A 57,671-nucleotide genomic window follows, 5' to 3' on the forward strand; every position below is an offset into this window, starting at 1 on the left:
CGCCGGATCGCCGCTGAAATCGAGGACGCGTACGGGCATCCCATTGAGCTGGTAGCGGTCTCCGACGCGGAACTGGACGAGCGCAGCGAGGCGCTGGCCTCTGCCGCGCGGGCAGCCATGCTCAACGCCGCGCAGCATGCCGGGGGCACCGTTTCCGTGTATCTTGAGTGCCGGCCGGAACAGCTCGAGGTCTTTGTCCGCGACCGCGGCCCGGGATTCGATCTGTCCGCTGTCCCCGAGGACCGGATAGGTGTCCGGGGGTCCATCATCGGCAGGATGGAACGCGCAGGGGGCAGCGCCGGAATCCGCAGTACCGCCCATGGAACCGAAGTCCGGCTGGTGCTTCCGCAGCCCGGCGGCGCCGAGAACCAGGCACCGGCCGGCACCGGCCCGTCCGCCCGAACTGCGGGTGGACGGACCGCGGCGGGCTCGACTGCCGCGGGACAGGCGGCCCCGGGACCGGCTGCAGCGAAAACCGCCCCGGCCGCCAACGGTTCCTCCGCATCCCGCACCGCCCCGTCCGACGGGGCAGCCCCTTCGACCATCCACGCATCCAGTGACGGAGCAAGCCACACATGACAGAGCATTTCCACCAGCCGATCAGTGTCGTCGTTGTGGACGACCATGCGATATTCCGTTCGGGACTGCGGGCCGATCTCGATGCCCGGCTCCACGTGGTGGCCGAGGCGGACAGTGTGGAATCCGCCATCGAGGCGATTACCCGCGAGCAGCCCGCCGTCGTCCTGCTGGACGTTCACCTGCCCGGCGGCAGCGGCGGAGGCGGTGCCGAGGTGCTGGCCGGCTGCGCGGCACTGTTGGGGAAAACGAGGTTCCTGGCCCTGAGCGTTTCCGACGCTGCGGAGGACGTGGTGACGGTGATTCGGGCCGGCGCCCGGGGATATGTCACGAAAACCATCTCCGGCGCGGAGATTTCCGACGCCGTGGTGCGGGTGGCCGGCGGCGACGCGGTCTTTTCGCCCCGGCTCGCCGGGTTTGTGCTTGATGCCTTCGGAACGGCCAGCGTGGCGTCGGTGGACGATGAACTGGACCGGCTCTCAGCCCGTGAGCTGGAAGTCATGCGGCTGATCGCCCGCGGCTACAGCTACAAGGAAGTGGCCAAGGAACTCTTCATCTCGGTCAAGACGGTGGAAACCCACGTGTCCTCGGTCCTGCGCAAACTGCAGCTTTCCTCCCGGCACGAGCTCACGCGCTGGGCCGCGGACCGCCGCCTGCTCTGAGCACCGGCCCGCCCGGCCGCCGTGGGGCGGCCGGACAGGCCCGGAGCGGGGGTGCAGCCGCTTAGCGGACAGCCTGGCCGAGGAAGTCCTTCAGGCGCTGCATGCCCGTGGCCAGGTCCTCATCGCCCAGGGCGTAGGACAGCCGCAGATAGCCGGACGGACCGAAGGCTTCCCCCGGGACCACTGCCACTTCAACGGTGTCCAGGATCAGGGCTGCCAGCTGAGCGGAGGTCTGCGGACGGACCGGGCCTTCCTTGCCCGGGAACTCACGGCCGAGCAGGCCGCGGACATCCGCATAGGCGTAGAACGCACCTTCCGGCATGGGGCACTCGACGCCGTCGATGGAGTTCAGGGCGTCCACCATGGCCCGGCGGCGGCGGTCGAAGGCCTGCTTCATTTCATCCACGGCCGTCAGCGGCCCCGACACGGCGGCCAGGGCAGCCATCTGCGACACATTGGAGACGTTCGAGGAGAGGTGGGACTGCAGGTTGGTCGCAGCCTTGATGACGTCGGGTGCTGCGATCATCCAGCCCACCCGCCAGCCCGTCATGGCGTAGGTCTTGGCCACGCCGTTGAGCACCACTACCTTGTCTCCCAGTTCCGGGGCGGCCGTGGCGATGGAGGTGAAGGGCACGCCGTCGTAGGTGAGGTGTTCGTAGATTTCGTCAGTGATGACCCACAGGCCGTTTGCCGCGGCCCAGCGCCCGATCTCGGCCACCTGCTCGGGCTGGTAGACGGCCCCCGTGGGGTTGGACGGGGAGACAAACAGCAGGATCTTGGTGGAGTCGGTCCGGGATGCTTCGAGCTGCTCCGCGGTGACCAGGTACCCCTGCTCGGGGCCGGCGAAGACCTCCACCGGCACACCGCCTGCCAGCCGGATGGCCTCCGGGTACGTGGTCCAGTACGGCGTGGGTACCAGCACCTCGTCGCCGGGGTTCAGCAGGGTGGCAAAGGCTTCGTACACGGCCTGCTTGCCGCCGTTGGTGACCAGGACCTGGGCCGGGTCCACGGCGTAGCCGGAGTCCCGCAGGGTTTTTTCGGCAATGGCCTGCTTCAGCTCCGGCAGCCCGCCGGCAGGGGAGTAGCGGTGGAACCGCGGCTGGCGGGCCGCCTCCACGGCGGCGTCGACAATGTAATCCGGGGTGGGGAAGTCGGGTTCCCCCGCGCCGAAACCGATCACGGGGCGGCCTGCTGCCTTGAGCGCCTTGGCCTTGGCATCTACTGCGAGGGTCGCGGACTCTGCAATGGATGCAATGCGCTGTGAAATTCGGCCGGTGGAAGACATGGGATTCCCGTCTGATGTGGAGCGGCAGCTGACGTTGCCCCGCGCCCGCATATTCACGGCCGACGGCGGCGTTTCCCAGTTTATGCGGTTCCCTGCTGCCCGCGCAGTCCTGTGTCGTTTGTCCCGGATTCCCGCCCCGGCAACCCGCATGACACCCCCGTGGCGGGCCCCGGTTCGACGGAAACGGAAACTTTGCGTAGACTAGTTCTTCGTGTTGAAGTCACCACGCTGACTTGTGCCCATTGACCGGAATAATTCTCCGGTTAGGTGCGGATACAATAGTGGCGGTAGGGTGTATTTCCTCCATAGGGTAGTGGCGCAATTGGTAGCGCAGCGGTCTCCAAAACCGCAGGTTGCAGGTTCGAGTCCTGTCTGCCCTGCGCGGAACTGTCATCCGGCAGCTCAGCAGTCTTTTCATGGAAGCAGCAGTCCCAGCGTGTTGCTGCGACTGTGAACCGACACAGATGAGTGAGGCGAAGGTGACCGAGACAGCTGCCAGCAGCTCCAAGGGACACCCCTCCAGCGGGCCCAAGAAGCGCGGCTTCTTTGCGGCGATCGCGCTCTTCCTGCGCCAGGTCATTGCCGAACTGAAAAAGGTGGTTACCCCCACCCGCAAGGAACTGCTCAGGTACACGCTCGTGGTCCTCGCCTTCGTGGTCGTAATGATGCTGATCGTGATAACCCTCGATTTCGTCTTCGGCGCCGGCGCACTGTGGATCTTCGGTGAGGGCGGCGGCGAAAGCTAGCCCGGGGCCGGTGTCCAGACCCCCGGGTACGGGACCGGAGACCATGAGCTAGTGCCACAACCGATAGTGCTCTGAAGAAGAAAGCAGGAATCTACGTGTCCGAGCAAGAACTCGAATCACAGGTCAATGAGAATGCCGCTGATCTGGATACCGAGGATGAAATGACCGCAGCCGACGTCGACGAGGCGCCCGCTGCAGTTGATGCATCGGCAGACGAAGCAGACGCCGCCGTTGAGGCTGCCGACGCTGATTCCGACGTTTCCGGTACCGCCCCCGAGGCCGAAGAGGAGCCCGAGGAAGACCCGGTAGTTGCCTTCAAGGCCAAGCTCCGCCGCCAGGAGGGTGACTGGTACGTCATCCACTCCTACGCCGGCTACGAAAACCGGGTGAAGTCCAACCTGGAGACCCGTATCCAGACGCTGGATATGGAAGAGGACATCTTCGAGATCCAGGTCCCGATGGAAGAAGTCGTCGAGATCAAGAACACCACCCGGAAGATCGTCAACCGGGTGCGCATCCCCGGCTACGTTCTGGTCCGGATGAACCTGACCGACGAATCGTGGGGCGTCGTCCGGCACACCCCCGGCGTCACCGGCTTCGTGGGCAACGCCCACAACCCGACTCCGCTGAGCCTGAACGAGGTGTTCTCGATGCTCGAGCACACCGTCGTCTCGCCCAAGGCCGAGGCCGGTAAGCCTGCAGCGCAGCAGTCCTCGAACATCGCGGTGGATTTCGAAATCGGCGAGCCCGTCACGGTCAACGAAGGCCCCTTCGAGACCCTGCAGGCCACGATCTCCGAGATCAAGCCCGAGTCCCAGCAGCTGGTGGTCCTTGTGACCATCTTCGAGCGCGAGACTCCGGTGACCCTGGGCTTCGGCCAGGTCACCAAGCTCCAGTAGCTTTTAGACTTCGCTGTCCGCAGGTCCGCTTTAACCTGCAGGCAGCGTCCGGCCACCAAGCCATGGCGGCCACCAACCCGGATGGACGCTCCTGTTCTTCGGGAACATAATTTAGAGAAGGACCCTTTCATGGCCCCCAAGAAAAAGGTCACCGGCCTCATCAAGCTGCAGATCAACGCAGGTGCCGCCAACCCGGCTCCTCCGATTGGTCCGGCACTTGGCCAGCACGGTGTCAACATCATGGAATTCTGCAAGGCGTACAACGCTGCAACGGAATCCCAGCGCGGCAACGTTATTCCGGTTGAAATCACCGTTTACGAAGACCGTTCCTTCACCTTCATCACGAAGACTCCTCCGGCCGCACAGCTGATCAAGAAGGCTGCCGGTGTTGCCAAGGGTTCCGCAACCCCGCACACCGCCAAGGTTGCCAACCTGACCCAGGCACAGGTCGAAGAGATCGCCACCATGAAGATGGAAGACCTCAACGCCAACGATGTTCAGGCTGCTGCCAAGATCATCGCCGGCACCGCCCGTTCGATGGGCATCACTGTAGAGGGCTAAAGCCCCCTGCACCTCAATTTCACATAAATGCCGGAACCCCAGAGGGGAAACGGCGCGTGGCAGGGCCGGGCGCGGTCCGACAGACCACAACTGCACAAGGAGAAAAAGCAGATGGCAAAGCGCAGCAAAGCATATGAAGCAGCTGCAGCCAAGATCGATGCGGACAAGCTGTACGCACCGGTCGAGGCTGTAGAGCTGGCGAAGGACACCAACCCTTCCAAGTTCGACGCAACCGTTGAGGTGGCTTTCCGCCTGGGCGTTGACCCCCGCAAGGCTGACCAGATGGTCCGCGGCACGGTCAACCTGCCCAACGGCACCGGCAAGACGGCCCGCGTCCTCGTTTTCGCAACCGGCGAGAAGGCTGAAGCAGCAATCGCTGCCGGCGCCGACTTCGTTGGCTCCGACGACATGATCGAAAAGGTCGCCGCTGGCTGGACCGACTTCGACGCCGCAGTGGCTACCCCGGACATGATGGGCAAGGTCGGCCGCCTGGGCCGCGTGCTCGGCCCGCGTAACCTCATGCCGAACCCGAAGACCGGCACGGTTACCCCGAACGTCGCCAAGGCTGTTTCGGACATCAAGGGTGGCAAGATCGACTTCCGCGTCGACAAGCACTCCAACCTGCACTTCATCATTGGCAAGGTGTCCTTCGACTCCCAGAAGCTGGCTGAGAACTACGCAGCCGCCCTGGAAGAGGTTCTTCGCCTGAAGCCGTCGGCAGCCAAGGGCCGCTACATCCAGAAGGCCACCGTGACCACCACGTTCGGCCCGAGCATCGCCGTTGACCCCAACGTCACCAAGGTTCTCGCAGACGCATAGTCTTCGCGTAACTTCGGAAGGCTTTCCTTCCGGTGAAGGCGGCCGCAGCTTTTTGCTGCGGCCGCCTTTCTGCTGTCCGGCAAGGGTGGTGTTTTGTCGCCGGCACTGTTCTCCGGCAGGATGTGTCCCATGACACAGATCTCCATTGCCCCGTTTGAGCTCCCTGCCAGCTTGGACGGGCCCGGCGGCGCGGACTTTCTGGCGGTTGCGGAGCTGATGAATGTCCAGCAACGCGAGATTTGGGGCAACGATGATTTCTACGGAACGCCGCAGTCCCAGCTCACGGGCCGGAGCAGCACGACCACCCGGCGGCGTACGCTCCTGACCGCCCGGGCCGGCGGAACGGGCGGGATCCTGGGCGTGGCCCAGCTGAATCTGCCCCTTACCGACAACCTTCACACCGGAACCGTCAACGTGGTGGTTGCCCCGGGCGCCCGGCGGCAGGGAATCGGTACACGGCTGTATCTGGCTGCCGAGCAGCTGGCCGCCGCCTCGGGCCGGCGCATGCTGGTGGCGGAGACCGAGCATGCAGTGGATGCGGGCACCGCCGGTAATCGCCCGGCCGGTACGGGCACCGGCGGGTTCATCCCGGACGACGCCGCGGCCGCCTTTGCCGGCAAGGTGGGCTTCCGGCCGGAACTGGTGGACCGGGTCAGCCGCCTGGACCTCGCGGATTACGACGGCGGGACACCGGTGCAGGAGCAGGCCGCGGCGGCAGCGGAAGCCGGATATGAACTGGTGTTCTGGCGGGGTGCATGCCCTTCGGACCTGGTGGGGGATTATGCGCTGCTGCGGCAGAAGATGAGCACCGATGCACCGCAGGGTGGCCTCGACCTGGCCGAAGAGGCCTGGGATGAGGCACGGGTGCGGGAGGAGGAAGCCCGGGCGGTGGATATGGGTTACGAGTCCCTGGTCAGCGCGGTACGGCACATCCCCTCCGGGGAGTTGGCCGGGCATACCGTTCTGGAGGTCTTCGCCAACAACCTCTCCGTGGCCTACCAGGACGACACCCTGGTCCTGGCGAACCATCGGGGCCACCGGCTGGGCATGCTCCTGAAAGCGGTGAATCTGGCGCGCCTGCAGGAAGCCGTTCCCGAGGCGGAACGCGTCTACACCTGGAACGCCGAGGAGAACCGGTTCATGCTCTCCATCAACGGGCAGCTGGGATTCCGTGCCGTCGGCTATGCGGGGGAGTGGCAGAAGACGCTGATCCCCGCCTGATCCCGGCGGAATTTGTTCCCTGCCGGAATCTCCCGTACCCTTGAACTACCAAAGACCGTCGGTCGATGTGCATTCAATCCCACCGTAAGGCTGAACCTTCAGCCCTCCACGTGTGGAATCCGGTTGGAGAAACATCCGAAAGTCCCTTGCCTAAAGGGCGGCCTGCGCAGGTGAACGAACTGAACTCCGGAACTTCGTGTGTCCGTTGAGTGAAGCCCCGTGCATCTGCCCGGGGCGTTTTTTATGTTCGGGACCCGATCCACCGGCACTATTTCCCCGGAAGGAGGGTTATGGCAACGCCAACAAAGGTGTCAGCAGTCGAGGAAATCACCACTGATTTCAAGGAGTCGACCGCTGCTGTCCTAACCGAATACCGCGGGCTCACCGTTGCACAGCTCAAGGAGCTGCGTCGTTCGCTCGGCCAGGACACCAAGTACTCGGTCGTCAAGAACACCCTGACTGGCATTGCAGCCAAGGAAGCCGGCATCGACGCGTTCGATGGCCAGCTTGCCGGACCTACTGCAATTGCCTTCATCAAGGGTGACGCAGTTGCAGCTGCAAAGAGCCTGACGGATTTTGCCAAGACCAACCCGCAGCTCGTCATCAAGACCGGTGTCTTCGAGGGCAACGCCCTGGATGCATCCGGTGTTGCAGCCCTGGCTGCTCTTGAGTCCCGTGAGTTCCAGCTTGCACGCGTCGCCGGTGTCCTCAAGGCACCGATGTCCATGCTGGCCCGCACGGCTGATGCACTGCGCATGAAGCTCGAAGAGGAAAGCGGCGCCCCCGCTGCCCCCGCTGCGGAAGAGGCTCCGGCCGCCGCAGAAGAAGCTCCGGCCGCAGAAGCAGCCACCGAAGAGTAAAACCTCTTCTCATCCAATCTCCGGTGCCTGCGTGCACCAACTATAGGAAGGACGCCACACCATGGCGAAGCTCACCAACGAAGAGCTCATTGAAGCTTTCAAGGAACTGTCCATCATCGAGCTCTCCGACTTCGTGAAGCTCTTCGAAGAGACCTTCGACGTCACCGCTGCTGCTGTTGCAGTTGCAGGCCCCGCCGCCGGCGGCGCTGCTGACGCTGCTGAAGAGAAGACCGAATTCGACGTCATCCTCGAATCTGCCGGTGACAAGAAGATCGCAGTGATCAAGGAAGTCCGTGCCCTGACTTCCCTGGGTCTGAAGGAAGCCAAGGACCTGGTTGACAGCGCTCCGAAGGCCGTCCTCGAAGGCGCCAACAAGGAAGCCGCTGACAAGGCCAAGGAAGCTCTCGAAGCTGCCGGCGCCACCGTCACCGTCAAGTAGTTTTCCTTTTGCGGCTCCGGCCGTAAAAAACGGAAAGACCCCGTCCTTTGGGCGGGGTCTTTTTGTGTTCCCGGGCAGTTTGAGTGGCGCCGTGGAAGGGGGAGGCGGGAACAGGAAGCAGGAACAGGGAGGGGCCGGGACCGCCGTCGTCAGTGGAACGACGCCGGTCCCGGCCCCTGCGGGCGGTCTAGGACTCTTCGCGGAAGAGCAGCAGCGCCTCACCCTGTCCGCCGCCGCCGCAAAGGGCGACCCCGGCACGGCCGGAACCCCGCCGAAGGAGCTCGTGCGCCGCGGTCAGCGCCAGCCGGGCCCCTGAGGCGCCGATCGGGTGGCCCAGGGCAATGGCACCGCCGTGCAGGTTGCACTGCTCCAGGTCCATGCCCAGCTCGTTCAGGGACTGGACGGCAACGGCACCAAAGGCCTCGTTGATCTCGATGAAGTCCAGATCCGCGACATTCCAGCCGGCGCGGCCCAAGGCCGCGAACAGGGCGTTGGAGGGCTGGGAGTGCAGGGTATTGTCCGGTCCGGCCACCTGGCCCGGCATGCCGACGGAAGCGAGGACCTCGAGCCCGTGTTCGGCGGCATAGGCGCGGGTGGTGAGGACCAGGGCCGCGGCGCCGTCGGACAGCGGGGAGGAGTTGCCGGCGGTAATGGTGCCTTCAGGATCAAAGGCCGGCCGCAGCCCGGCGAGTGTGTCGGTGGTGGTGGCGGGCCGCACGCCTTCGTCGCTCGTAAGTACCAGCGGCTCGCCCTTGCGCTGCGGCACGGTCACCGGAACGATCTCGGCGTCGAAGATACCGGCAGCCATGGCTGCTGCCGCCCGCTGGTGGGAGGCGGCAGCCACTTCATCCTGTTCCAGCCGCTTGATGGCCAGCTTGGTGTTGCCGCGCTCGGTGGAAATGCCCATCGAATCTTTGTCGAAGGCGTCAGTGAGGCCGTCATGCGCCACCGAATCCACCGCGGAAATGTTCCCGTAGTTCCAGCCCTGGCGCGATCCCGGCAGCAAATGCGGCCCGCGGGTCATGGACTCCTGGCCGCCGGCCACCACCACCGTTGCCTCGCCGCCGCGGATCAGGCGGGCTGCGTCAATGACAGCGGCCAGGCCGGACAGGCAGACCTTGTTGATGGTCACCGTTGGGACATCCCAGCCGATACCGGCCTTGATGGAGGACTGGCGGGCCGGGTTCTGCCCGCATCCGGCCTGGACAACGTGGCCCATGATGACAGCGCTGACATCGGCGGCGGGAACCCCGGACTTGTCCAGGGCGCCCTTGATGGCGAACGCTCCCAGATCGACGGCGGTGAAGGGTGCCAGCTGCCCGTTGAGCCTGCCCTGGGGGGTGCGTGCACCCCCGACGATTACCACTTCGGTGGGTGCTGCTGCCGCGGAGGCTGCGGAATTGGTCATAGCGGATAGTTCACTTTCGTCGCTGTGTTCGTCATTGAAGACATGGAGGGATGGATCCAACGCTGGGACAAGGCTACGCCACCGGACACCCGCCGGGGAGATCGGAGTCACACGCCTGCGCGGCCCCGGACACCCGCTGCACCCACATTCGGCCGATCTTGCGGTAAGGTATCTGTATCCGATGCTCCGCAAGGGGCCCCGGACGGCGCTCCGGAAGGGGCTTCGACCGTGACATGAAGACGCGACAAGTTGCCTGCTGGCTCCCTCGTAAGCCGGATCCTTGTGGGATTCTGAGAGGTTGAGCGACGCAGGGTTATAAATCGGGTAGACTTGTGCGCCCATAATGCCCTATAGTGGATATTTGCTTCCTCCTGTTAACCTTCAGCCTTCATATAGCGGTGGGCTATGTTCCGTGCCGGGCAGTATCCGTAGTACACGGGTGCGCCTCCTGCCGGACGTCGGGACGCGCACGGACTCGGTCCGTGCAGTGCAGGGGAGGAAGCGCGAAACACGCCTGAAGGTCTGTGGAAGGATCCCTCTTGGTCGCCTCGAGCACCTCTAATAACGAAACCGCTACTAATCCGGAGAACGCAGCTTCCCGGATTTCATTCGCAAAGATTCACGAACCGCTTGACGTTCCCAATCTTCTTGCCCTGCAGACGGACAGCTTTGACTGGCTCGTCGGCAACGAGCGCTGGAAGGCACGCGTCGAAAAGGCGCGCGAAACCGGCGAGCAGGGTATTGCAACCACGTCCGGCCTGGCCGACATCTTCGAGGAAATCTCCCCGATCGAAGACTTCCAGGGCACCATGTCCCTGAGCTTCTCGGAGCCGGAGTTTGCCGACCCGAAGTACACCATGGCTGAGTGCAAGGACCGGGACGCAACGTACTCGGCTCCGCTGTACGTCAAGGCCGAGTTCATGAACAACAACACGGGCGAAATCAAGCAGCAGACCGTGTTCATGGGCGACTTCCCCCTGATGACAGACAAGGGAACGTTCGTCATCAACGGCACCGAGCGTGTCGTTGTCTCCCAGCTGGTCCGCTCCCCGGGCGCCTACTTCGAGCGCACCGCGGACAAGACCAGCGACAAGGACATCTACACCGCGAAGATCATTCCTTCCCGCGGTGCCTGGTTCGAACTGGAAATCGACAAGCGCGACCAGGTCGGCGTCCGCCTCGACCGCAAGCGCAAGCAGTCGGTCACCGTACTTCTGAAGGCCCTGGGCTGGACCGAAGGCCAGATCCTTGAGACCTTCGGCGAGTACGACTCCATCCGTGCCACCCTGGAAAAGGACCCCACGGAAACGCAGGAAGATGCCCTGCTGGACATCTACCGCAAGCTGCGACCGGGCGAGCCGCCCACGGTCGAAGCTGCCAAGACGCTGCTGGAGAACCTGTACTTCAACCCGAAGCGCTACGATCTCGCCAAGGTTGGCCGTTACAAGATCAACCGCAAGCTGGGCATCGACAAGCCGCTGACGGATTCCGATGCTTCGGTGCTGAACAATGACGACATTGTCGCCATGATCAAGTTCCTGGTGGCACTGCACGCCGGCGAGAAGACCGTTCCGGGCAAGCGCGACGGCAACGACGTCGAAATCCGCGTGGAGGTCGACGACATCGACCACTTCGGCAACCGCCGCATCCGCGCCGTCGGTGAACTGATTGAAAACCAGATCCGTACGGGCCTGTCCCGCATGGAGCGTGTGGTCCGCGAACGGATGACCACCCAGGACGTCGAGGCCATCACGCCGCAGACCCTGATCAACATCCGTCCCGTTGTGGCTGCCATCAAGGAGTTCTTCGGAACCTCCCAGCTCTCGCAGTTCATGGACCAGAACAACCCGCTGGCCGGCCTGACGCACAAGCGCCGTCTGTCCGCACTGGGCCCGGGCGGTCTGTCCCGTGACCGTGCAGGCATGGAAGTCCGAGACGTTCACCCGTCCCACTACGGCCGCATGTGCCCCATTGAAACCCCTGAAGGCCCGAACATCGGCCTGATCGGTTCGCTGGCTTCCTACGGACGCATCAACGCCTTCGGCTTCATCGAGACCCCGTACCGCAAGGTCGAAAACGGCGTCGTCACCGACAAGGTCGATTACCTGACCGCCGATGACGAAGTAGAGCGCACCATTGCCCAGGCAAACGCTCCGCTGCGCGCCGACCAGCACTTCGAAGAGGACCTGGTCCTCGTCCGTGCCCGCGGCGGTTCCGGTGAGCCCGTGCTCGTCGAGCCGGACGAGGTCGAGTACATGGACGTTTCCCCGCGCCAGATGGTGTCGGTGGCCACGGCCCTGATTCCGTTCCTCGAGCACGACGACGCCAACCGCGCCCTCATGGGTGCGAACATGCAGCGCCAGGCTGTGCCGCTGCTCCGTTCCGAGCGCCCCGTGGTGGGCACCGGCATGGAGAAGTACACCGCAGTTGACGCCGGCGACTCCGTGACCGCGAAGAAGCCCGGTGTTGTCACCGAGGTTTCCGCTGACCTTGTCACCGTCATGAACGACGACGGCACCGAGACCAGCTACCCGATCATGAAGTTCGAGCGCTCCAACCAGGGCAACGCCTACAACCAGCGCGTGCTGGTCTCCGAGGGCGCCCGGGTTGAGGTCAACAGCATCATCGCCGACGGTCCCGCAACGGACCAGGGTGAACTGGCCCTTGGTAAGAACCTGCTCGTGGCATTCATGTCATGGGAAGGCCACAACTACGAAGATGCCATCATCCTGTCCCAGCGCATGGTCTCCGACGATGTCCTGACCTCGATCCACATCGAGGAGCACGAGGTTGACGCCCGCGACACCAAGCTTGGTGCCGAGGAAATCACCCGCGACATCCCCAACGTCTCCGAGGAGGTGCTGTCGCAGCTCGACGAGCGCGGCATCATCCACATCGGAGCCGAGGTTGAAGCCGGCGATATCCTCGTTGGCCGTGTCACCCCGAAGGGCGAAACGGAACTGACCCCGGAGGAGCGCCTGCTGCGCGCCATCTTCGGCGAGAAGAGCCGCGAAGTCCGCGACACCTCCCTGAAGGTTCCCCACGGCGAGTCCGGAACCGTCATCGGCGTGCGCATCTTCGACCGCGACAACGACGACGAGCTGCCCCCGGGCGTGAACCAGCTGGTCCGCGTCTACGTGGCACACAAGCGCAAGATCACGGACGGCGACAAGCTGGCCGGCCGCCACGGCAACAAGGGCGTCATCTCCAAGATCCTCCCGATCGAAGATATGCCGTTCATGGAAGACGGAACCCCCGTCGACATCATCCTGAACCCGCTGGGTGTTCCGGGCCGAATGAACGTCGGACAGGTCCTGGAAATCCACCTGGGCTGGGCTGCCAAGCAGGGCTGGAAGATCGAGGGCGAGCCGGACTGGGTCAAGGACCTGCCGAACCTGCCCCGTGAGACCGGCCCCACCACGGTCGCCACCCCGGTGTTCGACGGTGCCAGCGAGGACGAAATCACCGGCCTTCTCGATTCCACCAACGTGACCCGTGACGGCAACCGCCTGATCGGTGCTTCGGGCAAGGCCCGGATGTTCGACGGCCGTTCCGGCCAGCCGTTCCCGGACCCGATCTCCGTGGGCTACATGTACATCCTGAAGCTCCACCACCTGGTGGACGACAAGATCCACGCCCGCTCCACCGGCCCGTACTCCATGATCACGCAGCAGCCGCTGGGTGGTAAGGCACAGTTCGGCGGACAGCGCTTCGGTGAAATGGAAGTCTGGGCCCTGGAAGCGTACGGCGCTGCCTACACGCTGCAGGAACTGCTCACGATCAAGTCCGATGACATCCACGGCCGCGTGAAGGTCTACGAAGCCATCGTCAAGGGCGAGAACATCCCGGAGCCCGGCGTTCCGGAATCGTTCAAGGTCCTGATCAAGGAAATGCAGTCGCTCTGCCTGAATGTGGAAGTCCTCTCCACCGAGGGCAACACGATTGAAATGCGTGACTCGGATGAAGAAGTCTTCCGGGCCGCGGAAGAACTGGGTATCGATCTGTCCCGCGCAGAGCCGAGCTCAGTAGAAGAGGTTTAGCAGCAGTTGCACCGTCCCGGCTGGCGCCGGGACGGTCCGGAACGGCGGCAACGAAATTCCGCGGCTCGCAGAGCTCGCAACGGAATATTAAAGCCGCCTAACCCGGACCGCCTGGCGCCAGTGGGATGGTCACCTCGTGCTCTTTCCGTACCCCGAGACATTCAGATTTAGAGAACAAGAGAGAACAGGGACCCATGTCCAACGATTCCACGTTCGGCCTTATGCGAATCGGCCTTGCCACCGCGGATGAAATCCGTGGCTGGTCTTACGGTGAGGTCAAGAAGCCGGAAACCATCAACTACCGAACCCTGAAGCCGGAGAAGGACGGTCTTTTCTGCGAAAAGATCTTCGGTCCTTCCCGCGACTGGGAATGCTACTGCGGCAAGTACAAGCGCGTGCGCTTCAAGGGCATCATCTGTGAGCGCTGCGGCGTCGAGGTGACCCGTGCCAAGGTACGCCGCGAACGGATGGGCCACATTGAGCTCGCCGCTCCCGTGACGCACATCTGGTACTTCAAGGGTGTTCCCTCCCGCCTGGGCTACCTGCTGGACCTGGCACCGAAGGACCTCGAGAAGGTCATTTACTTCGCTGCCTACATGATCACCTCGGTTGACGAAGAGAACCGCCACGCCGAACTGCCGAACCTGCAGGCCGAGCACGACCTGGAGCGCAAGCACCTCGTCGACCAGCGCGACTCCGACATTGCCGCCATCGCCAAGGACCTCGAAGGCGAGCTTGCCCGCCTCGAAGGCGAAGGCGCCAAGGCTGCCGACAAGAAGAAGGCCCGCGACTCCGCCGACCGCCAGATGGCCAAGGTGCGCCGCGACGCCGACCACAACATTGAGCGCCTCGAGCAGGTCTGGGACCGGTTCAAGAACCTCAAGGTCGGCGACCTGGAAGGCGACGAAGGCCTCTACCGCGAACTGCGTGACCGCTACGGTCTGTACTTCGAAGGCTCCATGGGTGCCGAAGCCATCAAGAAGCGTCTTGAAGACTTCGACATGCAGGCAGAGTCCGAGTCCCTGCGCGACATCATCCAGAACGGCAAGGGCCAGCGTAAGACGCGTGCCCTGAAGCGCCTGAAGGTTGTCAACGCGTTCCTGACCACCTCGAACAGCCCGCTGGGCATGGTCCTGGATGCCGTCCCGGTGATCCCGCCGGAACTGCGCCCGATGGTCCAGCTCGACGGCGGCCGTTTCGCGACGTCCGACCTCAACGACCTGTACCGCCGCGTGATCAACCGCAACAACCGCCTGAAGCGCCTGCTGGATCTCGGTGCCCCCGAGATCATCGTGAACAACGAAAAGCGCATGCTGCAGGAAGCTGTTGACTCCCTGTTCGACAACGGCCGCCGCGGCCGTCCGGTCACCGGACCGGGCAACCGTCCGCTGAAGTCGCTGTCCGACATGCTCAAGGGCAAGCAGGGCCGCTTCCGCCAGAACCTGCTGGGTAAGCGTGTTGACTACTCCGGCCGTTCCGTCATTGTTGTTGGCCCGCAGCTGAAGCTGCACCAGTGCGGCCTGCCCAAGCAGATGGCACTGGAGCTCTTCAAGCCGTTCGTGATGAAGCGCCTGGTTGACCTCAACCACGCCCAGAACATCAAGAGCGCCAAGCGTATGGTCGAGCGTTTCCGTCCGCAGGTCTGGGACGTGCTGGAAGAGATCATCACCGAACACCCGGTGCTGCTCAACCGTGCACCCACCCTGCACCGCCTCGGCATCCAGGCCTTCGAGCCGCAGCTGGTTGAAGGCAAGGCCCTTCAGCTGCACCCGCTGGTCTGTGGCGCCTTCAACGCCGACTTCGACGGTGACCAGATGGCAGTACACCTGCCGCTGAGCCCCGAAGCGCAGGCAGAAGCACGCATCCTGATGCTGTCCTCGAACAACATCCTGAAGCCGTCCGACGGCCGCCCGGTCACCCTGCCTTCGCAGGATATGATCATCGGCCTGCACCACCTCACCACCAAGCGCCCCGGTGCTGTCGGTGAAGGCCGCGTGTTCGGATCCCTGGCCGAAGCCATCATGGCCTCGGACATGGGCGAGCTGCACCTGAACGCCCTGGTCAAGATCCGCGTTGACGGCTTCGTGCCCAGCGCAGACCAGCCCGCACCGGAAGGTTGGGAAGAAGGCACCCCCGCCCTCATCGAAACCTCCCTCGGCCAGGTTCTGTTCAACCAGACCCTGCCGGCGGACTACCCCTGGGTTGCCAAGGTTGCGGACAAGGGACAGCTTTCGGCGATCGTCAACGATCTCGCTGAGCGGTACCCGAAGGTTGTCACGGCTGCCACGCTGGATAACCTGAAGGACGCCGGTTTCTACTGGGCCACCCGCTCGGGCGTTACCGTTGCCATCTCCGATATTGCGGCTCCGATCGACAAGCCGGCCATTATGGAAGGCTACGAAGCTCAGGCTGCCAAGGTTGAAAGCCAGTACGGCAAGGGCCTGATCGCTGAAGACGAGCGCCGCCAGGAACTGATCGATATCTGGAACAAGGCCACCAACGAGGTTGCTGCTGCAATGCGGGCCAACATGCCCGAATTCAACAACATCAACCGCATGGTGTCCTCCGGTGCCCGTGGTAACTGGCTGCAGGTCCGGCAGATTGCCGGTATCCGTGGCCTGGTGGCCAACCCTAAGGGCGAGATCATCCCGCGCCCGATCAAGTCCTCCTACCGCGAGGGCCTGTCGGTGCTGGAATACTTCATCGCCACGCACGGTGCCCGTAAGGGTCTCGCCGATACCGCTCTGCGTACCGCTAACTCGGGTTACCTGACCCGCCGTCTGGTGGACGTTTCCCAGGACGTTATTGTCCGCGAGGAAGACTGCGGCACCGAGCGCGGCCTGAACGTCACCATCGCGGTTCCGGATGCCAACGGTGAGCTCCAGCTGCACGAAGAGGTCGAGAACTCGGCCTACGCCCGTACGCTGGCCACCGATGTCACCGATCCGCAGGGCAACGTCCTGGCCAAGGGCGGCGACGATGTGGGCGACGTGCTCATCGCGAAGCTGTTCGAAGCCGGTGTCACCGACATCAAGGTCCGCTCCGTACTCACCTGTGAGTCCGCCGTCGGTACCTGTGCACTTTGCTACGGCCGCTCCCTGGCCACGGGTAAGACCGTGGACATCGGCGAGGCCGTGGGCATCATCGCTGCACAGTCCATTGGTGAGCCGGGTACCCAGCTGACCATGCGTACCTTCCACACCGGTGGTGTTGCTTCCGCTGAGGACATCACCCAGGGTCTGCCCCGTATCCAGGAGCTCTTCGAAGCACGTACGCCCAAGGGTGTTGCTCCGATCTCCGAGACCGCGGGCCGGGTCACCATCGAAGAGACCGACCGCCAGATGCGTCTGGTTGTCACTCCCGACGACGGTTCCGAGGAAATCGCGTACCCGGTCCTGCGCCGTGCACGCCTCCTGGTTGCCGACGGCGACCACGTCGAGGTTGGCCAGCAGCTGGTCTTCGGTGCGGTGGATCCCAAGCAGATCCTCCGTATCCTCGGCCCGCGCAAGGCACAGGAGTTCCTGGTGGACGAAGTCCAGCGCGTGTACCGCAGCCAGGGTGTGGGCATCCACGACAAGCACGTCGAGGTTATTGTCCGCCAGATGCTGCGCCGCGTGACCGTGATCGAGTCCGGCGATTCCGATCTGCTCCCCGGTGAGCTGACCGAACGCCGCCGCTTCGAGAGCGAGAACCGCCGCGTGGTCTCGGAAGGCAAGAAGCCTGCTTCGGGCCGTCCGGAACTGATGGGCATCACCAAGGCCTCCCTGGCCACCGAGTCCTGGCTGTCCGCAGCTTCCTTCCAGGAAACCACCCGCGTTCTGACGCAGGCGGCCATGGAAGGCAAGAGCGATCCGCTGCTCGGCCTCAAGGAGAACGTCATCATCGGTAAGCTGATCCCGGCCGGAACGGGCCTGCCCCGTTACACCGAGGTCACTGTCGAGCCGACCGAGGAAGCAAAGGCCAACCTGTTTACCGGCCCGAGCGCCTTCAGCGACTTCGACTACGCCGGAGTCGACGGCGGCCTCAGCCCCGAGTTCCACGCCATCCCGCTGGATGACTACGACATGGGCAGCGACTTCCGCTAAGGAAGGCGCATCCGACGGAAGGTCCCGCACCCGAGAGGGTGCGGGACCTTCCGCGTTTAACCGGGCCCGGAGGCAGGAAGCGCTGTGCCAGACTGAAGAGTATGGCGAATTCTCCAACGGGCGAGTCCATGACGGACCGGATTGTGCGGATTATCAGCGCCTTTGACGGAACCCGCCCCAGCATGTCGGTGGCCACGCTGGCACGCCGCACGGGGCTGCCGCTGTCCACCACCCACCGGATGGTGAATGACCTGATGGGCCACGGCTTCCTGCAGAAGGAAGCCGGCGGCCGGGTCCGCCTGGGCCTGCGCCTGTGGGAACTGGCCAACCGCAGTTCCGCAGCCCTTGGCCTCAAGCAGATAGCCATGCCTTTTATGGAGGACATCCAGGCCGTGGTCCGTCAGCACACCCAACTGTCCGTCCTCAGCCAGGACGAGGTGCTATTCATAGAACGGCTTTCCAGCCACGGCTCAGTACTCAACCATGCCCAGGTAGCCGGCCGGCTGCCGGTCCATGTTTCCTCCTCCGGCATGGCCATGATGGCCCACTCTCCCCGGCACCTGCAGGAGGCGTATCTGGTCAAGCGGGATCTGGGCCCGGAGGCGGTACGCGGGCTGCGGGCCGCCTGGGCACAGATACGCCTGCAGGGCAGCGCCAGCCTGCCGGGCGCCGTCGTGCCCGACACCACCGGGATAGCCGTGCCCGTCTTCGGGGCCGGGGGAACCGCCGTCGCCGCCATCGGCGTGGTGGTGCCGACGGGGGAGGAGAACATCCCGGCCACCGTGCCCGCACTGATGACCGCGGCGCGGGGAATCTCGCGGGGCCTGGGGGTCCGGTCCGATGCCGCCGGTCCGCATTACGGCCGCTGACCGGCACCGAACTCGGCAGGACCGCTGATCCAGGCACCGCTGATCTAGGCACCGGTCATGTTGGCATCGGGATTCCCATTCAATGGGAATCCTCTGGGGAATCCCTTGTGCCCGCAGTCACACTTGTAGGGCAGGAACCGCAACAGATTTTCCAAGGGAGCACCAGATGGGCGCACAGCGCACGGTTATCAAGACGCAGGTCGGCATTGTAGGAGGCGGCCCGGCAGGGCTGATGCTCTCCCACCTGCTCGCGAAATCCGGAATCGGTAACATCGTGGTGGAAAAGCGGGACCACGAAACCATCCGCACCACCCACCGTGCGGGCATCCTGGAACACGGCAGCGTGCGAATGCTCACCGAGACGGGCGTCAGTAACCGGGTGCTCACCGACGGATACCGGCATGACGGAATCGACCTCCGTTTCGGCGGCGTGAGCCACCGGATCGACTTCCAGGACCTGGTCGGGGAGTCGGTCTGGCTGTACCCGCAGAACGAGGTGTTCACCGACCTGGCCGCAGCCCGGGAGCGCGACGGCGGCGACGTGCGTTACGGGGTCAGCGACACCTCCGTCACCGATCTGACCACCGATACCCCGAAGATCCTCTTTACCGACGCCGAGGGCACGGAGTTCGAAATTCACTGCGAGCTGCTGGTTGGCGCCGACGGTTCCGCCGGCATCTGCAAACGCTCCATCCCCAAGGAAGCGCGGACGGATAATTTCATCGAATACCCCTTCGCGTGGTTCGGCATCCTCACCGAGGCTCCTCCCAGCGCCCCCGAGCTGATCTATGCCAATTCCGACCGGGGATTCGCCCTGATCAGCCAGCGCAGCGAGACGGTGCAGCGCATGTACTTCCAGTCCGATCCGAATGAGGACCCCAATGCCTGGACCGAGGACCGGATCTGGGATGAACTGCAGGCCCGGGTGGACGGACCGGACGGACTGCAGCTGAAGCGGGGCCCCATCTTCGAAAAGACGGTGCTGAAGTTCCGCAGCTATGTCTGCGAGCCCCTGCGCTACGGCAACCTTTTCCTTGCCGGTGACGCCGGGCATACGGTTCCGCCCACCGGAGCCAAGGGGCTGAACCTCGCCCTTGCGGATGTGCAGGTATTGTTCGAAGCCATTGATTCCTTTTATGCCACCAAGTCGCCGGAACTGCTGGAGGGCTACGGCGACAAGGCGCTGAAGCGGGTCTGGCGGGCGCAGAACTTCTCCTACTGGATGACGTCCATGCTGCACACCCGCGAAGACGCCAGCCCCTTCGAACGCAAGCGTGCGCTCGGGGAGCTCAGCGGCGTCGTTGCCTCCCGGCACGGCAGCGCCTACCTGGCCGAGGCCTACACCGGATGGCCCAACTCCTAATACCGTTCGTATGACGAACACCTGTACACAAGATGAACAAGCGGTGTAGTGTGGTCTCGACCACGCGGACGCATGTTGGATAGCTGGAGCGCAAAGATGCGCCCGAAGTCGAAAGGAAGAACCATGGAAATGGAAGAGGATCTCTTCTCAGACAGCCATGTTGTGGAGAAGCTGGATGCGGCACAGGCGTCGCAGGACCAGATCTCGGCGGAGATTGCCTCGGTCCATGCGGCGTATGACCAGTCCGTGCAGGACGGCGCCGCCCCGGAAAGCCAGCCCCGCATCGACTTCCGGCCCTACCGCAGCTCCATTCTGCGCCACCCCACCAAGGATCCGCACCACGTGGATCCCGAGACGATTGAACTGTGGTCACCGGCGTTCGGGCACCAGGACGTGCACGCGCTGGAGAGCGATCTGACCATCCAGCACAACGGCGAGCCGCTGGGGGAGCGGATCATTGTCCGCGGCCGTATCCTCGACGGCGACGGACGTCCCGTGCGCAACCAGCTGGTGGAGATCTGGCAGGCCAACTCCGCCGGCCGCTACATCCACAAGCGCGACCAGCACCCGGCCCCGCTGGACCCGAACTTCACCGGCGTCGGCCGCTGCATCACCACCGACGACGGCTTCTACGAGTTCACCACCATCAAGCCCGGCCCCTATCCCTGGAAAAACCACTTCAACGCCTGGCGCCCGGCCCACATCCACTTCTCCCTGTTCGGCACGGACTTCACCCAGCGCATGATCACCCAGATGTACTTCCCCGGGGATCCGCTGTTCGCGCTGGATCCGATCTACCAGTCGATTACCGACCAGAAGGCACGCGACCGCCTCGTGGCCACCTATGACCACAACCTGACATCGCACGAGTGGGCGACGGGCTACAACTGGGACATTGTGCTCACCGGCAGCAACCGCACCTGGATGGAAGACGAGGACGCAGAGTAATGAGCGAGCAGAAACTTACCGCCACCCCCGGGCAGACCATCGGCCCGTTCTACGGTTACGCGCTTCCCTTCGAGAAGGACAACCAGCTCCTGGCGCCGGGCCTGCCCGGCAGCATCCGCCTGCAGGGCACGGTAACGGACGGAGCCGGGGACACCATCCCCGATGCCTTGCTCGAAATCTGGCAGGCCGACGCCGAGGGCAACATCCCGCAGCGCACCGGTTCCCTGGTCCGGGACGGCTACACCTTCACCGGCTGGGGCCGCACGGCCGTGGACAATGCCGGGAACTACACGTTCACCACGGTGAACCCCGGACCCACGGAAGCAGGCGCAGCCCCCTTCATCTCCGTCGTCATCTTCGCGCGCGGGCTGCTGAACAAGCTGCATACCCGCATGTACCTCCCCGATGACGAGGAAGCACTGGCACGCGACGCGCTGCTCTCCTCCCTTCCCGAGGACCGGCGGCGCACGCTCATTGCCACCCGCGAGGCCGACGGCGGACTGCGGTGGAACATCTGCCTGCAGGGGGAAAACGAAACGGTTTTCCTCACCTACCCGGGCGCGTAGGCATGGGGGCAGCGGAGAGCGCAGACTACGGCCTGCTCGCACCGGCATGGGCCGGCACGCGGGTAGCCGGGCTGACGGGGGACACGGGGCTGCTCCAGGCCCTGCTGGATGTGGAACTGGCATGGGTTCGGGTGCTGGCCGACGCCGGGCTGGCCGATCCCGGAGCGCCGGCTGCCGTGGCCGCAGTCAGCGACGCTTCCCTGTATGACGCCGCATCCCTGGCGGAACGGGCACAGGGTGGAGGCAACCCGGTGATCCCCCTGCTCGCGGATCTCCGGAAGCTGGCCCGGGAACAGTCCCCGGAGGCTGCAGCGGCGATCCACCGCGGCGCCACCAGCCAGGACATCATGGACACCGCCCTCATGCTCCTGGCCCGCCGCGCGCTGGACACCATCCTGGCCGATGCGGACCGGGCCGCGGCGGCACTGGGTAACCTGGCCCGGAACCACGCCGGGACCCTGTGCGTAGCCCGGACACTGACCCAGCACTCCCTGCCCTCCACCTTCGGGCTGAGGGCCGCGCAGTGGCTGCACGGCATCGGTCAGGCCGCCGACGGCCTGCGCACCGCCTCCCTCCGGCTGCCCCTGCAGTGGGGCGGTGCCTCAGGGACCATGGCCGCGCTGACCACCGCGACCGCCGCGGACAGCGGCACGCCCGGACCCTTTGACCTGGCCTCACACCTTGCCGGGTCCCTGGGACTGGCCGACCCCGTAGCACCGTGGCAAACCAACCGTCTGCCCGTAACCGGCCTCGGTGCAGCACTGCAGGATTTCACCGCAGCCGCGGGCAAAATGGCCAACGACGTGCTGCTGCTGAGCCGGCCGGAAATCGGCGAGGTCTCCGAACCCCGCGCCGCCGGCCGCGGCGGTTCCTCCGCCATGCCGCAGAAGCAGAACCCGGTGCTGTCCGTGCTGATCCGCAGCGCCGCGCTGGCCGCCCCCGGCCACGGCGTACAGCTGCAGGCTGCCGCCGCGGCGGCGGATGACGAGCGTCCCAGCGGCTCCTGGCACGTGGAGTGGCAGGCCTTGCGCTCCCTGCTCCGGCTGGCCGGGGGAGCAGCTGCCAAACTCGCCGAACTGGCCGAAGGCCTGCAGATCCATACCGCGGCACTGGAACGGAACCTGGCAGCCGCCGGCCCCCTGGTGGTCAGCGAAAAGATCATGGCCGTCGTCGCCCCCCGGCTGGACGACGGCGTGCCCGGCCGCGGAAAGAAGATCGTGTCCGAGGCCGTAGCCCGCTCGCTCTCCACGGGTGAACCGTTCGCCGCGGTGCTGCGCAGCACCGTTCCGTCCGGAATCCTCTCCGACGCAGAGCTCGAGGACATCCTTGATCCCGCCAACTACGTAGGGGAGGCCGCCGCACTCATAGAGCGCATCACGGCCGCCTACCCCGGAAAGCAATCAGCATGAGTGTTCCCGCCCTTAAGGCCACCCGCCTCTCCAACGCCGGAGAGGCAGCGCCTGTCCTGATCGCCGGCCCGTCGCTGGGGACTGCGGTCACACCTTTGTGGAGCCGTGCTGCGGCAGCCCTGGACACGTTCACCGTGATCGGCTGGGACCTGCCCGGCCACGGTGCCAGCCCCGCGGCAACCGAGCCCTTCAGCGTCGGCGACCTCGCGGCCGGCGTCGCCAACCTGGTCAGCAGCGCACGGGCAGCGGGCGACATTGCCCCCGAAGCGCCGGTCTTCTACGCGGGTGTCTCGCTGGGCGGTGCCGTCGGGCTGCAGCTGGGACTGGATCACGGCGGGCTCTTCGAGGGTTTGGCGGTGCTGTGCTCCGGAGCCAAAATCGGCGACGCCGGCGGCTGGGAAGAACGTGCCGAAACCGTCAGGGTGCAGGGCACCCCCACCCAGATAGTCGGTTCCGGACAGCGCTGGTTCGCGCCCGGATATATGGAACGCGAGCCCTCCGCCGCGTCCGCGCTGCTGCACTCGCTGCAGAACACCGACCGCTTCTCCTATGCCTTCTGCTGTTCGGCCCTGGCCGGATTCGACGTCCGTGACCGGCTGCCGGACATCACTGTCCCCGTCCTTGCCGTGGCCGGGGCCGAAGACGTTGTCACCCCGCCGTCGTTCGCGGAGCTCATCGCGGACCGCGCCGCCAACGGAACGGCCGCCGTCGTGGAGGATGCCGCCCACCTGGTCCCGGTCGAGCAGCCGGGACGGACCGCCGAGCTGCTGAAGGACTTCTTCGGCACCCAGTACCTGGAAGGGAAATAAGACAGTGATTGCAGACGGACACAAGAGCCGGCAGGACGTGTACGACGAGGGCATGGCCGTCCGCCGGGAAGTCCTGGGCTCCGAGCATGTGGACCGCGCCAACGCCGGCAAAGACGAGTTCACCACCGACTTCCAGGACATGATCACCCAGTACGCGTGGGGCACCATCTGGACCCGGCCCGGCCTGCCGCGGACCATGCGCAGCGCCGTGACCCTCACGGCGCTGATTGCCCACGGTCACCTCGAAGAGTTCGCCATGCACGTGCGGGCCGCGCTGCGCAACGGCCTGAGCCGGGACGAGATCAAGGAAATTGTCCTGCAGTCCGCTATTTACTGCGGGGTTCCCGCAGCGAACTCCGCCTTCAAGGTGGCGCAGGGCGTTTTCCGCGAGATCGACTCCGCGGACTAGCAACTGCGCGGCCCAGCGGCAGCGAGCACCACCCAGCCAGACAATCCAGTACGAGTTTTGAGTTTCAAGGAGCACCGGTGAACCAGGCCTATATCTACGACGCAGTCCGCACCCCCTTCGGCAAGTTCGGCGGAGCCCTCGCAGGGGTCCGCCCGGATGACCTCGCCGCCCAGGTCATCAAGGCCTCCGTCTCCCGCGCTCCGGACCTGGACCCGGCACGCATCGACGAGGTGGTTTTCGGCAACGCCAACGGTGCAGGCGAGGAAAACCGCAACGTCGCCCGCATGGCAACCCTGCTCGCCGGCCTGCCCACCTCCATCCCGGGCACCACGGTGAACCGGCTCTGCGGATCCTCACTGGATGCGGCCCTGATCGCCTCCCGTCAGATCAACACCGGCGAAGCGGACCTGATGCTCATCGGCGGTGCCGAGTCCATGAGCCGCGCTCCCTGGGTGCTGCCGAAGAACGAAAAGCCCTACCCGGCCGGGGACCAGACCCTGGCCTCCACCACCCTGGGCTGGCGCCTGGTCAATCCCGCCATGCCCAAGGAATGGACGGTCTCCCTGGGTGAAGCCACCGAACAGCTGCGCGAGAAATACGGCATCACCCGGGACCGCCAGGATGAGTTCGCCGCAGCCTCCCACGCGCTGGCCGCCAAGGCTTGGGACGAGGGGAAATACGCGGACCTCACAGTAGCCGTTGACGGTGTGGAGCTGGATCGCGATGAAAGCATCCGGGCAGGTTCCACCGTGGAAAAGCTGGCCACCCTGCGCACCGTCTTCCGGCCCGCATCCGATGATGCTTCCGGCGGCACCGTCACCGCAGGCAACGCCTCACCGCTGAACGACGGCGCCTCCGCGGCATGGCTGGGCAGCGAAAACGCCGCCGGCATCCTCGGCCTGGCGCCGCTGGCGCGGATCGCCGGACGCGGCGCGGCAGCCAACGAACCGCAGTTCTTCGGCTATGCCCCCGTGGAAGCGGCCAACCTGGCCCTGAAGCGTGCCGGGATCAGCTGGGGCGACGTCGGAGCCGTGGAACTGAACGAAGCCTTCGCCGCCCAGTCACTGGCCTGCCTGGACGCCTGGGACGTGGATCCCGGCATCGTCAACGCCTGGGGCGGTGCCGTGGCCATCGGCCACCCGCTGGGTGCTTCCGGCACGCGCATCCTGGGCACGCTGGCCCGCCGCCTGCAGGATTCCGGTGAGCGCTGGGGCGTGGCGGCCATCTGCATCGGCGTGGGCCAGGGCCTCGCCGTCGTGCTCGAAAACACCAACTGATACCCAGACACCGCACACGTTAGGAAAAACCGTGCTCAACATAGTGCAGGACGTAGATGAGGCCGTAGCGCCCATCCACGACGGGGCCACCGTAATGATCGGCGGATTCGGCCGGGCCGGCCAGCCCGTGGAACTCATCGAGGCGCTGCTGCGCCAGGGCGCCACAGACCTGACCGTGGTCAACAACAACGCAGGCAACGGCGAACAGGGCCTGGCAGCCCTGATCGGTGCCGGCCGCGTAAAGAAAATCATCTGCTCCTTCCCGCGGCAGTCCGATTCGCAGATCTTCGACGCCCGCTACCGCGCCGGGGAGATCGAACTGGAACTCGTACCCCAGGGCAACCTGGCCGAACGCATCCGTGCCGCGGGAGCCGGCATCGGCGGGTTCTTTACCCCCACCGCCTACGGAACCCCGCTGGCAGAAGGCAAGGAAACCCGGATCATCGACGGCCGCGGGTACGTCTTTGAGACACCCCTGCACGCGGACTTCGCGCTCGTGAAGGCGCTGCGCGCGGACACCGCCGGCAACCTCGTCTACCGCAAGACGGCGCGGAACTTCGGTCCCATCATGGCCGCCGCCGCCAGGCATGCCATTGTGCAGGTGCGCGAGATTGTGGACGTTGGGGGACTGGACCCCGAAAACGTTGTCACCCCCGGGATCTACGTCAACAGCCTGGTCCGCGTGGACCGGGAGAAAGCACCGGCCGTAGCATGAGCACCGACAAGAAGCTGGATAAGAACGAACTCGCCGCCCTGGTCGCCTCCGACATTGCCCCCGGCTCGTTCGTGAACCTGGGCATCGGGCAGCCCACCCTGGTGTCGAACTATCTGGTGCCGGAGCAGAACGTCACCCTGCACACCGAGAACGGCATGCTCGGCATGGGACCGGAGGCACACGGCGACGAGGTGGATCCGGACCTGATCAATGCCGGAAAGATTCCCGTGACGGAGCTGCCGGGCGCGGCCTACTTCCACCACGCGGACTCCTTCGCCATCATGCGCGGCGGACACCTCGATGTCTGCGTGCTGGGCGCCTTCCAGGTCTCCGCGACCGGCGACCTGGCCAACTGGCACACCGGGGCCCCCGACGCCATCCCCGCCGTCGGCGGCGCGATGGACCTGGCCACCGGGGCCAAGGATGTCTACGTGATGATGTCCCTGTTCACGCGGGACGGCCTGAGCAAGCTGGTGAAGGAGTGCAGCTATCCGCTCACGGGCGTGGGGTGCGTGACCCGCGTCTACACTAATGAAGCAGTCTTTTTGCTGAAGGACGACGGCGTGCACGTCCGCGAGACCTTCGGCACCACCTTCGAAGAGCTGGCGGCGAAGATGGACATTCCGCTGATCCGCGCCGCGGACGGAAGCTAGCAGCACACCAACCATGGGGGACAGATGAGCGAGACCGTGCCGGCCAGCGACCAGTATGTGCAGTCGCTGGCCCGGGGCCTGCTGGTGATCCGCGCGTTCGACGCAGACCACGTGCAGATGACGCTCAGCGAGGTTTCGCGGCGCACCGGCCTGACCCGGGCCACGGCCCGGCGCTTTCTGCTCACCCTGGTGGAATTGGGCTACATCCGCACGGACGGGCGCATGTTCGAGCTCACCGCGCTGGTGCTGCAGCTGGGATATTCCTACCTGTCGGGCCAGTCCCTGCCCCAGCTGGCCCAGCCCGTGCTCGAGGACCTGTCCCGGCAGATCTCCGAATCCACGTCCGCGTCAGTGCTCGACGGCAACGAGATTGTCTATATAGCCCGGATCCATACCCGCCGGCTGATGACGGTCGGTATTGCCGTGGGTACCCGCTTCCCGGCCTACGCAACGTCCATGGGCCGGGTGCTGCTTGCCGGCCTGCCGGAGGAACAGTTCGAGGACTACCTCGCCGCAGTGCAGCTGCAGCCCCTCACCGACCGGACCGTCACCGACCCGAACAAATTCCGCGAACTGGTTGCCGGCGTCCGCGAACAGGGATGGGCGGTGGTGGACCAGGAACTCGAACAGGGCCTGCGCTCCGTGGCGGTTCCCGTGTATGACCCGCAGGGCAGGGTCACCGCAGCGCTGAATACGTCCATGCAGGCCACCATGGGCCTGGGCGGGCCTACACTGGAAGACGCAGCTGCCAGTGTGCTGCCGCACCTGCAGCAGGCATCGGCCACCATCACGGCGGCCCTCGCTGCCCGCAGTTAGTGATCCTGCACTCACGTCACCGCAGGAGGCGTTAAGTCTGTTAGACTGGAAACCAATTGTTTGTGTGGCAGTGGATGAAGGCCGCTCGCGTGCCCCCCGTGGTGAGATACTCGGGGGAATGCATTCCGAAAGGAATGGGCGGGCCTGTTTCCGGGTTGCGGGGTTCTTGCGCAACGAATGCCACACTTTTGCACGCCTACGGTCGCTTTCGGCGAGAACACGGAACTTCTCGGGGCATTGCGGCAACGACTTTAAGCGCACCGCCCCGAAGCCGGCTTCAGCCGACAGCGGGGCGGGGCAACCAGAGAATTATCTCGAGAAAAAACGGAGAACACGAAAGTGCCTACGATTCAGCAGCTGGTCCGCAAGGGCCGCTCACCCAAGGTCTCCAAGACCAAGGCTCCTGCCCTCCAGGGCAGCCCGATGCGCCGTGGTGTTTGCACCCGCGTTTACACGACCACCCCGAAGAAGCCGAACTCGGCTCTGCGTAAGGTTGCACGTGTCCGTCTCAACGGCGGCATCGAAGTAACCGCCTACATCCCCGGTGTGGGTCACAACCTTCAGGAACACTCCATCGTGCTGGTGCGCGGCGGCCGTGTGAAGGACCTTCCCGGTGTTCGCTACAAGATCGTCCGCGGTGCCCTCGATACCCAGGGTGTCAAGAACCGCAAGCAGGCTCGCAGCCGCTACGGCGCGAAGATGGAGAAGAAGTAATATGCCCCGCAAGGGTCCGGCCCCCAAGCGGCCGCTAGTACTGGATCCCGTCTACGGCTCCCCGCTGGTCACGCAGCTGATCAACAAGGTCCTGATCGACGGCAAGAAGTCCACCGCAGAGCGCATCGTTTACGGTGCACTTGCAGGCGCCCAGGAGAAGACCGGACAGGATCCGGTTGCAGCCCTGAAGAAGGCCATGGACAACATCAAGCCCAGCCTCGAGGTTAAGTCCCGCCGCGTCGGCGGCGCCACCTACCAGGTCCCCGTTGAGGTCAAGCCGGGCCGTGCAACTGCACTGGCACTGCGCTGGCTGGTTGGCTACTCCAAGGCCCGCCGCGAGAAGACCATGACCGAGCGCCTGCGCAACGAAATCCTGGACGCTTCCAACGGTCTCGGTGCAGCTGTGAAGCGCCGCGAGGACACCCACAAGATGGCCGAGTCCAACAAGGCCTTCGCCCACTACCGCTGGTAATAAGCCCGGCCGACGGCGGCCCCTCCTTCAAGGCCCTGCATTCCGCTTCGGCGGGGTGCAGGGCCCAAGGCAGATAAACGCAGTCGAAACGGCAAACACCAAATATAGGGAGAAACCGTGGCACTTGACGTGCTTACCGACCTGAATAAGGTCCGCAACATCGGCATCATGGCCCACATTGATGCCGGCAAGACTACGACTACCGAGCGCATCCTGTTCTACACGGGTGTCAACCACAAGATCGGCGAGACCCACGACGGTGCGTCCACGATGGACTGGATGGCACAGGAGCAGGAGCGGGGTATCACCATTACCTCCGCAGCTACCACGTGCTACTGGGACAACAACCAGATCAACATCATCGACACCCCGGGTCACGTTGACTTCACCGTCGAGGTTGAGCGGTCCCTGCGCGTGCTCGACGGCGCCGTAGCCGTTTTCGACGGCAAGGAAGGCGTGGAGCCGCAGTCCGAGACTGTCTGGCGCCAGGCTGATAAGTACAACGTCCCGCGCATCTGCTTCGTCAACAAGATGGACAAGCTCGGCGCTGACTTCTACTTCACCGTCGACACGATCATCAACCGCCTGGGTGCCAAGCCGCTGGTTCTGCAGCTGCCGATCGGTGCCGAGAGCGAATTCGAGGGCGTTGTTGACCTCCTCGAAATGCGTGCCCTCACCTGGCGCGGCGACGCCAAGGGTGATGTCACCATGGGCGCCAAGTACGAAATCGAACCGATTCCCGCAGACCTGCAGGAAAAGGCCGAAGAGTACCGCGCCCAGCTGGTCGAGACCGTTGCCGAGGCAAGCGACGAGCTGATGAACAAGTACCTCGAAGGTGAAGAACTCACCATCGAGGAACTCAAGGCCGGCATCCGCCACCTGACCATCAACTCGCTGGTTTACCCGGTTCTCTGCGGCTCCGCGTTCAAGAACCGCGGCGTTCAGCCGATGCTTGACGCCGTCGTCGACTACCTCCCCAGCCCGCTTGACGTGCCGAACATCAAGGGCCACGACATCCGCGACGAAGAGGTCATCCTCGAACGCGCCGCAGATGCCGACGCTCCGTTCTCCGCGCTGGCGTTCAAGGTTGTGACGCACCCGTTCTTCGGACGTCTGACCTACATCCGCGTGTACTCCGGTCACGCTGCTTCCGGCGCCCAGGTCATGAATGCGACCAAGCAGAAGAAGGAGCGCATCGGAAAGCTCTTCCAGATGCACGCCAACAAGGAAAACCCGGTCGAGGAAATCACGACGGGCCACATCTACGCCGCCATCGGGCTGAAGGATACGACCACGGGCGACACCCTGTGCGATCTTCAGAACCCGATCGTGCTGGAATCCATGAGCTTCCCGGAGCCCGTGATTTCCGTGGCCATCGAGCCGAAGACCAAGGGTGACCAGGAGAAGCTCTCCACCGCCATCCAGAAGCTCTCCGAAGAGGATCCGACCTTCCAGGTCTCCCTCGACGAAGACACAGGCCAGACCATCATCGCCGGTATGGGCGAGCTGCACCTGGACATCCTGGTTGACCGTATGCGCCGTGAGTTCCGCGTCGAAGCCAACGTGGGCAAGCCCCAGGTTGCTTACCGCGAAACCATCCGCCGTGCCGTTGCCAAGCATGACTACACGCACAAGAAGCAGACCGGTGGTTCGGGTCAGTTCGCAAAGATCCAGATCGCGATCGAGCCGCTGGATACTTCCGACGGCACGTTCTACGAATTCGAGAACAAGGTCACCGGTGGTCGTGTTCCGCGCGAATACATCCCCAGCGTTGACCAGGGTATCCAGAGCGCCCTCACCGACGGTGTGCTCGCCGGTTACCCGGTTGTCGGCATCAAGGCAACGCTGCTTGACGGCGCGTACCACGACGTCGACTCCTCGGAAATGGCGTTCAAGATTGCCGGACGCCAGGCCTTCAAGGAAGCCGCACGGATGGCCAGCCCGGTCCTTCTGGAACCGATGATGGATGTTGAAGTCCGCACCCCTGAGGAATACATGGGTGAAGTTATCGGTGACATCAACTCCCGTCGCGGACAGATGCAGTCCATGGAAGATGCAGCCGGCGTAAAGGTCATCCGGGCACACGTCCCGCTGTCCGGCATGTTCGGCTACATCGGCGACCTGCGGTCCAAGACCCAGGGCCGTGCCGTGTACTCCATGTCGTTCAACAGCTACGCGGAGGTCCCGAAGGCAGTAGCCGACGAGATCATCCAGAAGACGCGCGGCGAATAAAACCCTGGTCGGTGTTCCGGGGACAACCTCGGAACACCGGCTGTGTGCAGCGGGCCAAAGCTTCGGCCGGAAGCCCGCTGTATAGCCAGACTGAGCGGCCTCGCCAGGCTGCTGCGGAAATCGGCAATTTCATCAAATAAACAGCCCCCAGTAGACTTACATCAGTTTCAGTTGCGAAAAGCGCGGCTGGAGATTGAGTCTTCTAACTCTCTAGGAGGAACCCGTGGCGAAGGCAAAGTTCGAGCGGACTAAGCCGCACGTCAACATCGGCACCATTGGTCACGTTGACCATGGCAAGACCACGTTGACCGCTGCCATTTCGAAGGTGCTTGCTGACAAGTACCCTGATCTGAACGAAAAGCGCGATTTCGCTGCTATCGACTCTGCACCTGAAGAGCGCCAGCGCGGTATCACCATCAACATCTCGCACATCGAGTACCAGACCGAGAAGCGTCACTACGCACACGTTGACGCCCCCGGCCACGCTGACTACATCAAGAACATGATCACTGGTGCAGCTCAGATGGACGGCGCAATCCTCGTGGTTGCCGCTACCGACGGTCCGATGGCCCAGACCCGCGAGCACGTTCTGCTCGCCCGCCAGGTTGGTGTTCCCTACCTGCTGGTCGCACTGAACAAGTCCGACATGGTTGACGACGAAGAACTGCTCGACCTCGTGGAAATGGAAGTTCGCGAACTGCTGAGCTCCCAGGACTTCGACGGCGACAACGCTCCCGTCGTCCGTGTTTCCGGCCTGAAGGCTCTGGAAGGCGACCCCAAGTGGGTTGCTTCCGTCGAAGAGCTGATGGAAGCCGTTGACAACAACGTGCCGGACCCCGTTCGCGACAAGGACAAGCCGTTCCTGATGCCGATCGAGGACGTCTTCACGATCACCGGTCGTGGAACCGTTGTCACGGGCCGCGCCGAGCGCGGTACCCTGGCCATCAACTCCGAGGTCGAGATCGTCGGCATCCGTCCGGTCCAGAAGACCACGGTTACCGGTATCGAGATGTTCCACAAGCAGCTTGACGAAGCATGGGCCGGCGAGAACTGTGGCCTGCTGCTCCGCGGCATCAAGCGCGAAGACGTAGAGCGTGGCCAGGTTGTCGTGAAGCCGGGTTCCATCACCCCGCACACCGACTTCGAAGCCAACGTCTACATCCTGTCCAAGGATGAAGGCGGACGCCACAACCCGTTCTACTCGAACTACCGCCCGCAGTTCTACTTCCGTACCACGGACGTAACCGGCGTCATCACCCTCCCCGAGGGCACTGAAATGGTTATGCCCGGCGATAACACTGAGATGACCGTTGAGCTCATCCAGCCCATCGCTATGGAAGAGGGCCTCGGCTTCGCTATCCGCGAAGGCGGCCGCACCGTTGGATCAGGCCGCGTCACCAAGATCATCAAGTAATTTGATGTTCTAGCCTGAACCTCTTCGGTTCTTAGCAGGGCCCCGTTGCTACGGCAGCGGGGTCCTGCTGCGTTTAATGCCGGCACGCTCGTGCAGGCTCCGGGCCACTAACGAGCCCGCGTTCAGTCCCTGGTCAAAGGCCCGCACCGCGTTCAGGCCCGAGGCGTCGAGCGCTCCGCCGATGACGGTGCAGGGGATACCCCGGCGCAGGAGGGCAGAGTGGAGGGGATTGTGCGCCACCTGGCCGGCCGCCAGCACCACGGCATCCGCGGGCAGCAGCAGGGTGCCGGAACGGTTGGCCACCACCAGTCCGTCCGGTGTGACCTCCAGGGGAGTGGTCCCGGGAAGCAACCGCACTCCGGCAGCGGTGAGTTCCTGCAGGACCGCCCAGCGGGTGGACGGGCCGATCCCCTCGCCGATCCGCTGTCCGCGCCGGAGGATGGTGACGTGCGGCGGACCTCCACGGATACCCGTGAGCAGCCGGGCGAGGTCAACGGCTATGCCGCCGGCTCCGATAACCACCACCCGGCGGCCCAGCCCCGCGGGTTCGGCGAACGCCTCACGGTAATCCCGGACGGGGAGCCCGCCGGTGCGGGGCAGCGGAACCGGCCGGGGACGGACCCCCGTGGCGAGGATAACGTGGGCATAACCGGCCAGGGCCGCCGGGCCGGGGGAAACCCCGGTGGAAACCTGTACCTGAAGCCGCCGGAGCTCATTGCGGAAATACCTGATCGTCTGCAGGAAATCCTCCTTTCCCGGCACCCGCCCGGCCAGGCGGAACTGGCCCCCGATCCCATCGCCTTCCTCATACAGGTCCACGGGCAGCCCGGACTGTGCGAGCGTGGCAGCCGCCTGCAGCCCCGCCGGTCCTGCCCCCACGACGGCGACGCGCTGATCCGGCCGGGGGACGGAGGATGCACCGTCCACCGGATAGTCAAGCTCGCGTCCGGCCCTCGGATTGACGAGGCAGGAAACCGGTTCCGCGCCGAGGGAACGGTCTATGCAGGCCTCGTTACAGGCAATGCAGGTGTTCACCAGGGCTGCCTGACCGCGCCGGGTCTTCGCCACGATTTCCGGATCGGCAAGGAACGGGCGCGCCATGGACACCACATCGGCGTGGCCTGCCGTGAGTGCCTGTTCGGCCAGATGCAGCGAGTTGATCCGGTTGCTGCCGATCACCGGTACGGGTACGCCGGCGTCGGCCAGGGCCGCACGGATACTGCCCGCAAAACCCATCCAGTGCCCGTGCGGGACGAGCGCCTGGACGGACGGCACACGAGACTCGTGCCAGCCGATCCCGATGTTGAGGGCGTCGGCGCCGGCTGCTGCCAGCGCCACTGCGAGGTCACGGGATTCCGGCGGCGTGCTGGAACCCGGAACCAGGTCAGCCCCGGACGTGCGGTAGATGATCGGATAAGCGGGTCCGACGGCGCCGCGTACCGCTGCGAGGACGGCCAGCGGAAACTGCTGTCTGCGCCAACGGTCCCCGCCCCACCCGTCCGTACGGAGGTTGGTGAGCGGTGAAGCGAACTGATTGATCAGGTAACCCTCGGAACCCATAATTTCCACGGCGTCGAAGCCCAGAGCCTGCGCCTTGGCAGCAGCCGCTGCAAAATCTGCCAGGGTGGCCTCAATCTGCTGCTGCGTCAGAGCTGCCGGCAGCACCCGGGAGAAGCCGGAGTAGACCTCCGACGGCGCGGCCGGGCGGAGACCGTAGGTGGATTCGAAAGCGTACCGGCCGGCGTGAAAGAGCTGCAGGGCAACCTTCCCGCCGGCGCCGTGCACCGCGTCCAGGGTGGGGGAGAGCAGTCCGGCGGCCGGCGGTTCGTTAATCAGCAGATAGTTCGGTCCCCCCGCACCCATGCGGCTGACCGCGGCACCGCCGGTGACGATCAGGGCGGCACCCCCGACGGTCCGTTCCCGGTAGAAGGCCGCCAGCGCCTGCGGATCGTCCTCCCGGTTCAGGTGCATGGATCCCATCACAATCCGGTGGGGCAGGCGCAGCCGACCCAGTGAAACGGGGGAGAAAACCCTCTCCAGCATCGCCGGGCCCCGAGCCGTCAGCCGAGCGCGTCCGGTGCAGCCGCCGGGTCCGGCACGGCCGCTGCGGCGGCTGCATCGGCACGGGCAGCCGAAGCCCGGCGGAAAAGGTCGCGGGCTATGACCGTTTTCTGGATTTCATTGGTGCCCTCTTCGAAGCGCTGGGCCCGAGCGTCCCGGTACACCCTTTCAATGGGCATGGTTTTCCAGTATCCAATGCCGCCGTGAACCTGCAGCGCCTTATCAGTGACACGGCTGAGCATGTCCACTGCCGTCAGCTTGGCCATCGATGAGAGCGCCGGCGCGGCGGCCGCACCCTCCTGCCAGGCTTCCGCTGCCTGCAGGGTCAATGCCCGGACCGCGGAGATATCTGCCTCGTTCTCCGCGAGGGCAAAGGCGATGGCCTGCCGCGACGCCAGCGGTTTGCCGAACGTGGTGCGCTCCAAGGCGTAAGCCACCGCGAGTTGCTGCGCCCGCTGGGCCAGGCCCACACAGCTCATGGCCACCGAGATCCGGCTGGGGGTCAGGAAACCGCCCAGGGCCACCGCCAGCCCGTCACCTTCCGCTCCCAGCCGGTGGGATACCGGGACCGGGGTGTCCGTGAATGTCAGTGAGGCGTGGTCCGTCCCGCGCACCCCGAGCGTTTCGGAGGTGTCCTCCACAGTGACACCAGGGGCATGCCGGTCCACCAGCAGCGCCACGGTGCCGTCACTGCCGGTGCTGCCCGCCAGCCGCGCGAACAGCAGCCAGTAGTCGCAGCGCACGCCGAACGTAATCAGGTGCTTGCGCCCGGTCAGGTAATAGGTGTCCCCGTCCCGCCGGACACTGGAGGTAATGTCGGCACCGGTGCCGTTGCCCGGTTCCGTCAGCGTGAACGCGACGATCAGATCGCCCGCCACGGAAGGGCGGACAAACTTCTCCCGTTGGTCCTCGTCTGCGTGCGGGTTCATCGCCCGCCAGGTGCCGTTGACCACGTGCACGATCATGCGGATGGAGGCGTGGGACCGGGAGAAAACCTCCATTAGCCCCATCCACTGCACAAAACTCAGCCCCTGTCCGCCCAACTCGACGGGCGCCGCGAGGGAGAGGAAACCGGCCTCGCGCAGTTCCTTCCACAGGGCCTCAGGGACCTGCCCGGAGGCCTCAATGCGTCCGGCCCATTCCTCGCCGGGCCCCTCCACCCAGGACGTGACGGCGGAGAGCAGGCCGCGGTACCCGGCGTCGGAAACGCTGCTGCCCCGGCCGTCCGGGGTGATGGCGGTGACGCTCACAGTGTGCTCCGATCCGGGGGATAAACGGGGGCTGCGGAGGCACCGTCACGGCCGGTGAAACCGCGAGCCATGTCACGCAGCAGGAACTTCTGCACCTTGCCCACCGCATTGCGCGGAATATCCTCCATGAGGTGAAGGTGCTCCGGCCAGTAGTGCTTGGACACCTGGTGTCGGTCCAGGAATGCAGTGAGGTCCGTAAGCCGGGGCGCGGTTCCCGGGGCGGGAACCACAAAGGCGCAGGCCCGCTCACCCAGCCGGTCATCCGGCATGGCGGCCAGCGCCACGTCGGCCACGGCGGGATGGCGGTAGAGCAACTGCTCAATCTCAGCCACCGGGATTTTCTCCCCTCCGCGGTTGATGATGTCCCGGACCCTGCCCGTGATGTGCAGGAACCCGTCATCATCGATGACGCCGGTGTCGCCGGTACGGTACCAGCCGTCTTCGGTAAAGACTTCCTTGGTCAGGTCCGGCCGGTCAAGGTAACCGTCAAAGACGGTCGGGCTGTCCAGCTCGAAGTTGCCCTCAACCCCGGCAGGAAGGAGCCGCCCGTCGTCGTCGACAATCCGTGTCCGCACCCCGGACAGCGCACGCCCGTCGGTGCCCCACACCTTTACCGGTTCGTCCCGAGGCGATGCCAGGGTGCCAAGGCAGGTTTCCGTGGTGCCGAAGGCACCGCAGATCCGGGCGCCAAGGACGCGGGTGGCGCGTTCAGCCAAATGCCGGGGTACAGCGGCCCCCGTGTTCACGAAGATCCGCAGGCTGGATGGTGCCGGGGCACCGGCATCCACAGCGCGGACCAGATCCGCGAGGAACGGTGTGGCGGCCTGGACAAAGGTGGCACGCCAGCCGTTCATCAGCGCCAGGGCGCGTGCCGGATCCCACACCGGTTGCAGGATCTGCGGACAGCCCAGGACAAAGGACAGCCACATGCCGTAGAGGAACCCGGTTTGGTGGGCAAGGGGGGAGGGGATAAAGACTGCGTCGTCACTGGTCAGGCCCAGATGGGCGACTTCCATGGCAGCGGCGCGGCTGAGCGTGGAATGGCGGTGCACCACACCCTTCGGTTCGCCGGACGTCCCGGAGGTGAACAACAGCTGGGCCGCATCCCTGGCGGCCGGCGCATACCGGGCCAGCACCCGGTGGTCCGGCCGGGCACCTTCCACCGTGCGTGCCCAGTCGGCGAACTCCGGGCCGCCGGGCACCCGGGGCAGGGGGCGCCGGGAGTGCGCCTCCCGCAGCACCAGGACCTGTTCGACGGTGGGGGCGGTCTCGGTGCCGGTGCCGCCGGCGCGCCGCAGCAGCCCCGCGAGTTCCTCTGCGGGGCGGCGGCCGCGGAACTCCTCCACAGTCACGAACAGGCGGGCGTGGGCACGGTCCAGGGCCATGGCGACCTCGCGCTCACGGAAAATCGGCATCACGGGCGCTGCGACGGCACCAATACGCAGGGCCGCGACAGTGAGAATGACAAATTCGCTGCGGTTGGGGAGCTGGAACGCCACCCGGTCTCCCGGGCGGATTCCGCGTTCCAGCAGGGCCGCCGCAACCCTGTCAGCCTGCGCGTCCAGCTCCGCCCAGGTCAGATGGCCCGCGGTGCCCGCACCGCCGTCGATCACTGCGCTCTCATTGGGCCGTTCCGCGGACCACCGCCGGACCCATTCGGGCCCCGTGACCGACGCCGCAGCTTCCACCGCGGCCTGGCCTTTGATGGTGCGTGCCCGGCTGCCCCTGGCGGTACGGACCGGGCGGGCGATGCTGGGGCGTCGGATTCCTCCTTCCTCCACCTTCATCCGCAGCCCAAACGTGGTCATGGCCGCAAGATACTCGGGGTAGGAGATCCGGTAGGCATGGGGGTAGGTCAGGGTGCTGCGGCCCTCGGCCGCGGTCGCTGCCAGCGCCAGGGACATCAGGACCCGGTGATCGTTGAATGAGGAAAGATCCGCCCCGTTCAGCCCCGGGACGCCGCGGATTATCAGAGTGGATCCTTCCACCGTGAGGTCGGCCCCCATGGAGTTCAACTGCAGCATGGCTGCAACCCGGTCCGATTCCTTCATCCGCACGTGGTCGACGTTCCGGAACGTGCTGCGGCCGCGGGCCAGGCATGCCATTACCGATAGAACCGGGAGCATGTCCGGCACCCGCCGGCAGTCGACGTCGATCGGGGACAGCTGCACCCCGCCATGCCGGATGCTGACGGACCCGGTTGCGGCGTCGGCCACCATCGGCACGCCCATCTGCGCTGCCAGGTCTAGGAAATCCGCCTCGGGGTGGTCCGATCCCGCTGAGGAGACAGCCGGGAGCCCGGCGAGCGTCACATCGGCCGGGTGGAGCGCGGCGGCGGCGATGCCGAAGGCAGCGGATCCGATATCCGGCGGCATCCGCAGGTCGGCGGGAACGGCCTGCTGGTTCGGTGCTATCCGGAAACGGCGGAAGTCTTCGGCGGCGTCCACTTCCAGGCCGAAACGCCGCATCATGGCAACCGTCAGCTCTATGTAACTGCTTTCGTTCTGCTCGCCATCGACGATCACCGTGGTTTCGGTGCGGGCGAACGGGGCAAGGAGCAGGAGCCCGGATATCCACTGCGAGAGGGTGCCGGGGATATGCACTTCGCCGCCGTACGGCCGGCCGGCAGGGACCCGCAGCGGCGGGCAGTCATTGGCGGCGGAGATGTCCACACCCATTTGGCGCAGCGCTGCCAACAGGGCGCCGATGGGCCGCCGCTGGAAGTACTTCTGGCCGGTTACGACGACGTCGCGGGAGCCCAGCGAAGCGAGACCCGCCATGAAATACAGTGTGGTGCCGGAGCTGCCCGCGGACACGGCGGCGCTGCGGGGCCGGTAGGGTCCGCCGCGGACAACGAAGGTATCGTCCTGCACGTCAATCCCGGTGCCCAGCTGCCGAAGCATGGCCACGGTGTATTGCACGTGGCGTGCATCGGTCAAGCCGGAGATCCGGCTGGTGCCCGGTGCCAGCGATGCCAGGATCAGGGCGCGGTGGGCGTGGTACTTGGAGTTGGGAACCTGCACCGTGCCGGTGATGCTGCCGGTGTCCGTGCCGCTGCGGGTTCCGAGGACCGAAAGATACATGGCCGTGAGGCCTTTCTGTCGTCTGCGTGGCTGCCGCTACCCCATGCGCGGACGACGCTACCAGTTGGGTTGCCGAGCGGGAACAGCTCTCGCCGAGACGCGGAGCTGCCGAGGTCAATCACGTGGTCACGGCGGTTTCGGTCGCAGTTCTCCTCCACAGGAGCCGCCCGCGAGACTTACCGGCAGCCTTATGCACAACCGAGGGTGCGGGTGACGCAGCTTGCAGGCGGCAACACCTTAGGATGGGCAGCAAATACGCCAACCGGAAGGAAGCAGTGACATGGGGGTCTTCCTGCTATTCCTGGCTGCCATAACGGCCAGTTTCTTCGTCGGGCGCGTCGTGGGCGTGAGGGCGGGCCGGGGCACGGACCTGCTTGGCCGCCGCGTGCCGCCGCCAGCGCAGATTTATGACGAGGGTTACCGCGCGGGGCTCTCTGCCGCCGCTGCACGGCACGGGCAGGCAGGAACCGGGCAGGCGGCCGGGCCCGGAGGCGCCGGGGAGACGGGACCGTCAGGAGCCGGATCAGCCGGCCATCTGGGGGCGGTACAGGCAGGGCAGGGGAGTGCCGGGCAGCCCGTCCAGGCGGTTCCACCGGTATGGGCATCCCCCTCAGAGCCCGCGCAGTCACGTCCGCTGCCCCCTCCCGTTGCCCCGGCTGCCCGGGCGGGTGCGGCCCCCGCTTCCGCGCCCTCGGGCCCCCGGCCCCCGCATGTGCCGGCCCCGCGCGGTACCGGGGCACCGCTACGTCCGATGGGAACGGCCGGACGCGGTGGTCTCCCGCCTGCGGCTCCCTCAACTCCCTCAACTCCCGCGATTCCCGCGCCAGCCAGGCCCGCCAGGCCGGCCCCGCCGGTCAAAACAGAGGCGCAGTTGCAGGCTGAAAAACGCCGGAGGGACCTGCGGAACATCAACATCACGCTCTACTCCGCCAGTCTGCTGCTTGTTGCGGCCGCGGCCCTCTTCATTGGGCTGGCCATCCCCGCCGGGGCCCGCTTCCTCGGCGTCGTGGGCGTCACGGCGCTGTTCTATGTATCCGGGCTCGTGGTCCATGCCCGCAGCCGCCGACTCCGTCCGGCCGCCGTGGCCTTCACCGGTACGGGGCTGGCGCTGATACCGGTTGCCGGACTGGCACTGCACACCGTGGTCCTGCAGGACGGACCGGCGGCATGGCTCATCACGTCGCTGGTGGGCACAGTAGCGTTTGCCTATGCCGCCGCGAGGATTGACAGCCGGGTGGTTACGTACCTGGCACTGACGTTCCTGCTGTCCTCCGGTCTGGCCTCTGGCGCTGTTCTCCGCTCGGGGATCATCTGGTACTTCCTGTTTACCGTTGTGCTTGCCACCCTGATCAGCCTTGCCGCAATCCGCCGGCCGAAGTGGCTGAACAATCTGTATCTCGACGCATTCGTCAGGTCGCACCGGTATCTGGTTCCCGCCACGGCAATTGCCGCGGTCCAGATATCGGGGGACCTGACGGCGGGCCAGCTGTCCATCCTGTTCCTGGCGTTCGCTCTCCACTACGCGGTCATGATGTGGCAGGGCCCGGCGAGGAACCAGCTGGCAAACAGCTATGGCTTGCGGGCCGCCGGAACCGTGGGCCTCACCGCCCTGTGCTACTCCTTCACCGGGAGTACGCAGGCGACGGTGCTGGCATTCGCCGTGCAGATCGCAGCGCAGTTGGTCGGTATCCTGCTGCGCAAACCGGTGTATGGAGCCGCTGCCCTGCTGCAGGTCGCCTCCCGGACCGCAGGACTGCCTCTGGACGAAGGGTTGCACGAAGAAGCAGGAGTTGACCGGCTCAGGGAAGGATCACCGGGCCTACATGCGGAGGGGGACGCTGCCGGAGAAGGAGCGCCATCCGGCGGAACACCAGGCGGGGCGCCGGCTGCGGGCCGTGTCAGCCTGGCAAAGAAACCGGCAGTCGACCCGCAGACGCGGGCACGCAGGTTCTTCCGTGCCGACATCGCAGCCCTGCTGGTGATACAGGCTGCCACGGGGCTTGCCGCCGGGCTGTTCCAGGCCCTTGCCGCCCCGTCGGGGAGCACACTCATCTTTTCGGCGACCATCCTGGTGGTCCTCGGCACCTATCTTGCGGCGGCAAGAACCGTGGGCGGGCTTTTGGAATTCGCCGCCATTGTTCCGCTGGGCCTGTCTTTTGTCCCTCATGCCCTGCTGGCGAGGGAGCCTTTGTGGCCATCCGTCCTGGTCACGGCGGTGCTTACCGCGTACCTGGTGGTACGTGCCAGGGGAGAAGCAACACGCAGGCAGTTTGTGCTTGCCGCCCGGACGGCGGGCGTCCTACTGATCCCGTTGGCCGTGCTGGCGTCGCTGTCGGGTGCGGGGAAAGAGGCGGCCTGGTCCTGGACGCTGTTGACCGCCGTGGTGGCCATGGCCGCCAACCAGGCAGTATCCGTTATCCGGGTATCCCGAGGGAAGCAGGAGTATGTCCCGGGCCGGGTGATTCTTGTTTCGGCCGTCGGAGCCGCCGCAGCTGTCCTGGTGCTGTGCTTCCAGCCGGGGCTGGCCCCCACCCATGCCGTGGCCGGGCTCTGGATAATGGTCGCGGTCAATATCCTGACGGCGCTTCATCTGTCCCGAAGCCGGTTCCTGGCGGCCGGTCCGCTGGGCTTCACCGCCGCTGCCCTGATGGGTGCCGGGTTGCTGGGCGTGCGCGGCTACGAGCTGCTGGTTGCCGCGGCACTGGTTTACTGCGCGCTGCTGGCCTGGAAGTTTGGGCCGCGCGTACACCGCACCTTCTACATGGCCGCGGGCCAGGTTTCGCTAACCATCCTGACAGGGCTGGTTGCGGCGGACCTGGGCATGGACGTGCACGGCATCTTCATGGCGCTGGCGGCTTCACTCGCCGTCCAGCATGTAGCCAGGATTATCCTCCACAGGCGCCTGCAGCCATTGGGGCTGGCCCGGACCTTTACGTGGACAACGTTGATGGTGCTGTCACTGACGGCTCCGGCCTATTACATCCTGACCTACACAGCGGCCCGGCCCGGAACCGGGCTGGCACTGCTGGTGATTGCCGCGGCATCCGCGCTGGTCATGCAGGGCGTAGCCGCATTCGCAGCGGCACGGCCGCGGGTCATCACGGACGCCGGATTGGCGGCCGTTGTCCCCGGCGACGGGATCAAGCCCGGTCCCATCACTGGTCCCGCTCCTGTCACAGGTCCCCGTCCTGTCACTGGTCCCGGTCACGAGGTCCCCGCGGCTGGGTCCGTCAATGCCGCCGCCACCGTAGTGCGTCCCCGCACGGCTGCGTCCGGTCCGGACCGGGCAGCGGATCACGCCGCCGTCTCGGCCACCGCCGCTTCGGCGCTTGCGCTACTGCTCAGCGTGGGCGTCCGCACAGTGGATGCCACCGCCGTCGCCCTTGCTGTCCTCGCGGGTGCTTTGGCCCTGAATATCCTCACTGCGCTGCTGCTGCGGCGGACCTGGCCGGCTCTGCTGGCTCCAGCCGGCTTTGTGGCTGCCGCCACGGCAGGGGCAGGGCTACTGGGCGTGCGGGGCTATGTGGTGCTGGTTTCGGCAGCGATCGTGTACTGCATCTACCTTGTCCTCGGGCGCACCAACCCGTTGCGTGGTGCCTACCTGCTGGCGACGCAGGTTCTCTTCATTGTCCTCGCCGCCCTGGTGGCGGCAGACGTAACCGGGGAGATCCACAGTGTCTTCGCCGTAGCCGCGGTAGGCATTGGCGTCTGCGCGGCACTCCGGGCAGTTTTCGCCCGCCAACTGGAACCGCTGGGCCTGGCCGGTGCTGCACAATGGGGAAGCCTTTGTGCCGCCGGCACCGTACCTCTGGCCTATACCGTCCTGGCGGGCCCCGGGCGGCAGGACGGAACGCTCGTGTTCCTCCTGCTCATGGCAGCATCGGTGGCGGTCCTGATCCAGTTGTCCATTGCGATGCGGGTACGGCGGGGCACTGCACTGCCGTTCGCGGCTGAACTGACGGTGTCGGCCGGGCTGATTGTCGTTATTGCCGCCGCGGTGTCCCGAGGCATCGATGCTCCGGTCGTGTGGAGCCTGGCGCTGATCTGGGGAGGGCTGGCAGCAAACATTGCCATTTCCCTGACACTGCTGCGACTCTCCCTGTACGAGGTGGCTGCCCCGGCAGGGTTCGCCGCGGCAGCCATGCTCGGCGGCGGAGCCTTGGGGATACACGGGTATGAGGCACTGGCGCTGACTGCCCTCGCTTACTGTGCCTCCCTGGCACTGAACCGGGCGCTCCCGACACGAGGCCTGTATCTGCTGGGCATCCAGGCACTCGTGGTGCTGCTGGCTGTTCTCGCGGCTCTGGACCTGGATGCGGGACGGCATGGGGCATTCGTCGCCGGAACCACGGCGCTTGCTGCCCAGCACATCATCCGGACCCTTCTGCCCCGGCGCTTCGACAAGCTGGGATATGCCGAAGTCTCGGGGTGGGTAAGCCTGGGCCTCCTGATGCTGGCACCCATCGCGTATGCGGTAAACGCCGGACCGGGTGCCAGGCGGGACGTTGTCAGCGTGCAGTTGATCCTCCTGCTGCTCAGCGCAGCGGCTGCCTTTATCCGCTGGCACACAGACCATCGGCCGCGCTCGCAATGGGCCATTTATATCGCCGGCCTTGCACTGGGCACGCTGCCCGTAGTGCTAACCCGCCTGCCGGACTTTGACAGTGCAGGGCTGCTCCCCGAAGCCGTCCTGAGTCCGGTGGCAGCCGGGGCAACCCTGCTGGGACTGGCCGCTGCCGGGCTGTCGGCTGAGTCGCGGCGGGACCTGGAGCTGCCTCTTCGCACCGCTTTTCTCGCAATCTGCGCTGTTTATACGGCGGCGGCATTGCTTCTCGCTGCAGCATCGGGCAGCGCTCTCCTGGCTGCCGCCGCCTTCGGCTTCGCCGGTGCCCTCTTCCTGGCGTGGTCCTACTCCAGGCAGCGTCCCTGGTTGGCTGCCGGGCTGCCGCCCCTGCTGGTGACCGCCATGCTTTTCCTCTGCTGGTCCCCGGCTGGCACAGTGCTCGGCGGGATGCTGGAAACAGGCTATGCCGCCCTGGTGCCTGCCTGGGCCGCAGCGTCGGTGCTGCTGGTGATCCGGCCGCTGCTTCCGGTGCACGGCTCCGAATCCGCTGCACAGCAGCAACGGGACGGTGTCCTGCGGCGGCGCATCATGGGCGCCGGTGCCTCCCTCATCCTGGCCATGGCAGCCATCCCGGCCATGGCCCCTGACGCCTCGGCAACAGCGGGGTCCCTGACCCTGGCCGCGGCCCTGGGTGTTGGCCTGTTCGAGGTGCCGGCCAGATTCCGGGAACCGGCCGCACAGGCGGCGGCGCTCCTTGCGGCACTGGCGGTTCAACGCATTGCCTGGCTTCTGCTGGGAGAGGTCAACGGCTTCTGGTCCCTGCAGTACTGGGCATGCGTCCTGGCCGGCCTGGCCGCGTACGAGTACCTCCGTCAACGTGAGGACCGGGGCACCATCGTCCTGGCCGCCTCGGCGGCCATCCTCTCGCTGAGCGGGCTCTCCACCATCATCAGCGGGGGCGCGGGCAAACAGTTGTGGGCACTGGTGGCCCACGCCGGGCTGCTGGCGTTCGGCCTGCTTGCCAGCCGGAGACTGTTCACGCTCTGGGGTGCAGCCGGTGTTGTACTGGCTGTGCTCTGGTACCTGCGGGGCTACACCTTCCTGTGGCTGGCACTGCTGGGCATCGGGCTGATTGCACTGGCCGTCTGGCGGCTCACGCGGGTGCGTTCGGATGAGCCGGACCAGGACCAGAAGGAACCCCGGGGCACGGGGGAGCGCTTCGGTACCGGCGTCACCGGCGCGGGGGATCCCGGCGTTGGGAACTCCGCTCCGTCGGATCCCGCGGAGGCATCCCGGGCTCCGCTGTCCGGTGCGGGGGAGGAGCACAGCCACTGACACATCCCTGACGCCTCGGCTAGGCTCGAAGCATGGAGTTTCTTATCTTCCTGGCCATTGCCGCCGCGGCAGCAGCGGGGATCGGATGGGCCCGCCGCCGCTTTCGTCCGGAGATTGAGCGGGCACAACGGATCCGGCGGGCCAACCGAGACGGCAGGCCCTGACTTTCCGGCCGGCGGCCGGCTGCGTTAGACTATTCGGGTCAAGCTCTCCGACGCGGCTGCCCGCCGCAGGGGAGGAGCCGGATTGGCCATCTGCGCCAAGGTCTGGCAGACTAGAGAAGTTGTTCAAGCGCTTTTGTGCCCACACACGCCCATGTTCCGGCTGAACAGCAGGAACCGGGAAGTGTTGAGATTCAGTCCCGGCCAGGATAATGCCTGGTGCAGGGGTGGATCCTTCAGGGGAAGAGCCCATATATAACCCGCCCCCATTCTTGCTGGGCGTCGTTGGTTTCAGAACCGCGACACGCCCGAGCGCGGGGGTCGGAGCCTCGACAGGGTGAGGAACCCGGATTTATCCGGATTCAGTCTGTTGGAGGGGCGCCTGGCCGTAAGGCAGTTCGGCGCAAAAACTGTACAGAGAGCATTACTCGAAGAAAGAGGCACGACGCCATGGCGGGACAAAAAATCCGCATCCGGCTGAAGTCGTACGACCACGAGGTCATCGACGTATCAGCACGGAAGATCGTTGAGACGGTCACGCGTGCAGGCGCAACGGTAGTAGGCCCCGTGCCGCTGCCCACGGAAAAGAACGTTTACGTTGTTATCCGTTCGCCGCACAAGTACAAGGACAGCCGCGAGCACTTTGAAATGCGCACGCACAAGCGCCTGATCGACATCATTGACCCCACGCCTAAGGCCGTTGACTCGCTGATGCGTCTTGACCTGCCTGCAGACGTGAACATCGAAATCAAGCTGTAGGGGGGGAGCGGATAATATGTCTACTTCACTTACACGCCAGGTAAAGGGACTGCTGGGCACCAAGCTCGGCATGACCCAGGTTTGGGACGAGAACAACAAGCTCATCCCCGTAACCGTCGTCCAGGCTGACTCCAACGTCATCACGCAGCTGCGCAACGCGGAAAAGGACGGCTACACCGCCGTTCAGATCGGCTACGGCCAGATCGACCCGCGCAAGGTGACCAAGCCGCTGGCCGGCCACTTTGAAAAGGCCGGCGTTACGCCGCGCCGCCACGTAGTTGAACTGCGCACCGCAGACGCCGACACCTACGAGCTGGGCCAGGAACTCTCCGTTGAGATTTTCGAAGCCGGCCAGAAGGTCGACGTCGTCGGAACCTCCAAGGGCAAGGGCTTTGCCGGTGTCATGAAGCGTCACGGCTTCCACGGCGTCGGTGCCTCCCACGGTGCACACAAGAACCACCGTAAGCCGGGTTCCATCGGTGGCGCATCCACCCCGGGCCGCGTCTTCAAGGGCGTTCGGATGGCTGGCCGCATGGGCGCCGTCCGTCACACCACGATGAACCTCACGGTTCACGGTGTGGACGCCGAGAAGTCGCTCCTGCTGATCAAGGGTGCCGTTCCCGGCGCCCGCGGCCAGGTCGTCCTCGTACGCACCGCCGTGAAGGGAGCTTAGTCTCATGGCTAACGAAACCACTGTTGAATTCCCCGCAGAGATCTTCGACGTTCAGACGAACGTACCGCTGCTCCACCAGGTGGTAGTTGCTCAGCTTGCAGCCGCCCGCCAGGGTACGCACAAGACGAAGACCCGCGCCGAGGTGAGCGGCGCAGGCCGCAAGCCCTTCAAGCAGAAGGGCACCGGCCGGGCCCGCCAGGGTTCCATCCGTGCGCCTCACATGACCGGTGGCGGCGTGGTCCACGGACCGACGCCCCGCGATTACAGCCAGCGCACCCCCAAGAAGATGAAGGCTGCTGCCCTGCGCGGCGCCCTGTCGGACCGGGCACGCAACGGCCGTATCCACGTCCTCGAGACCCTGGTTGCCGGCACCACGCCGTCCACCAAGGAAGCACTGAGCGCCCTGCGTTCGGTCTCCGACCGCAAGAACCTGCTCGTTGTTATCGAGCGCGCCAACGATGTTGCTGCACTGTCCGTGCGCAACGTCCCGGAAGTTCACGTGATCTACGTAGATCAGCTGAACACCTACGACGTGCTGGTATCCGACGACGTGGTCTTCACCAAGGCTGCCTACGACGAGTTCGTCGGCAAGAACACTGTCAAGGAGGACGCCAAGTGAGCGCGACCACCGCTAAGGACCCGCGCGACGTAGTGCTTGCACCCGTCGTCTCGGAAAAGAGCTACGGCCTGATCGACGAAGGTAAGTACACCTTCCTGGTTGACCCCCGCTCGAACAAGACCGAGATCAAGCTGGCCGTGGAGAAGATTTTCTCCGTCAAGGTCGACTCGATCAACACCATCAACCGTGCCGGTAAGCGTAAGCGCACCAAGTTCGGATGGGGACAGCGCAAGAGCACCAAGCGCGCCATTGTCACCCTCAAGGACGGCACAATCGACATCTTCGGCGGTCCGCTCAGCTAGGGCGGAGACCACTTTAACGAGGAATAAATAATGGGAATCCGTAAATACAAGCCGACTACCCCGGGCCGTCGCGGCTCGAGCGTAGCCGACTTCACCGAAATCACGCGGTCGACGCCGGAAAAGTCGTTGGTACGTCCGCTGCCCAAGAAGGGCGGCCGTAACAACACCGGTAAGATCACGACCAGGCACAAGGGTGGTGGACACAAGCGTCAGTACCGTCTGATCGACTTCCGTCGCCACGACAAGGACGGCGTCAACGCTCGCGTTGCCGAGATCGAATACGATCCGAACCGTACCGCCCGCATTGCGCTGCTGCACTACGTTGATGGCACCAAGCGTTACATCATTGCTCCGAACAAGCTCAAGCAGGGCGACTTCGTAGAGGCCGGCGCCGGGGCTGACATCAAGCCCGGCAACAACCTGCCGCTGCGCAACATCCCCGTGGGTACCACCATCCACGCAGTTGAACTGCGTCCGGGCGGCGGCGCCAAGATGGCCCGCTCCGCCGGTGCATCTGTTCAGCTCGTTGCCAAGGAAGGCCGTTTCGCCCAGCTGCGTCTGCCCTCCGGTGAAATCCGCAACGTTGACGTTCGCTGCCGCGCCACGATCGGCGAGGTCGGCAACGCCGAGCAGTCCAACATCAACTGGGGCAAGGCCGGCCGTATGCGCTGGAAGGGCGTACGCCCGACCGTCCGCGGTGTCGCCATGAACCCGGTCGACCACCCGCACGGTGGTGGTGAAGGTAAGACCTCCGGTGGACGCCACCCGGTCAACCCGAACGGTAAGCGCGAAGGCCGCACCCGCCGCCCCAATAAAGAGAGCGACAACCTCATTGTGCGTCGCCGTCGTTCCGGCAAGAACAAGCGATAGGAGCCTGGAAACATGCCACGCAGCCTGAAGAAAGGCCCCTTCGTCGACCAGCACCTGTTTCTCAAGGTAGCGGCCGAAAACGAAAAGGGCACCAAGAACGTCATCAAGACGTGGTCCCGCCGTTCGATGATCATCCCCGACATGCTCGGGCACACGATCGCCGTACACGACGGACGTAAGCACATTCCGGTGTTTGTCACCGAGTCGATGGTCGGGCACAAGCTCGGCGAATTCGCTCTGACGCGGACATTCCGCGGCCATGTGAAGGACGACCGCAAGGGCAAGCGCCGCTAGGCGCTGCTCTTTCGGCAGAAGACGAGAGAAGGAAAGCAATGGAAGCCAAGGCAATTGCGCGTCATATCCGCGTAACGCCTATGAAGGCCCGGCGCGTCGTCAACCTTGTTCGTGGCAAGCAAGCGAATGAGGCTCTGGCAATTCTGAAGTTTGCCCCCCAGGCAGCTTCGGAGCCGGTACTTAAGGTAGTTCAGTCGGCTATGGCCAACGCACGCGTCCTCGCGGACCGTGACGGCGTGGCCTTCGACGAAGGTGACCTCTTCATCAGCGAAGCATTCGTTGACGAAGGACCCACCATGAAGCGGTTCCAGCCGCGGGCCCAGGGCCGCGCCTACCGCATCAACAAGCGGACCAGCCACGTCACCGTGGTAGTCGCAACCCCTACGATCGAGGAGGAACGCTAAGTGGGACAGAAGGTAAACCCGCACGGGTTCCGACTCGGCATCACCACTGACCACGTATCGCACTGGTTTGCTGACAGCAACAAGCCGGGCCAGCGTTACAAGGACTTCGTCCGCGAGGACATCAAGATCCGTCAGCTGATGTCCACCGGCATGGACCGCGCCGGCATCGCCAAGGTTGAGATCGAGCGCACCCGTGACCGTGTTCGTGTGGATATCCACACCGCACGTCCGGGCATCGTGATCGGCCGCCGCGGCGCCGAAGCGGACCGCATCCGCGGCGAGCTCGAAAAGCTCACCGGCAAGCAGGTTCAGCTGAACATCCTCGAGGTCAAGAACCCCGAGATGGAAGCCCAGCTTGTTGCCCAGGGTGTCGCCGAGCAGCTCTCTTCCCGCGTGGCTTTCCGCCGTGCGATGAAGAAGGCCATCCAGTCCGCACAGCGTGCAGGCGCAAAGGGTATCCGTATCCAGTGCTCCGGCCGTCTGGGCGGCGCTGAAATGAGCCGTTCGGAGTTCTACCGCGAAGGCCGTGTGCCCCTGCACACCCTGCGTGCGAACATCGACTACGGTTTCTTCGAAGCCAAGACCACCTTCGGCCGCATCGGCGTGAAGGTCTGGATCTACAAGGGCGACGTTACTTCCAAGGAACTGGCTGCACAGCAGGCTGCTGCACCGTCCCGCGGACGCTCCAACGACCGTCCGGGCCGCGGCCCGGCCGACCGTGGCGACCGTCGTCGTCGCAACGACCGTGGCGAGAAAGCCGCCGCGCCTGCTGCAGAGGCTCCGGCCGCTGAGGCAGCTGCCCCCGCAGCAGAAGGAGGACAGGCTTAAATGCTTATCCCACGTCGAGTCAAGTTCCGTAAGCAGCACCACCCGGGTCGCTCCGGCGCTGCAACCGGCGGCACTGCCGTCAGCTTCGGCGAGTGGGGTATCCAGGCTCTGACGCCTGCATACGTCACCAACCGCCAGATTGAAGCTGCACGTATTGCCATGACACGCCACATCAAGCGTGGCGGCAAGGTCTGGATCAACATCTACCCGGACCGTCCGCTGACGAAGAAGCCTGCTGAAACCCGTATGGGTTCCGGTAAGGGTTCTCCGGAGTGGTGGGTTGCAAACGTCAAGCCGGGCCGGGTTCTCTTCGAACTCTCCGGTGTTTCCGAAGAGGTAGCTCGTGAGGCCCTGCGCCTGGCGATCCATAAGCTGCCGTTGAAGGCACGCATTGTGCGTCGCGAGGGTGGTGAATAGAAATGGCAGTTGGATCAAAAGAGCTGACAACTGAGCAGCTGGACGGCTTCGATAAGGACCGTCTCGTCGAGGAACTGCGCAAGTCCAAGGAGGAGCTGTTCAACCTCCGCTTCCAGTCGGCCACCGGCCAGCTGGAAAACCACGGTCGTCTGCGTGCAGTCAAGCGCGATATCGCCCGCATCTACACGGTGCTGCGTGAGCGCGAGCTGGGCATTCGTCCCGAGGTTGTTGCTCCCGTTGAGGAAGCAGCACCCGAGGCACCTAAGAAGTCCAAGAAGAAGGCTGACAAGTCTGAAGCTGAAGCCAAGGTCGCTGAGGATGATGCCAAGTGAGCGAAAACAAGAATGAGGCAGCAGTGACAACTGACGCAAACGGCGCCGATGCCCGCGGGTACCGGAAGACCGCACGCGGCTACGTGGTCTCGGACAAGATGGACAAGACCATCGTTGTCCAGGTTGAAGACCGCGTGAAGCACGCCCTTTACGGCAAGGTTATTCGCCGGACCGAGAAGCGCAAGGCCCATGACGAGCAGAACGCTGCCGGCATTGGTGACCTGGTGCTGATCGCCGAGACCCGGCCGCTGTCCGCTACGAAGCGGTGGCGCCTGGTCGAGATCCTCGAAAAGGCCAAGTAACCTAGTAGTAAGCAACACCGGCCGGACCGCCGGTGTGTTCGCCAGGCTCCCCGGAGTGTGAAGAACACGCCGGCCCCGTCCACAGCGTAAGGGCCCCGGCCGCGTTATCATCTTAGATTTCGCATCCGGGGCCTTTTCGCGATAAACTTGAAATCTTGTCTGTGTGGTGCGGAAGTGTGCCCGGAGAACGGCCGTATCCGAGCCGGAATTCCGAGCCGGTTTCCTCACCGCCGAATGAGACAAAAGCCCGATAATCTTGTTCGACGCCTCGACGGCGGCCCGCACTGGCGTGCGGCCGGCTGAGAAGCGTTGAGTACCAGTATTACGGGGTCCACCCATATCCGTTCCGCAAGGCTCATATTTGAGAACCGGCGCGACGACAGGAGTAATAAGTGATTCAGCAGGAGTCGCGACTGAAGGTCGCCGACAACACGGGTGCCAAGGAAATCTTGACCATCCGCGTTCTCGGTGGATCCGGCCGTCGCTACGCAGGCATTGGCGACACCATCGTTGCCACCGTCAAGGATGCAATTCCCGGCGGCAACGTCAAAAAGGGCGACGTGGTCAAGGCCGTCATCGTCCGTACCAAGAAGGAACGCCGCCGCCAGGACGGTTCCTACATCAAGTTCGATGAGAACGCTGCAGTGATCTTGAAGAACGACGGCGACCCCCGCGGTACCCGTATCTTCGGGCCCGTCGGCCGCGAACTTCGCGACAAGAAGTTCATGAAGATCATTTCGCTGGCTCCGGAGGTGCTGTAGTCCATGGCAAAGATCAAGAAGGGTGACCTCGTTCAGGTCATCACCGGTGCAAAGGCTGAGCGCGGCGGAGACCGCGGCAAGCAGGGCAAGGTTCTGAAGGTCTTCCCCGAGAGCAACCGCGTTCTCGTTGAAGGCATCAACCGCGTCACCAAGCACACCAAGGTTGGCCAGTCCTCCCGCGGTTCCAAGACCGGCGGCATCGAGGTTGTCGAAGCCCCGATCCACGTTTCCAACGTCGCCGTTGTCGACCCGGAAACCAAGAAGCCGACCCGTGTTGGCTTCCGCACTGAAACCGTCGAAAAAGATGGCCGTGAGCGCACAGTGCGTATCCGCGTGGCCAAGGGCTCTGGGAAGGACCTCTAATGACTGAGACTGTCACCAAGATCGTCCCCCGTCTGAAGACCCGCTACGCAGCGGAGATCAAGCAGACCCTGCAGGACGAATTCAACTACGCAAACGTCAACCAGGTTCCCCGCCTCGTCAAGGTGGTCGTGAACATGGGTGTTGGAGATGCCGCCAAGGACTCCAAGCTCATTGACGGTGCTGTCCGGGACCTCACCCAGATCACGGGCCAGAAGCCCCAGGTCACCAAGGCACGCAAGTCCATCGCACAGTTCAAGCTGCGCGAAGGCATGCCGATCGGCGCGCACGTTACCCTGCGCGGCGACCGCATGTGGGAGTTCGTGGACCGCCTGGTTACCCTGGCTCTGCCCCGTATCCGTGACTTCCGCGGCCTGAACGGCAAGCAGTTCGACGGCAACGGCAACTACACGTTCGGTCTGACCGAACAGTCGATGTTCCACGAGATCGATCAGGACAAGATCGACCGCGTACGCGGCATGGACGTCACCGTGGTTACCACCGCAAAGACCGATGACGAGGGACGCGCGCTGCTGAAGGCGCTCGGCTTCCCGTTCAAATCCGAAGATTAATTACTACGTAACAGGTCCGACGGACACCCGTGAGGCCACGCCGCACGGAAATCCTGCAGGAAACCGTTACGAGGGAGGGCAAGAGCCCAAATGACAATGACAGATCCTGTCGCAGATATGCTCACGCGTCTGCGCAATGCAAACTCGGCATACCACGATTCCGTGTCCATGCCCTACAGCAAGCTCAAGGCGCGCGTTGCTGACATCCTGAAGGCCGAAGGCTACATCGCCGGCTGGAAGGAAGAAGAAGCCGAGGTCGGCAAGAAGCTGACCCTGGACCTCAAGTTCGGTCCGAACCGCGAGCGTTCCATCGCCGGCGTTCGCCGCATCTCCAAGCCCGGTCTGCGCGTTTACGCGAAGTCCACCAACCTGCCGCGCGTGCTCGGTGGTCTGGGTATCGCAATCCTGTCGACGTCGTCAGGTCTCCTGACCGACCGCCAGGCCGCCAAGAAGGGTGTAGGTGGGGAAGTCCTCGCCTACGTCTGGTAGCAGGGAAGGGAAAGAAAAATGTCACGTATTGGACGTCTGCCCATCCCGGTTCCTGCCGGAGTAGATATCGCCATCAACGGAAACGTTGTGTCCGTCAAGGGCGCCAAGGGCGAGCTGAGCCACACTGTGCCCAGCCCGATCACGGCTTCCCTGGAAGACGGCATCATTACCGTTACCCGCCCGAACGACGAGCGTGAATCCCGCTCCCTCCACGGCCTGACCCGCACGCTGATCAGCAACATGATCACCGGTGTGACCGAAGGCTACAAGAAGGATCTGGAAATCGTTGGTACCGGTTACCGCGTTGTCGCCAAGGGAGCGGACCTCGAGTTCGCCCTGGGCTACAGCCACCCGGTCCCCGTCACCGCCCCGGAAGGCATCACGCTGACCGTGGTCGGCCCGACGAAGGTCACCGTGTCCGGTATCGACAAGCAGCAGGTGGGCGAGGTTTCCGCCAACATCCGCAAGCTGCGTAAGCCCGACCCCTACAAGGGCAAGGGTATTCGTTACGCCGGCGAGATTGTCCGCCGCAAGGTCGGAAAGGCTGGTAAGTAACCATGGCCATCAGCATCAATAAGAAGCGAAACAGCAAGAGCAAGTCTGCCCTGCGCAGCCGTCGCCAGCTGCGTATCCGTAAGCGGATTTCCGGGACCACGGCTCGTCCGCGCCTCGTGGTCAACCGCTCCTCCCGCCACGTATTCGTCCAGGTTGTCGATGACACCCGCGGCGTAACCGTGGCATCCGCCTCCACCATGGAAGCGGATCTGCGTGCACTGGACGGCGACAAGACCGCCAAGGCCAAGCGCGTCGGCGAACTCGTTGCTGAGCGGTCCAAGGCCGCCGGCGTCGAAGCCGTTGTCTTTGACCGCGGCGGCAACCGCTACCACGGCCGTATTGCTGCAGTTGCAGACGGCGCACGTGAAGGTGGGCTGGCACTGTGACCGAGGTAAACAAGGAAAAGGAAAATCAGGTGACTGAAGCTACAGCTGCTGAGGCAACTGAGACCAAGGAAGCCGCAGCCACCGGTACCGACGACCGCCGCGGCGGACGTCGCGGCGAGCAGCGCTCCGACCGTGGAGGCCGCGGCGAACGCGGTGGCCGCGGTGGCCGCGATGGCGGACGCAACGATGATAAGGACAAGTTCATTGAACGCGTCGTTACCATCAACCGCGTTGCCAAGGTGGTCAAGGGTGGCCGTCGCTTCAGCTTCACCGCCCTCGTGGTTGTCGGTGACGGCAACGGCATGGTCGGCGTTGGCTACGGCAAGGCAAAGGAAGTTCCCTCCGCTATCGCGAAGGCCGTTGAAGAAGCCAAGAAGTCCTTCTTCCGCGTCCCCCGCATCGGTGGAACCGTTCCGCACCTCGTCCAGGGTGAAGCAGCCGCAGGCGTTGTCCTGCTGCGTCCGGCTTCCCCCGGTACCGGCGTTATCGCCGGCGGTCCGGTTCGCGCCATCCTCGAATGCGCCGGTATCCACGACGTGCTGTCCAAGTCGCTCGGGTCCTCCAACGCCATCAACATCGTGCACGCCACGGTGGATGCGCTGAAGCGTCTCGAAGAGCCCCAGGCAGTGGCTGCACGCCGCGGCCTTCCGCTCGACGAGGTTGTTCCCGCCGCGATGCTCCGCAACATGCAGAAGGCAGGTGCCTGATGTCGACTCCGAAGAACGTTGCCGTTAGCTCGGCACGGCTGGAAATCACTCAGATTAAGTCCACCATCGGTGGTAAGCAGAATCAGCGCGACACGCTGCGTTCACTGGGCCTGAAGCACATCGGCGACTCCGTCGTCCGTACTGCCGATGCAGTGACCGTTGGCATGATCAACACGGTTCCGCACCTCGTGAAGGTTGAGGAGGCGAAGTAACATGCCCGAAGATAACAAAACTCTGAAGGTCCATCACCTGCGTCCGGCACCCGGTGCCAAGACGGCCAAGACCCGCGTAGGCCGCGGTGAAGGTTCCAAGGGTAAGACGGCAGGCCGCGGTACCAAGGGTACGGCTGCCCGCTACCAGGTCAAGGCCGGTTTCGCAGGCGGGCAGCTGCCGCTGCACATGCGTCTGCCGAAGCTGCGCGGCTTCAAGAACCCGTTCCGGGTCGAGTTCCAGGTTGTTAACCTGGACAAGATCTCGGAGCTGTTCCCCGAAGGCGGCGCCGTGACCATCGAAGCACTGGTTGCCAAGGGTGCGGTTCGCAAGAACCAGCCCGTGAAGGTTCTTGGATCCGGCGACATCACCGTCAAGGTTGATGTTCAGGCCAACGCCTTCTCCGCCAGCGCAGCTGAGAAGATCGCCGCAGCGGGCGGATCCACCACCGAGGTCTAGGACCTTGTGGCGGGTCAGCCTCCTTTCCCCGCCGGACGCCCTGGGCGGACGGCGGGGGAGGGGTGCGCGACTCCCCGTGTGAAACGACTGAACTCCTGGCGGACCGATAGAACGGTCTGGCAGGAGTTCAGTTTCGTTTAACGCAACTACCGCCGCCCGTACGCCGTTAACGCAGTACGGGGTCGGAGCGGCTAGACTCTGTTTCTGTCACAAGTCCGCATGGGACTTTCAAACTTCAGGAGGACGCTTGCTTAGCGCTATTGGCCGGGCTTTCCGGACGCCAGACCTGCGACGCAAGCTGTTGTTTACGCTGGGTATCATCACTATCTTCCGCATGGGTGCTTTTATCCCGGCCCCGGGTGTTGACTACGGCAATGTGCAGCAGTGCTTGGCTCTGGGTGCCACTTCGGGTGGCATATACGAATTCGTCAATCTTTTCAGCGGCGGCGCCCTGCTGCAGGTCTCCATCTTTGCGCTGGGCATCATGCCGTACATTACGGCCAGCATCATCGTCCAGCTGCTGCGCGTAGTCATCCCGCACTTCCAGGCACTGCATGAAGAAGGCGCCCAGGGACAGTCCAAGCTGACGCAGTACACGCGTTACCTCACCATTGCCCTTGGCCTGCTCAATGCCACCACCGTGGTCTCCCTGGCCCGCTCCGGCGCCCTGTTCAACAACCAGTGTGCGCTGCCCGTCATCCCGGACGACAGCCTGGTGACGATCCTCCTGCTCATCATCACCCTGACCGCCGGCACCGGCGTCATCATGTGGATGGGCGAACTGGTCACCGAGAAGGGCGTGGGCAACGGCATGTCGCTGCTCATCTTCACTTCCATCGCAGCGTCCTTCCCCAGCGCCCTCGGCGCCATCCTCACCGCGCAGGGCTGGACCATCTTCCTGGCCGTCCTCGCCGTGGGTGTCCTCACCGTGACCCTGGTGATCTTCGTGGAACAGTCCCAGCGCCGCGTGCCCGTGCAGTATGCCAAGCGCATGGTCGGCCGCCGCACCGTCGGCGGGACGAACACCTACATCCCGATCAAGGTGAACATGGCCGGCGTGATCCCGGTGATCTTCGCGTCCTCCATGCTCTACCTGCCCAGCCTGCTGGCCCAGTTCAATACCCCCGCTACCGGAACTCCGCCGGAATGGGTTGTCTGGATCAACAACTACCTGGTCAGCGGAGACCACCCGCTGTACATGCTGGTGTACTTCCTCCTCATTGTCTTCTTCACCTACTTCTACGTCTCCATCACGTTCAACCCGGACGAGGTCTCGGAGAACATGAAGAAGTACGGCGGCTTCATCCCCGGCATCCGGGCCGGCCGCCCCACCGCCGAATACCTGCAGTACGTGCTCTCACGGATCACGCTGCCCGGCGCCCTGTACCTGGGCTTCGTCGCCCTGATCCCGCTGATTGCTCTGGTGTTGGTTGGAGCTAACCAGAACTTCCCGTTCGGCGGAACGTCAATCCTCATCATGGTTGGTGTGGGACTGGAAACGGTCAAACAGATTGACGCACAGCTCCAGCAACGTCACTACGAAGGGTTATTGCGATGACAAGAATGCTCATTATCGGGCCTCCCGGCGCCGGTAAAGGAACTCAGGCCGCCCGCATTTCGGACCGCCTCGGCGTCACGGCAATATCGACCGGCGACATTTTCCGCTCCAACGTCAAGGAACTCACGCCCCTGGGCGTAGAGGCCAAGAAGTACATCGATGCCGGTAACTTTGTCCCGGACAGCGTTACCAACAGCATGGTCCGCAGCCGGCTGCAGGACAACGACGTCGAGCCCGGCTTCCTGCTGGACGGCTACCCGCGCACCGTGGCGCAGGTCGACGAACTCGACGACATCCTGGCCGGCAAGGGCCAGAAGCTCGACGCCGTGCTGCTGCTGACCGCCGATGACGATGAACTGGTTGCCCGCCTGCTCAAGCGCGCAGAGCTCGAGGGCCGCAGCGATGACACCGAAGACGTCATCCGTCACCGCCTGGACCTCTACAAGCAGCAGACGGCCGACGTCGTCTCCCGCTACGAGGACCGCGGCATCGTGACCCGCGTCGACGGACTGGGCGGCATTGACGAAGTCACCGAGCGCGTGATGGAAGCACTGAAGGACCTGCGCTAAAAGTTATCCGCCAGAAAGTTAGAAGACACATGTTCGGCCAGCCTCGAATCCAATATAAATCCAACGAGCAGATGCGCATTATGCGCGAAGCCGGCCTGGTGCTGATCTCCGCACTTGACGCGGCCGTGAAGTCCGCGGAAGTCGGGGTCAGCACCAAGGAAATCGACGAGATCTTCGCGGGGGTGCTGAAGGAAGCCGGAGCCACCTCCAACTTCCTTGGCTACTACGACTATCCCGCAACGGTCTGCACCTCGGTGAACGAGGAAGTTGTCCACGGCATCCCGGGGAACCGGGTGCTGCAGGACGGCGACATCATTTCCATTGACGGCGGCGCCGTGGTTCGAGGCTGGCATTCGGATTCGGCACGCACGGTCATCGTGGGTACTCCCGATCCCGAAGACCAGCGGCTTTCGGATGTCACCGAGAACGCCATGTGGCACGGAATTGCCGCCGCCGCCAAAGGCAAATTCGTCGGTGACATCGGCGCGGCAGTTGACGACTATGTCAGCTCCGTGCCGGGCAAA

Annotated in this window: 56 protein-coding genes and 1 tRNA gene (2 of these 57 only partly in view); 52 read left to right on the forward strand and 5 right to left on the reverse strand. The window is 64.6% G+C overall.

The window, feature by feature from the left end; translation table 11 throughout:
* Both AC5RTS_RS10300 and AC5RTS_RS10305 read left to right on the forward strand, forming a co-directional pair.
* Nucleotides 1-579: the 3' portion of an ATP-binding protein gene (locus tag AC5RTS_RS10300; protein WP_493991969.1), read on the forward strand. 888 nt of this gene lie to the left of the window's left edge; only the last 579 of its 1,467 coding nucleotides appear in the window; the start codon falls outside the window, past its left edge; it ends in the stop codon at nt 577-579.
* Nucleotides 576-1,238 (forward strand): LuxR C-terminal-related transcriptional regulator, encoded by a 663-nt coding sequence (locus AC5RTS_RS10305; RefSeq protein WP_493991970.1) that lies wholly within the window; start codon nt 576-578, stop codon nt 1,236-1,238. The genes AC5RTS_RS10300 and AC5RTS_RS10305 overlap by 4 nt, the downstream gene beginning before the upstream one ends.
* A 61-nt stretch (nt 1,239-1,299) precedes the next feature.
* On the opposite strand, the gene AC5RTS_RS10310 is transcribed toward AC5RTS_RS10305, so the two are convergent.
* The gene (locus tag AC5RTS_RS10310) at nt 1,300-2,523 is read right to left on the reverse strand and encodes a pyridoxal phosphate-dependent aminotransferase (protein WP_493991971.1); all 1,224 of its coding nucleotides are present in this window, start codon (nt 2,521-2,523) and stop codon (nt 1,300-1,302) included.
* A gap of 307 nt (nt 2,524-2,830) precedes the next feature.
* Here AC5RTS_RS10310 and AC5RTS_RS10315 point away from each other — a divergent pair.
* From AC5RTS_RS10315 to rplL, 8 genes are all read left to right on the forward strand, one after another.
* Nucleotides 2,831-2,903: transfer RNA gene (locus tag AC5RTS_RS10315), tRNA-Trp, on the forward strand.
* Nucleotides 2,904-2,987: 84 nt separating this feature from the next.
* On the forward strand, nt 2,988-3,269 hold the full coding sequence (secE, locus tag AC5RTS_RS10320) for a preprotein translocase subunit SecE (protein ID WP_227903902.1): 282 nt from the start codon (nt 2,988-2,990) through the stop codon (nt 3,267-3,269).
* Between the two features lie 95 nt (nt 3,270-3,364).
* Nucleotides 3,365-4,168, forward strand: a complete 804-nt coding sequence (gene nusG, locus AC5RTS_RS10325; protein WP_493991972.1) for a transcription termination/antitermination protein NusG — start codon at nt 3,365-3,367, stop codon at nt 4,166-4,168.
* 129 nt (nt 4,169-4,297) lie between these two features.
* Nucleotides 4,298-4,729 (forward strand): 50S ribosomal protein L11, encoded by a 432-nt coding sequence (gene rplK, locus AC5RTS_RS10330; protein ID WP_146361026.1) that lies wholly within the window; start codon nt 4,298-4,300, stop codon nt 4,727-4,729.
* Nucleotides 4,730-4,840: 111 nt separating this feature from the next.
* On the forward strand, nt 4,841-5,548 hold the full coding sequence (gene rplA, locus AC5RTS_RS10335) for a 50S ribosomal protein L1 (RefSeq protein WP_493991973.1): 708 nt from the start codon (nt 4,841-4,843) through the stop codon (nt 5,546-5,548).
* A 129-nt stretch (nt 5,549-5,677) separates the two neighbouring features.
* The gene (locus tag AC5RTS_RS10340) at nt 5,678-6,769 is read left to right on the forward strand and encodes a GNAT family N-acetyltransferase (RefSeq protein ID WP_493991974.1); all 1,092 of its coding nucleotides are present in this window, start codon (nt 5,678-5,680) and stop codon (nt 6,767-6,769) included.
* Between the two features lie 290 nt (nt 6,770-7,059).
* Nucleotides 7,060-7,629, forward strand: a complete 570-nt coding sequence (gene rplJ / locus AC5RTS_RS10345) for a 50S ribosomal protein L10 (RefSeq protein ID WP_493991975.1) — start codon at nt 7,060-7,062, stop codon at nt 7,627-7,629.
* Nucleotides 7,630-7,690: 61 nt separating this feature from the next.
* Complete coding sequence (gene rplL / locus AC5RTS_RS10350; RefSeq protein ID WP_493991976.1) at nt 7,691-8,068, forward strand: 50S ribosomal protein L7/L12; 378 nt, start codon at nt 7,691-7,693, stop codon at nt 8,066-8,068.
* A gap of 187 nt (nt 8,069-8,255) precedes the next feature.
* Here rplL and AC5RTS_RS10355 read toward each other — a convergent pair whose 3' ends face one another.
* A complete protein-coding gene (locus AC5RTS_RS10355; RefSeq protein ID WP_493991977.1) occupies nt 8,256-9,476 on the reverse strand; it encodes an acetyl-CoA C-acetyltransferase in 1,221 nt (406 codons plus the stop codon).
* Nucleotides 9,477-10,015: 539 nt separating this feature from the next.
* Here AC5RTS_RS10355 and rpoB point away from each other — a divergent pair.
* The 17 genes from rpoB to tuf all read left to right on the forward strand — a co-directional run bounded on the left by rpoB (nt 10,016) and on the right by tuf (nt 32,267).
* Nucleotides 10,016-13,516: a DNA-directed RNA polymerase subunit beta gene (gene rpoB, locus AC5RTS_RS10360; RefSeq protein WP_493991978.1), complete on the forward strand. Its 3,501-nt coding sequence runs from the start codon at nt 10,016-10,018 to the stop codon at nt 13,514-13,516.
* A gap of 194 nt (nt 13,517-13,710) precedes the next feature.
* Nucleotides 13,711-17,601 (forward strand): DNA-directed RNA polymerase subunit beta', encoded by a 3,891-nt coding sequence (locus AC5RTS_RS10365; RefSeq protein ID WP_493991979.1) that lies wholly within the window; start codon nt 13,711-13,713, stop codon nt 17,599-17,601.
* Between the two features lie 101 nt (nt 17,602-17,702).
* Nucleotides 17,703-18,470 (forward strand): IclR family transcriptional regulator, encoded by a 768-nt coding sequence (locus AC5RTS_RS10370; protein ID WP_493991980.1) that lies wholly within the window; start codon nt 17,703-17,705, stop codon nt 18,468-18,470.
* A 166-nt stretch (nt 18,471-18,636) separates the two neighbouring features.
* Nucleotides 18,637-19,833: a 4-hydroxybenzoate 3-monooxygenase gene (locus AC5RTS_RS10375; RefSeq protein ID WP_493991981.1), complete on the forward strand. Its 1,197-nt coding sequence runs from the start codon at nt 18,637-18,639 to the stop codon at nt 19,831-19,833.
* Nucleotides 19,834-19,962: 129 nt separating this feature from the next.
* Nucleotides 19,963-20,781, forward strand: a complete 819-nt coding sequence (gene pcaH, locus AC5RTS_RS10380) for a protocatechuate 3,4-dioxygenase subunit beta (RefSeq protein ID WP_493992016.1) — start codon at nt 19,963-19,965, stop codon at nt 20,779-20,781.
* The gene (gene pcaG / locus AC5RTS_RS10385; RefSeq protein ID WP_493991982.1) at nt 20,781-21,347 is read left to right on the forward strand and encodes a protocatechuate 3,4-dioxygenase subunit alpha; all 567 of its coding nucleotides are present in this window, start codon (nt 20,781-20,783) and stop codon (nt 21,345-21,347) included. Before pcaH ends, pcaG begins: the two co-directional genes overlap by 1 nt.
* 2 nt (nt 21,348-21,349) lie before the next feature.
* Nucleotides 21,350-22,756 carry a lyase family protein gene (locus tag AC5RTS_RS10390; protein WP_493991983.1) on the forward strand — a complete coding sequence of 469 codons (1,407 nt, stop codon included), beginning with the start codon at nt 21,350-21,352 and terminating at the stop codon, nt 22,754-22,756.
* Entirely contained in the window at nt 22,753-23,565 is an 813-nt protein-coding gene (locus tag AC5RTS_RS10395) for an alpha/beta fold hydrolase (RefSeq protein WP_493991984.1), read from the forward strand. Before AC5RTS_RS10390 ends, AC5RTS_RS10395 begins: the two co-directional genes overlap by 4 nt.
* A gap of 4 nt (nt 23,566-23,569) precedes the next feature.
* Nucleotides 23,570-23,974, forward strand: coding sequence for a 4-carboxymuconolactone decarboxylase (gene pcaC, locus AC5RTS_RS10400; RefSeq protein WP_493991985.1), 405 nt, complete (start codon nt 23,570-23,572; stop codon nt 23,972-23,974).
* 77 nt (nt 23,975-24,051) lie between these two features.
* Nucleotides 24,052-25,251 (forward strand): thiolase family protein, encoded by a 1,200-nt coding sequence (locus tag AC5RTS_RS10405; RefSeq protein ID WP_493991986.1) that lies wholly within the window; start codon nt 24,052-24,054, stop codon nt 25,249-25,251.
* Between the two features lie 31 nt (nt 25,252-25,282).
* Entirely contained in the window at nt 25,283-25,966 is a 684-nt protein-coding gene (locus AC5RTS_RS10410; RefSeq protein ID WP_493991987.1) for a 3-oxoacid CoA-transferase subunit A, read from the forward strand.
* Nucleotides 25,963-26,619, forward strand: a complete 657-nt coding sequence (locus tag AC5RTS_RS10415) for a 3-oxoacid CoA-transferase subunit B (RefSeq protein ID WP_493991988.1) — start codon at nt 25,963-25,965, stop codon at nt 26,617-26,619. The genes AC5RTS_RS10410 and AC5RTS_RS10415 overlap by 4 nt, the downstream gene beginning before the upstream one ends.
* A 24-nt stretch (nt 26,620-26,643) precedes the next feature.
* A complete protein-coding gene (locus AC5RTS_RS10420) occupies nt 26,644-27,435 on the forward strand; it encodes an IclR family transcriptional regulator domain-containing protein (protein ID WP_493991989.1) in 792 nt (263 codons plus the stop codon).
* A 339-nt stretch (nt 27,436-27,774) separates the two neighbouring features.
* Nucleotides 27,775-28,149, forward strand: a complete 375-nt coding sequence (gene rpsL, locus AC5RTS_RS10425; protein ID WP_104052742.1) for a 30S ribosomal protein S12 — start codon at nt 27,775-27,777, stop codon at nt 28,147-28,149.
* A gap of 1 nt (nt 28,150) precedes the next feature.
* Complete coding sequence (rpsG, locus tag AC5RTS_RS10430) at nt 28,151-28,621, forward strand: 30S ribosomal protein S7 (protein WP_227903869.1); 471 nt, start codon at nt 28,151-28,153, stop codon at nt 28,619-28,621.
* A gap of 117 nt (nt 28,622-28,738) precedes the next feature.
* Nucleotides 28,739-30,853 carry an elongation factor G gene (gene fusA / locus AC5RTS_RS10435; protein ID WP_493991990.1) on the forward strand — a complete coding sequence of 705 codons (2,115 nt, stop codon included), beginning with the start codon at nt 28,739-28,741 and terminating at the stop codon, nt 30,851-30,853.
* A gap of 223 nt (nt 30,854-31,076) precedes the next feature.
* Entirely contained in the window at nt 31,077-32,267 is a 1,191-nt protein-coding gene (gene tuf / locus AC5RTS_RS10440) for an elongation factor Tu (RefSeq protein WP_146361066.1), read from the forward strand.
* A gap of 48 nt (nt 32,268-32,315) precedes the next feature.
* Here the strand turns inward: tuf and AC5RTS_RS10445 are convergent, their stop codons facing one another.
* From AC5RTS_RS10445 to aroA, 3 genes are read right to left on the reverse strand one after another with little or no spacing between them, the layout of a single operon-like run.
* Nucleotides 32,316-34,310, reverse strand: coding sequence for an oxidoreductase (locus tag AC5RTS_RS10445; RefSeq protein WP_493991991.1), 1,995 nt, complete (start codon nt 34,308-34,310; stop codon nt 32,316-32,318).
* Nucleotides 34,311-34,327: 17 nt separating this feature from the next.
* Nucleotides 34,328-35,578, reverse strand: a complete 1,251-nt coding sequence (locus tag AC5RTS_RS10450; RefSeq protein WP_493991992.1) for an acyl-CoA dehydrogenase family protein — start codon at nt 35,576-35,578, stop codon at nt 34,328-34,330.
* Complete coding sequence (gene aroA, locus AC5RTS_RS10455) at nt 35,575-38,661, reverse strand: 3-phosphoshikimate 1-carboxyvinyltransferase (RefSeq protein WP_493991993.1); 3,087 nt, start codon at nt 38,659-38,661, stop codon at nt 35,575-35,577. Before aroA ends, AC5RTS_RS10450 begins: the two co-directional genes overlap by 4 nt.
* Nucleotides 38,662-39,532: 871 nt before the next feature.
* On the opposite strand from aroA, the gene AC5RTS_RS10460 reads away from it, so the two are divergent.
* The 25 genes from AC5RTS_RS10460 to map all read left to right on the forward strand — a co-directional run.
* Nucleotides 39,533-44,560, forward strand: a complete 5,028-nt coding sequence (locus tag AC5RTS_RS10460) for a hypothetical protein (RefSeq protein WP_493991994.1) — start codon at nt 39,533-39,535, stop codon at nt 44,558-44,560.
* Nucleotides 44,561-44,592: 32 nt separating this feature from the next.
* The gene (locus AC5RTS_RS10465; protein WP_493991995.1) at nt 44,593-44,724 is read left to right on the forward strand and encodes a hypothetical protein; all 132 of its coding nucleotides are present in this window, start codon (nt 44,593-44,595) and stop codon (nt 44,722-44,724) included.
* 447 nt (nt 44,725-45,171) lie between these two features.
* Complete coding sequence (rpsJ, locus tag AC5RTS_RS10470; RefSeq protein ID WP_146361073.1) at nt 45,172-45,480, forward strand: 30S ribosomal protein S10; 309 nt, start codon at nt 45,172-45,174, stop codon at nt 45,478-45,480.
* A 16-nt stretch (nt 45,481-45,496) separates the two neighbouring features.
* Nucleotides 45,497-46,153, forward strand: coding sequence for a 50S ribosomal protein L3 (rplC, locus tag AC5RTS_RS10475; RefSeq protein WP_227903858.1), 657 nt, complete (start codon nt 45,497-45,499; stop codon nt 46,151-46,153).
* Nucleotides 46,154-46,157: 4 nt separating this feature from the next.
* Nucleotides 46,158-46,772, forward strand: a complete 615-nt coding sequence (gene rplD, locus AC5RTS_RS10480) for a 50S ribosomal protein L4 (RefSeq protein WP_493991996.1) — start codon at nt 46,158-46,160, stop codon at nt 46,770-46,772.
* Nucleotides 46,769-47,074, forward strand: coding sequence for a 50S ribosomal protein L23 (gene rplW, locus AC5RTS_RS10485; protein ID WP_066295939.1), 306 nt, complete (start codon nt 46,769-46,771; stop codon nt 47,072-47,074). The genes rplD and rplW overlap by 4 nt, the downstream gene beginning before the upstream one ends.
* A gap of 30 nt (nt 47,075-47,104) precedes the next feature.
* The gene (gene rplB / locus AC5RTS_RS10490; protein WP_146361090.1) at nt 47,105-47,944 is read left to right on the forward strand and encodes a 50S ribosomal protein L2; all 840 of its coding nucleotides are present in this window, start codon (nt 47,105-47,107) and stop codon (nt 47,942-47,944) included.
* A gap of 12 nt (nt 47,945-47,956) precedes the next feature.
* Nucleotides 47,957-48,238 (forward strand): 30S ribosomal protein S19, encoded by a 282-nt coding sequence (gene rpsS / locus AC5RTS_RS10495; protein ID WP_104052734.1) that lies wholly within the window; start codon nt 47,957-47,959, stop codon nt 48,236-48,238.
* A 38-nt stretch (nt 48,239-48,276) separates the two neighbouring features.
* Nucleotides 48,277-48,642 carry a 50S ribosomal protein L22 gene (rplV, locus tag AC5RTS_RS10500; RefSeq protein WP_227903853.1) on the forward strand — a complete coding sequence of 122 codons (366 nt, stop codon included), beginning with the start codon at nt 48,277-48,279 and terminating at the stop codon, nt 48,640-48,642.
* Nucleotides 48,643-49,470 (forward strand): 30S ribosomal protein S3, encoded by an 828-nt coding sequence (rpsC, locus tag AC5RTS_RS10505; protein ID WP_493991997.1) that lies wholly within the window; start codon nt 48,643-48,645, stop codon nt 49,468-49,470.
* Entirely contained in the window at nt 49,471-49,887 is a 417-nt protein-coding gene (rplP, locus tag AC5RTS_RS10510) for a 50S ribosomal protein L16 (protein WP_146361096.1), read from the forward strand.
* Between the two features lie 2 nt (nt 49,888-49,889).
* Nucleotides 49,890-50,219: a 50S ribosomal protein L29 gene (gene rpmC / locus AC5RTS_RS10515; RefSeq protein WP_493991998.1), complete on the forward strand. Its 330-nt coding sequence runs from the start codon at nt 49,890-49,892 to the stop codon at nt 50,217-50,219.
* A complete protein-coding gene (rpsQ, locus tag AC5RTS_RS10520; protein ID WP_279326965.1) occupies nt 50,216-50,521 on the forward strand; it encodes a 30S ribosomal protein S17 in 306 nt (101 codons plus the stop codon). The genes rpmC and rpsQ overlap by 4 nt, the downstream gene beginning before the upstream one ends.
* A 392-nt stretch (nt 50,522-50,913) precedes the next feature.
* Complete coding sequence (gene rplN / locus AC5RTS_RS10525; protein ID WP_055239356.1) at nt 50,914-51,282, forward strand: 50S ribosomal protein L14; 369 nt, start codon at nt 50,914-50,916, stop codon at nt 51,280-51,282.
* Between the two features lie 3 nt (nt 51,283-51,285).
* On the forward strand, nt 51,286-51,645 hold the full coding sequence (gene rplX, locus AC5RTS_RS10530) for a 50S ribosomal protein L24 (RefSeq protein WP_227903850.1): 360 nt from the start codon (nt 51,286-51,288) through the stop codon (nt 51,643-51,645).
* A complete protein-coding gene (gene rplE, locus AC5RTS_RS10535; protein WP_227903847.1) occupies nt 51,645-52,214 on the forward strand; it encodes a 50S ribosomal protein L5 in 570 nt (189 codons plus the stop codon). Before rplX ends, rplE begins: the two co-directional genes overlap by 1 nt.
* Nucleotides 52,215-52,304: 90 nt before the next feature.
* Entirely contained in the window at nt 52,305-52,703 is a 399-nt protein-coding gene (gene rpsH / locus AC5RTS_RS10540; protein ID WP_227903844.1) for a 30S ribosomal protein S8, read from the forward strand.
* A gap of 18 nt (nt 52,704-52,721) precedes the next feature.
* Nucleotides 52,722-53,258, forward strand: a complete 537-nt coding sequence (gene rplF / locus AC5RTS_RS10545) for a 50S ribosomal protein L6 (protein ID WP_227903842.1) — start codon at nt 52,722-52,724, stop codon at nt 53,256-53,258.
* Nucleotides 53,259-53,260: 2 nt separating this feature from the next.
* Nucleotides 53,261-53,644, forward strand: a complete 384-nt coding sequence (gene rplR, locus AC5RTS_RS10550) for a 50S ribosomal protein L18 (RefSeq protein WP_493991999.1) — start codon at nt 53,261-53,263, stop codon at nt 53,642-53,644.
* Between the two features lie 29 nt (nt 53,645-53,673).
* Nucleotides 53,674-54,351 (forward strand): 30S ribosomal protein S5, encoded by a 678-nt coding sequence (rpsE, locus tag AC5RTS_RS10555; RefSeq protein ID WP_227903839.1) that lies wholly within the window; start codon nt 53,674-53,676, stop codon nt 54,349-54,351.
* Nucleotides 54,351-54,563, forward strand: coding sequence for a 50S ribosomal protein L30 (gene rpmD / locus AC5RTS_RS10560; protein WP_227903837.1), 213 nt, complete (start codon nt 54,351-54,353; stop codon nt 54,561-54,563). Before rpsE ends, rpmD begins: the two co-directional genes overlap by 1 nt.
* A gap of 1 nt (nt 54,564) precedes the next feature.
* On the forward strand, nt 54,565-55,020 hold the full coding sequence (gene rplO, locus AC5RTS_RS10565; RefSeq protein WP_493992000.1) for a 50S ribosomal protein L15: 456 nt from the start codon (nt 54,565-54,567) through the stop codon (nt 55,018-55,020).
* Between the two features lie 247 nt (nt 55,021-55,267).
* Complete coding sequence (gene secY, locus AC5RTS_RS10570; protein WP_227903834.1) at nt 55,268-56,578, forward strand: preprotein translocase subunit SecY; 1,311 nt, start codon at nt 55,268-55,270, stop codon at nt 56,576-56,578.
* Nucleotides 56,575-57,147 (forward strand): adenylate kinase, encoded by a 573-nt coding sequence (locus AC5RTS_RS10575; protein WP_493992001.1) that lies wholly within the window; start codon nt 56,575-56,577, stop codon nt 57,145-57,147. Before secY ends, AC5RTS_RS10575 begins: the two co-directional genes overlap by 4 nt.
* A gap of 29 nt (nt 57,148-57,176) precedes the next feature.
* On the forward strand, nt 57,177-57,671 hold the 5' portion of the coding sequence (gene map / locus AC5RTS_RS10580; protein ID WP_493992002.1) for a type I methionyl aminopeptidase. 330 nt of this gene lie beyond the right edge of the window; 495 of the gene's 825 nt are visible here — the first part of the coding sequence; the start codon lies at nt 57,177-57,179; the stop codon falls past the right edge of the window.

This window comes from Arthrobacter sp. MDT1-49-2 (genome assembly GCF_059090185.1).

Excerpts from the sequence above, each read along its gene's own strand:
- AC5RTS_RS10305 (WP_493991970.1), top strand. The coding sequence starts at position 576 with ATGACAGAGCATTTCCACCAGCCGATCAGTGTCGTCGTTGTGGACGAC.
- AC5RTS_RS10310 (WP_493991971.1), bottom strand. The coding sequence starts at position 2,523 with ATGTCTTCCACCGGCCGAATTTCACAGCGCATTGCATCCATTGCAGAG.
- secE (WP_227903902.1), top strand. The coding sequence starts at position 2,988 with ATGAGTGAGGCGAAGGTGACCGAGACAGCTGCCAGCAGCTCCAAGGGA.
- rplK (WP_146361026.1), top strand. The coding sequence starts at position 4,298 with ATGGCCCCCAAGAAAAAGGTCACCGGCCTCATCAAGCTGCAGATCAAC.
- rplA (WP_493991973.1), top strand. The coding sequence starts at position 4,841 with ATGGCAAAGCGCAGCAAAGCATATGAAGCAGCTGCAGCCAAGATCGAT.
- AC5RTS_RS10340 (WP_493991974.1), top strand. The coding sequence starts at position 5,678 with ATGACACAGATCTCCATTGCCCCGTTTGAGCTCCCTGCCAGCTTGGAC.
- rplJ (WP_493991975.1), top strand. The coding sequence starts at position 7,060 with ATGGCAACGCCAACAAAGGTGTCAGCAGTCGAGGAAATCACCACTGAT.
- rplL (WP_493991976.1), top strand. The coding sequence starts at position 7,691 with ATGGCGAAGCTCACCAACGAAGAGCTCATTGAAGCTTTCAAGGAACTG.
- AC5RTS_RS10355 (WP_493991977.1), bottom strand. The coding sequence starts at position 9,476 with ATGACCAATTCCGCAGCCTCCGCGGCAGCAGCACCCACCGAAGTGGTA.
- AC5RTS_RS10365 (WP_493991979.1), top strand. The coding sequence starts at position 13,711 with ATGTCCAACGATTCCACGTTCGGCCTTATGCGAATCGGCCTTGCCACC.
- AC5RTS_RS10370 (WP_493991980.1), top strand. The coding sequence starts at position 17,703 with ATGGCGAATTCTCCAACGGGCGAGTCCATGACGGACCGGATTGTGCGG.
- AC5RTS_RS10375 (WP_493991981.1), top strand. The coding sequence starts at position 18,637 with ATGGGCGCACAGCGCACGGTTATCAAGACGCAGGTCGGCATTGTAGGA.
- pcaH (WP_493992016.1), top strand. The coding sequence starts at position 19,963 with ATGGAAGAGGATCTCTTCTCAGACAGCCATGTTGTGGAGAAGCTGGAT.
- pcaG (WP_493991982.1), top strand. The coding sequence starts at position 20,781 with ATGAGCGAGCAGAAACTTACCGCCACCCCCGGGCAGACCATCGGCCCG.
- AC5RTS_RS10390 (WP_493991983.1), top strand. The coding sequence starts at position 21,350 with ATGGGGGCAGCGGAGAGCGCAGACTACGGCCTGCTCGCACCGGCATGG.
- AC5RTS_RS10395 (WP_493991984.1), top strand. The coding sequence starts at position 22,753 with ATGAGTGTTCCCGCCCTTAAGGCCACCCGCCTCTCCAACGCCGGAGAG.
- AC5RTS_RS10415 (WP_493991988.1), top strand. The coding sequence starts at position 25,963 with ATGAGCACCGACAAGAAGCTGGATAAGAACGAACTCGCCGCCCTGGTC.
- AC5RTS_RS10420 (WP_493991989.1), top strand. The coding sequence starts at position 26,644 with ATGAGCGAGACCGTGCCGGCCAGCGACCAGTATGTGCAGTCGCTGGCC.
- rpsG (WP_227903869.1), top strand. The coding sequence starts at position 28,151 with ATGCCCCGCAAGGGTCCGGCCCCCAAGCGGCCGCTAGTACTGGATCCC.
- AC5RTS_RS10445 (WP_493991991.1), bottom strand. The coding sequence starts at position 34,310 with ATGCTGGAGAGGGTTTTCTCCCCCGTTTCACTGGGTCGGCTGCGCCTG.
- aroA (WP_493991993.1), bottom strand. The coding sequence starts at position 38,661 with ATGTATCTTTCGGTCCTCGGAACCCGCAGCGGCACGGACACCGGCAGC.
- AC5RTS_RS10465 (WP_493991995.1), top strand. The coding sequence starts at position 44,593 with ATGGAGTTTCTTATCTTCCTGGCCATTGCCGCCGCGGCAGCAGCGGGG.
- rpsJ (WP_146361073.1), top strand. The coding sequence starts at position 45,172 with ATGGCGGGACAAAAAATCCGCATCCGGCTGAAGTCGTACGACCACGAG.
- rplC (WP_227903858.1), top strand. The coding sequence starts at position 45,497 with ATGTCTACTTCACTTACACGCCAGGTAAAGGGACTGCTGGGCACCAAG.
- rplD (WP_493991996.1), top strand. The coding sequence starts at position 46,158 with ATGGCTAACGAAACCACTGTTGAATTCCCCGCAGAGATCTTCGACGTT.
- rplB (WP_146361090.1), top strand. The coding sequence starts at position 47,105 with ATGGGAATCCGTAAATACAAGCCGACTACCCCGGGCCGTCGCGGCTCG.
- rpsS (WP_104052734.1), top strand. The coding sequence starts at position 47,957 with ATGCCACGCAGCCTGAAGAAAGGCCCCTTCGTCGACCAGCACCTGTTT.
- rplV (WP_227903853.1), top strand. The coding sequence starts at position 48,277 with ATGGAAGCCAAGGCAATTGCGCGTCATATCCGCGTAACGCCTATGAAG.
- rplP (WP_146361096.1), top strand. The coding sequence starts at position 49,471 with ATGCTTATCCCACGTCGAGTCAAGTTCCGTAAGCAGCACCACCCGGGT.
- rpmC (WP_493991998.1), top strand. The coding sequence starts at position 49,890 with ATGGCAGTTGGATCAAAAGAGCTGACAACTGAGCAGCTGGACGGCTTC.
- rplX (WP_227903850.1), top strand. The coding sequence starts at position 51,286 with ATGGCAAAGATCAAGAAGGGTGACCTCGTTCAGGTCATCACCGGTGCA.
- rplE (WP_227903847.1), top strand. The coding sequence starts at position 51,645 with ATGACTGAGACTGTCACCAAGATCGTCCCCCGTCTGAAGACCCGCTAC.
- rpsH (WP_227903844.1), top strand. The coding sequence starts at position 52,305 with ATGACAATGACAGATCCTGTCGCAGATATGCTCACGCGTCTGCGCAAT.
- rplF (WP_227903842.1), top strand. The coding sequence starts at position 52,722 with ATGTCACGTATTGGACGTCTGCCCATCCCGGTTCCTGCCGGAGTAGAT.
- rplR (WP_493991999.1), top strand. The coding sequence starts at position 53,261 with ATGGCCATCAGCATCAATAAGAAGCGAAACAGCAAGAGCAAGTCTGCC.
- rpmD (WP_227903837.1), top strand. The coding sequence starts at position 54,351 with ATGTCGACTCCGAAGAACGTTGCCGTTAGCTCGGCACGGCTGGAAATC.
- rplO (WP_493992000.1), top strand. The coding sequence starts at position 54,565 with ATGCCCGAAGATAACAAAACTCTGAAGGTCCATCACCTGCGTCCGGCA.
- AC5RTS_RS10575 (WP_493992001.1), top strand. The coding sequence starts at position 56,575 with ATGACAAGAATGCTCATTATCGGGCCTCCCGGCGCCGGTAAAGGAACT.